This is a genomic window from bacterium (assembly GCA_019912885.1).
Classification (GTDB): Bacteria; Lernaellota; Lernaellaia; order JACKCT01; family JACKCT01; genus JAIOHV01.
Genome location: JAIOHV010000149.1, coordinates 57,451 through 98,476 on the forward strand (window position 1 = coordinate 57,451; position 41,026 = coordinate 98,476).

At 62.9% G+C, this 41,026-nt stretch carries 39 protein-coding genes (1 of these 39 cut by a window edge); 27 read left to right on the forward strand and 12 right to left on the reverse strand.

Going from position 1 to position 41,026, the window contains the following annotated elements:
* The 7 genes from K8I61_12780 to K8I61_12810 all read left to right on the forward strand — a co-directional run.
* Positions 1-596: the 3' portion of an FAD-binding oxidoreductase gene (locus K8I61_12780; GenBank protein ID MBZ0272906.1), read on the forward strand. It extends 541 nt beyond the left edge of the window; the window shows 596 of its 1,137 coding nt (coding positions 542-1,137); its start codon lies beyond the left edge, outside the window; the stop codon is at positions 594-596.
* A gap of 97 nt (positions 597-693) precedes the next feature.
* A complete protein-coding gene (locus K8I61_12785) occupies positions 694-1,428 on the forward strand; it encodes a hypothetical protein (protein MBZ0272907.1) in 735 nt (244 codons plus the stop codon).
* Positions 1,425-2,663, forward strand: coding sequence for a cardiolipin synthase B (locus K8I61_12790; GenBank protein ID MBZ0272908.1), 1,239 nt, complete (start codon positions 1,425-1,427; stop codon positions 2,661-2,663). The genes K8I61_12785 and K8I61_12790 overlap by 4 nt, the downstream gene beginning before the upstream one ends.
* Positions 2,660-3,472: an inositol monophosphatase gene (locus K8I61_12795; GenBank protein MBZ0272909.1), complete on the forward strand. Its 813-nt coding sequence runs from the start codon at positions 2,660-2,662 to the stop codon at positions 3,470-3,472. Before K8I61_12790 ends, K8I61_12795 begins: the two co-directional genes overlap by 4 nt.
* The gene (locus K8I61_12800) at positions 3,469-3,852 is read left to right on the forward strand and encodes a HEPN domain-containing protein (protein ID MBZ0272910.1); all 384 of its coding nucleotides are present in this window, start codon (positions 3,469-3,471) and stop codon (positions 3,850-3,852) included. The genes K8I61_12795 and K8I61_12800 overlap by 4 nt, the downstream gene beginning before the upstream one ends.
* Positions 3,853-4,153: 301 nt before the next feature.
* Positions 4,154-6,529, forward strand: coding sequence for a 3-hydroxyacyl-CoA dehydrogenase/enoyl-CoA hydratase family protein (locus tag K8I61_12805; protein ID MBZ0272911.1), 2,376 nt, complete (start codon positions 4,154-4,156; stop codon positions 6,527-6,529).
* Between the two features lie 44 nt (positions 6,530-6,573).
* Positions 6,574-7,773 carry a thiolase family protein gene (locus tag K8I61_12810; protein ID MBZ0272912.1) on the forward strand — a complete coding sequence of 400 codons (1,200 nt, stop codon included), beginning with the start codon at positions 6,574-6,576 and terminating at the stop codon, positions 7,771-7,773.
* A gap of 110 nt (positions 7,774-7,883) precedes the next feature.
* On the opposite strand, the gene K8I61_12815 is transcribed toward K8I61_12810, so the two are convergent.
* Positions 7,884-9,095, reverse strand: a complete 1,212-nt coding sequence (locus K8I61_12815; GenBank protein MBZ0272913.1) for an ISL3 family transposase — start codon at positions 9,093-9,095, stop codon at positions 7,884-7,886.
* Positions 9,096-9,236: 141 nt separating this feature from the next.
* Between K8I61_12815 and K8I61_12820 the strand changes: the two genes are divergently transcribed.
* The 4 genes from K8I61_12820 to K8I61_12835 all read left to right on the forward strand — a co-directional run bounded on the left by K8I61_12820 (position 9,237) and on the right by K8I61_12835 (position 12,909).
* The gene (locus K8I61_12820) at positions 9,237-9,644 is read left to right on the forward strand and encodes a very short patch repair endonuclease (protein ID MBZ0272914.1); all 408 of its coding nucleotides are present in this window, start codon (positions 9,237-9,239) and stop codon (positions 9,642-9,644) included.
* Positions 9,637-10,815, forward strand: coding sequence for a DNA cytosine methyltransferase (locus K8I61_12825; GenBank protein ID MBZ0272915.1), 1,179 nt, complete (start codon positions 9,637-9,639; stop codon positions 10,813-10,815). The genes K8I61_12820 and K8I61_12825 overlap by 8 nt, the downstream gene beginning before the upstream one ends.
* Before the next feature lie 8 nt (positions 10,816-10,823).
* Complete coding sequence (locus K8I61_12830; protein MBZ0272916.1) at positions 10,824-11,654, forward strand: Eco29kI family restriction endonuclease; 831 nt, start codon at positions 10,824-10,826, stop codon at positions 11,652-11,654.
* Positions 11,655-11,826: 172 nt separating this feature from the next.
* On the forward strand, positions 11,827-12,909 hold the full coding sequence (locus K8I61_12835; protein ID MBZ0272917.1) for a formylglycine-generating enzyme family protein: 1,083 nt from the start codon (positions 11,827-11,829) through the stop codon (positions 12,907-12,909).
* A 65-nt stretch (positions 12,910-12,974) separates the two neighbouring features.
* Here the strand turns inward: K8I61_12835 and K8I61_12840 are convergent, their stop codons facing one another.
* Positions 12,975-13,733 carry a hypothetical protein gene (locus K8I61_12840; protein MBZ0272918.1) on the reverse strand — a complete coding sequence of 253 codons (759 nt, stop codon included), beginning with the start codon at positions 13,731-13,733 and terminating at the stop codon, positions 12,975-12,977.
* Positions 13,734-13,984: 251 nt separating this feature from the next.
* Between K8I61_12840 and aroF the strand changes: the two genes are divergently transcribed.
* From aroF to K8I61_12855, 3 genes are read left to right on the forward strand one after another with little or no spacing between them, the layout of a single operon-like run.
* Positions 13,985-15,022 carry a 3-deoxy-7-phosphoheptulonate synthase gene (gene aroF / locus K8I61_12845; GenBank protein ID MBZ0272919.1) on the forward strand — a complete coding sequence of 346 codons (1,038 nt, stop codon included), beginning with the start codon at positions 13,985-13,987 and terminating at the stop codon, positions 15,020-15,022.
* Complete coding sequence (locus K8I61_12850) at positions 15,012-15,902, forward strand: prephenate dehydrogenase/arogenate dehydrogenase family protein (protein ID MBZ0272920.1); 891 nt, start codon at positions 15,012-15,014, stop codon at positions 15,900-15,902. The genes aroF and K8I61_12850 overlap by 11 nt, the downstream gene beginning before the upstream one ends.
* Before the next feature lie 17 nt (positions 15,903-15,919).
* Positions 15,920-17,260 carry a YihY family inner membrane protein gene (locus tag K8I61_12855; protein ID MBZ0272921.1) on the forward strand — a complete coding sequence of 447 codons (1,341 nt, stop codon included), beginning with the start codon at positions 15,920-15,922 and terminating at the stop codon, positions 17,258-17,260.
* Here K8I61_12855 and K8I61_12860 read toward each other — a convergent pair.
* Together K8I61_12860 and K8I61_12865 are read right to left on the reverse strand one after the other, a co-directional pair.
* On the reverse strand, positions 17,257-18,399 hold the full coding sequence (locus K8I61_12860) for an N-acetylmuramoyl-L-alanine amidase (protein MBZ0272922.1): 1,143 nt from the start codon (positions 18,397-18,399) through the stop codon (positions 17,257-17,259). The two genes, K8I61_12855 and K8I61_12860, sit on opposite strands and share 4 nt — an antisense overlap.
* Positions 18,396-18,581: a type II toxin-antitoxin system HicB family antitoxin gene (locus tag K8I61_12865; GenBank protein ID MBZ0272923.1), complete on the reverse strand. Its 186-nt coding sequence runs from the start codon at positions 18,579-18,581 to the stop codon at positions 18,396-18,398. The genes K8I61_12860 and K8I61_12865 overlap by 4 nt, the downstream gene beginning before the upstream one ends.
* A gap of 192 nt (positions 18,582-18,773) precedes the next feature.
* Between K8I61_12865 and lnt the strand changes: the two genes are divergently transcribed.
* Together lnt and prfB are read left to right on the forward strand one after the other, a co-directional pair.
* The gene (lnt, locus tag K8I61_12870) at positions 18,774-20,381 is read left to right on the forward strand and encodes an apolipoprotein N-acyltransferase (GenBank protein MBZ0272924.1); all 1,608 of its coding nucleotides are present in this window, start codon (positions 18,774-18,776) and stop codon (positions 20,379-20,381) included.
* Positions 20,382-21,534 (forward strand): peptide chain release factor 2 gene (gene prfB / locus K8I61_12875; protein MBZ0272925.1). Its coding sequence is split into 2 segments (ribosomal slippage): positions 20,382-20,450 and positions 20,452-21,534, totalling 1,152 coding nucleotides; the frame shifts between segments, so codons are not numbered across the junction.
* 23 nt (positions 21,535-21,557) lie between these two features.
* On the opposite strand, the gene K8I61_12880 is transcribed toward prfB, so the two are convergent.
* Positions 21,558-23,282, reverse strand: a complete 1,725-nt coding sequence (locus tag K8I61_12880; protein ID MBZ0272926.1) for a hypothetical protein — start codon at positions 23,280-23,282, stop codon at positions 21,558-21,560.
* Between the two features lie 354 nt (positions 23,283-23,636).
* On the opposite strand from K8I61_12880, the gene K8I61_12885 reads away from it, so the two are divergent.
* The gene (locus tag K8I61_12885; GenBank protein MBZ0272927.1) at positions 23,637-24,836 is read left to right on the forward strand and encodes an endonuclease/exonuclease/phosphatase family protein; all 1,200 of its coding nucleotides are present in this window, start codon (positions 23,637-23,639) and stop codon (positions 24,834-24,836) included.
* Between the two features lie 7 nt (positions 24,837-24,843).
* Here K8I61_12885 and K8I61_12890 read toward each other — a convergent pair whose 3' ends face one another.
* From K8I61_12890 to K8I61_12905, 4 genes are all read right to left on the reverse strand, one after another.
* Positions 24,844-25,596 (reverse strand): glycosyltransferase family 2 protein, encoded by a 753-nt coding sequence (locus K8I61_12890; protein MBZ0272928.1) that lies wholly within the window; start codon positions 25,594-25,596, stop codon positions 24,844-24,846.
* A gap of 23 nt (positions 25,597-25,619) precedes the next feature.
* Positions 25,620-26,021 carry a MaoC family dehydratase N-terminal domain-containing protein gene (locus K8I61_12895; GenBank protein MBZ0272929.1) on the reverse strand — a complete coding sequence of 134 codons (402 nt, stop codon included), beginning with the start codon at positions 26,019-26,021 and terminating at the stop codon, positions 25,620-25,622.
* 2 nt (positions 26,022-26,023) lie between these two features.
* The gene (locus tag K8I61_12900; GenBank protein ID MBZ0272930.1) at positions 26,024-26,455 is read right to left on the reverse strand and encodes a MaoC family dehydratase N-terminal domain-containing protein; all 432 of its coding nucleotides are present in this window, start codon (positions 26,453-26,455) and stop codon (positions 26,024-26,026) included.
* A gap of 74 nt (positions 26,456-26,529) precedes the next feature.
* Complete coding sequence (locus tag K8I61_12905; GenBank protein MBZ0272931.1) at positions 26,530-27,246, reverse strand: tetratricopeptide repeat protein; 717 nt, start codon at positions 27,244-27,246, stop codon at positions 26,530-26,532.
* 124 nt (positions 27,247-27,370) lie between these two features.
* On the opposite strand from K8I61_12905, the gene K8I61_12910 reads away from it, so the two are divergent.
* Genes K8I61_12910 through K8I61_12955 form a run of 10 tightly spaced genes read left to right on the forward strand, consistent with a single transcriptional unit; the run spans position 27,371 to position 39,239 of the window.
* Positions 27,371-29,359: a sulfatase gene (locus K8I61_12910; GenBank protein MBZ0272932.1), complete on the forward strand. Its 1,989-nt coding sequence runs from the start codon at positions 27,371-27,373 to the stop codon at positions 29,357-29,359.
* Entirely contained in the window at positions 29,356-30,111 is a 756-nt protein-coding gene (locus tag K8I61_12915; GenBank protein MBZ0272933.1) for a glycosyltransferase family 2 protein, read from the forward strand. The genes K8I61_12910 and K8I61_12915 overlap by 4 nt, the downstream gene beginning before the upstream one ends.
* Complete coding sequence (gene waaF / locus K8I61_12920; protein MBZ0272934.1) at positions 30,104-31,126, forward strand: lipopolysaccharide heptosyltransferase II; 1,023 nt, start codon at positions 30,104-30,106, stop codon at positions 31,124-31,126. The genes K8I61_12915 and waaF overlap by 8 nt, the downstream gene beginning before the upstream one ends.
* Positions 31,123-32,175, forward strand: coding sequence for a glycosyltransferase family 9 protein (locus K8I61_12925; GenBank protein MBZ0272935.1), 1,053 nt, complete (start codon positions 31,123-31,125; stop codon positions 32,173-32,175). Before waaF ends, K8I61_12925 begins: the two co-directional genes overlap by 4 nt.
* Positions 32,172-33,305, forward strand: a complete 1,134-nt coding sequence (locus K8I61_12930) for a glycosyltransferase family 4 protein (protein MBZ0272936.1) — start codon at positions 32,172-32,174, stop codon at positions 33,303-33,305. Before K8I61_12925 ends, K8I61_12930 begins: the two co-directional genes overlap by 4 nt.
* A complete protein-coding gene (locus tag K8I61_12935; protein ID MBZ0272937.1) occupies positions 33,302-34,543 on the forward strand; it encodes an O-antigen ligase family protein in 1,242 nt (413 codons plus the stop codon). The genes K8I61_12930 and K8I61_12935 overlap by 4 nt, the downstream gene beginning before the upstream one ends.
* Positions 34,540-35,541 carry a D-glycero-beta-D-manno-heptose-7-phosphate kinase gene (gene rfaE1 / locus K8I61_12940; protein ID MBZ0272938.1) on the forward strand — a complete coding sequence of 334 codons (1,002 nt, stop codon included), beginning with the start codon at positions 34,540-34,542 and terminating at the stop codon, positions 35,539-35,541. The genes K8I61_12935 and rfaE1 overlap by 4 nt, the downstream gene beginning before the upstream one ends.
* 21 nt (positions 35,542-35,562) lie before the next feature.
* Entirely contained in the window at positions 35,563-36,444 is an 882-nt protein-coding gene (locus K8I61_12945) for a YicC family protein (protein ID MBZ0272939.1), read from the forward strand.
* Entirely contained in the window at positions 36,441-37,067 is a 627-nt protein-coding gene (gmk, locus tag K8I61_12950; GenBank protein ID MBZ0272940.1) for a guanylate kinase, read from the forward strand. The genes K8I61_12945 and gmk overlap by 4 nt, the downstream gene beginning before the upstream one ends.
* A 6-nt stretch (positions 37,068-37,073) precedes the next feature.
* Positions 37,074-39,239: a bifunctional (p)ppGpp synthetase/guanosine-3',5'-bis(diphosphate) 3'-pyrophosphohydrolase gene (locus tag K8I61_12955; protein ID MBZ0272941.1), complete on the forward strand. Its 2,166-nt coding sequence runs from the start codon at positions 37,074-37,076 to the stop codon at positions 39,237-39,239.
* Between the two features lie 258 nt (positions 39,240-39,497).
* Here the strand turns inward: K8I61_12955 and rpmB are convergent, their stop codons facing one another.
* The 3 genes from rpmB to apaG form a co-directional block, all read right to left on the reverse strand.
* Positions 39,498-39,695: a 50S ribosomal protein L28 gene (gene rpmB / locus K8I61_12960; protein MBZ0272942.1), complete on the reverse strand. Its 198-nt coding sequence runs from the start codon at positions 39,693-39,695 to the stop codon at positions 39,498-39,500.
* A gap of 95 nt (positions 39,696-39,790) precedes the next feature.
* Complete coding sequence (locus K8I61_12965; protein MBZ0272943.1) at positions 39,791-40,159, reverse strand: putative metal-binding motif-containing protein; 369 nt, start codon at positions 40,157-40,159, stop codon at positions 39,791-39,793.
* A gap of 159 nt (positions 40,160-40,318) precedes the next feature.
* Positions 40,319-40,696, reverse strand: a complete 378-nt coding sequence (gene apaG, locus K8I61_12970) for a Co2+/Mg2+ efflux protein ApaG (GenBank protein ID MBZ0272944.1) — start codon at positions 40,694-40,696, stop codon at positions 40,319-40,321.
* Positions 40,697-41,026 lie beyond the last annotated feature (330 nt).

A 41,026-nucleotide genomic window follows, 5' to 3' on the forward strand; every position in this document is an offset into this window, starting at 1 on the left:
GCGTCACCCGCGTGCGCACGAACGCGGGCGATATCGACGCTGACATCGTCATCAACGCGGCGGGGGCGTGGTCGCCGGCGATCGCATCGATGGCCGGCGTTAGACTTCCGAACTACGCCGAAAAACACGAGGCGATCGTCACCGAACCGCTGCGCCCGTTCCTCGATCCGAATGTCGTGCCGATGGACAGTGGCGTTTGGATTTCCCAGACGATGCGCGGCGAAATCTACGCGTGCCTTGGCGTCGACAAGGGCCCCGCGAACGATTACGACCCGACGTGGAAATTCATCCGCACAATCAGCCGGCGCCTCGTGGAACTCATCCCGCGCCTTTCCGGCGTGAAGGTCTTGCGCCAGTGGGGCGGTTTCTACGACGTGACGCCGGACGCCAACCCGATCGTCGGCCACGCCGCGCCGTACGAAAATTTCTGGCAGTGCCACGGATTCGTCGGGCACGGATTCATGATGGCGCCGGCGGTCGGCGAGATTGTCGCCGCGCGCATCCTTCGCGGCACGGACGACGAAATCTTTTGGGCGTGGCGGCTTTCGCGGTTTGAAGAGGGCGAAACGCGGCGCGAGACGATGATCATCGGTTAGCGGCGCCGCGTTTTCTCGGGCGTCTTTCGCGCGCTTGATTTACACCGCGCGCGTTTTTGCCTACGTTTTGCGCGCAACCCGCTCCCGGATTCGCCCCATGCAACGCACCGTGTCTTTCGCCGCCTTCCTGGTTGTTGTACTCGCGTTTTCCGCCTTCGCCGCGGACGACATCCACATCGAGGAGTCGCTCGAGACGACGACGACCGACGCGCAGCCGACGTTGAGCGGCACGATCGAGACCTGGATTTCCGGCGACAAGATGCGCGTGGAGAGCTTCGGCCGCGACGTCGTGATCTACCGCGCCGACAAGAAATTGATCTATCGCTTCCATGAGCCGTCGAAAACCTATGTCGAGTTGCCGATGCACGTCGCGCGCAAGCAGGCCGAAACGGAGATGCAGGGGTTCGTGGGCCTGGACGACAGGCCGGCGTCGGCGATTTTTCGCGCGACCGGGCGCGATTTGAAACTAGGTAAATTCGACTGTAAGGAGCTTGAACTTCAGGTGACGCAGGTCGTCGGACCCGGCATCACAAAGCAGGAGCGCCGGTGCGTTTCCGAAAAAGCGGCGGGCGGCGTCGCGACGCTGGAGCGCGTCTTTCGCATCTCGATGGGCGGCGAATTGCCGCCATCGGCGCAAAAGATCCTCGACGGCCTGCGCGCGGCGGGCGGATATCCCGTGCAGCAGGTCAGCGTGACGGACGACGGCGCGCGCCGGATCACATCGACCAAGACGCTGCGCGGCTACCACGAGCAGAAGCTCGATCCGGTGCTGTTTGAAGTCCCGAACGGCTACCGAAAGGTCGAACTGCCGCCTGGGGTCGTGACGCGTTGATCGCCCGGGCGACCGCGCTTGCGCTGATTCTCGCCGCAAGCGCCTGTGCGTCCGTTCAATGGGGCTACTACCGCACGAGCGTCGCGGTGAAGGATCCGGCCTTTCCAACGATCATGGCCGCGCTTGCCGACGGGCCGATGACCGGCGGCAATGATGTGCGCATTCTCGTCAACGGCGACGAAATTTTCGACGCGATGCTCGAGGCGATCCGCGGGGCGACGCAAACCGTTCACCTGGAGTCGTACATCATCAAGGAAGACGCAATCGGACGCCGCTTCATCGACGCGCTCATCGAGCGTGCCAGGGCCGGCGTGCGCGTGCGCGTCATCACCGATCCGTTCGGCGACGATCTGAGCCCGGCCACCAAGGAGCGCATGCGCGCGGCCGGCGTCGAGATCGTGGTATTCAATCCCTTCAACTGGTTTCATCCCCTCGAAAGCAACCTGCGTTCGCACCGCAAGAATCTTGTCGTGGACGGGCGCATCGGGTTTGCCGGCGGCGTCGGCATCGACGAGCGTTGGGCGGGCAATGCCGAAAAGCGCGGAGAATGGCGAGAGACGCATGTGCGCGTCGAGGGCCCCGTCGTCGCCCAGATGCAGCGCCTTTTCGCGGAGACCTGGCGCATGCAGACGGGGGAGCTCCTGGACGATCCAGGTTTGTATCCACGCCTTGAGCCGGCCGGGCACGCGATGGCCGCGGTCGTCGGCGAATGGCGCGCGGACAACTGGTCCAATATCCGCGAGATGTTCTTGCTGGCGCTGGCCGCCGCGCGCGAGCGGTGCTGGATGAATATCGCCTATTTCAGCCCCGACCCCGACTTCATGCGGGCGCTTCGCGAAACGGTCGAACGCGGCGTCGACGTGCGGCTTATCACCACCGGCACGGAATCGGATATGTACGCGAACTGGCTTCTCGCACAGAAAAACTACGGCCGCCTTCTGGAGACCGGTCTGCATATCTACGAGTACACCGGTACGAACATGCACGCGAAATCCGTCGTGGCCGACGGGCTGTTTTCGACGATCGGTTCGGCGAACTTCGACAACCGGACATTCAATTACAATCTCGAGATCAATCTGGTCTTTCTCGACGAAAAGGTCGCGGGCGAACTCGAGGAGCTGTTCCTTCGCGACCTCGCGCGTTCCGTGGAGGTCAGCTATCACGACTGGAAGCGCCGGCCGGTTTCGCGGCGCTTTTTTGAACAAATGGTCGGCGTCATCGAGGGATGGATGTGACAACCCCCATCACCCCCGCGTTGCTGATCCCGCGCGTCGTCGCCATCGCGAAAGAAGCGGGCGCGTTTCTCGCCTCGCGCGCGGGAATCAGCCGCATCGAGCACAAGGGCGAGATCAACCTCGTCACCGAGGCCGACATCGCCTGCGAGCGGCTGTTGCGGGACCGCCTGCTCGCGCTTGTTCCCGGTAGCTCGTTTTTCGCGGAAGAAGAGGGCGGCGAGCGCACCGGCGAGTGGCAGTGGGTCGTCGATCCGCTCGATGGCACGAACAACTTCGCGCACGGCATCCCGATCTGGTGCGTTTCGATCGCGCTTCGAAACGGCGGCGAGGTGGTGCTGGGCGTCGTCCACGTGCCGCCGTTTGGCGAGACCTTCACGGCGACCAAGGGCGGCGGCGCGTACTTAAACGGCGAGCCGATCCGCGCGAGCGCGACAGGGCGTCTGATCGAAAGTGTCGTCGCGACGGGGTTCGCGTATGACAGGCGCACGAACCCGCAAAACAATCTCGATCACTTCCGCGAGATGGCGCTTGAGGTGCAGGGCCTGCGCCGATGCGGCAGCGCCGCGATCGACCTGTGCTGGCTTGCCGCCGGGCGGTTCGACGGCTTCTGGGAGCTTCGCCTGGGAACGTGGGATGTCGACGCGGGCATCCTCATCGTTCGCGAGGCCGGCGGGCGCGTGACGGATTTCGGAGGGGAGCCTCCGGCGGACCCGCCGCCACACCTCCTGGCCACGAACGGCCATTTGCACGACGAGATGATGTCCGTACTCGCCCGCCATCCCGCCTGGAAAAGAGGGACGCCGCCATGATGGATGTCGTGGTCAAATACGTGGAAGCCTGCCGCGACGACCTCGACGCGGCGCGCGCGCTCATCGACGCGAATCGCGCGTTTTACGCGCCGTTCTTGTGCCACCAGGCGCTCTATAAGGCGCTGCGTGGGCTGTATCTGGAGCGCCGGAACTCGTACCCGATTGCGGAGCCGCGCCTCGATCGGCTGGCTGACGCCGCCGGCGCGGGCGACCTGGTGTCCGGCGCGGATCGGGAATTCCTGCGCGAGCTCTCGATGTATCCGGAGGTCGTGGAGCACCCGGTGTATCGCGTCAAGCTGTTGGAACACGCGAAAAATGCTGGCGAAATCGAGAAAAGGGCGCGAGATCTGGCCGAGCGCGTTGTCGCGGCGCTGGGGTAGCGCGACCGAGGCACCGGCCCGGCCGATGTCGCGGAATCGTTTGTGCGCTGACGGCAATCCTGGCCGCCCGGCGAATCATGTTGCAGTGCGTCAAAATGGCTTGTCGCCGGGCGGGGGGCATGCTATTGAATGAAGGCTCATTCATGACGTGGGTCATGCGTGAGCCCTTGCCGCGGCGATCGCCGCGGGCCACGGTCGGGGTGAGATTTCCTCGCAGGTTCTCCATCAACTCAAAGCCGCCGCGAGCCGCGACTTTTTCGCGCGGACACATCGCCGGCATCGTCATGGAAGGAGTGAGCGCATGGGTCGCACGATCGGAAAGGTCGCCGTGTTGGGATCGGGCGTCATGGGCTCGGGTATCGCCGCCCATCTCGCCGGTTGCGGTTATCCCGTCCTGATGCTCGACATCACGCCCTCAAAGGCCGGTGAAACGCCCGCCAAGACGCCCGCCGAACGCAATCGGATCGCGGCGGCGAGCGTCGAGGGCATGAAAAAGGCGCGCCCGCCAAAACTATTCTCGAAAAACGACCTCGCGCGGATCGAGATCGGCAACTTCGAGGACCACATCAGCCGTATCGCCGAGTGCGACTGGATCATCGAGGCGATCGTCGAGGACCTCGCACCCAAGAAGGAAATCCTCGCCCTTGTCGATAAACATCGCCGCAAGGATGCGATCGTCACGACGAACACCTCCGGCATCTCCGTCGAGAAGATGGTCGAGGATTGCTCGGACGACATGAAGAGGCATTTCCTCGGAACGCACTTTTTCAACCCCGTCCGCTTCATGAAGCTGCTCGAAATCATTCCGCATCCGAAATCGGATCCGGAGGTGGTCAAATTCGCGGCGGACTTCTGCGCGAACGAGCTCGGAAAAGGCGTCGTCTGGTGCAAGGACACGCCGAATTTCATCGCCAACCGCATCGGGATGCACGCGATCTGCGTCACGATGAACGAAATGGTCGAGCGCGGCCTGCGTATCGAGGAGGTCGACGCGATCGTCGGCGAGCCGCTTGGCCGCCCCCGTTCCGCCGCCTTCCGAACCTCCGACCTCGTCGGCCTGGACACAATGAATCACGTCGCGGCCACGGTTTACAACAATTGCGCGGGCGATGAGGAGCGCGAGGTTTTCCGGATGCCGGCGTTCGTCGGCAAGCTCATCGAGCAGGGCAAGCTCGGCGACAAGACCGGCTCGGGCTTTTACGGGCGCAAGGGTAAGGAAAAGCTGGTCGTCAACCCGCAAACGCTCGAATACGAACCGGTGCAACAGGTGGAGCTTGCGTCCGTCGCCTCGGCGATGGAGGTGAAAAAGCTGCCCGATCGCGTCAAGCGCGTCGTGTTCGGCGACGACAAGGCGGCCGAATTCGCGCGTGCCGTGGCTTTTCGCGGCCTGATCTACGCGGCCAATCGCATCCCGGAGATCGCCGATTCGATCGTCGAGGTCGATAACGCGATGCAGTGGGGCTTCAACTGGCAGGCCGGGCCGTTCCGCACGTGGGACGCGATCGGGCTTGCGGAATCGGTCGCGCGCATGAAGGCCGAGGGTTACAACGTTCCGGCGAAGATCACGGAGATGCTCGCCAAGGGCAACACCGTCTTCTACAAAACCGAGGGCGGCAAGGACTTCGCCTACGACCTGCTGGAACACCGCTACGTGGAAATCGCGAAGGATCCGCAGGTCATCATCCTCAAGGATCTGCCGAAAGAATCCGTCTTCGAAAAGAACGACGGCGCGACGATTCGCGACATCGGCGACGGCATCGCTTGCCTCGAGTTCCACACGAAAATGAACTCGATCGACCCGGACATCATCGCCATGATGGAGCGTTGCGCCGACCTGCTCGACGAGGGTCGATTCGAGGGGCTCGTCGTCGCCAACGACGCGACGGACTTTTGCGTCGGCGCCAATCTTTTCATCGCGCTTGTCGCGGTCAACAACGGCGAATACGGCCAAGTCGAGGAAGGGCTCAAGCGGTTCCAGGACGCGACGATGCGCCTGAAGTATTCGCCGCGCCCGGTCGTCGTCGCGCCCACCGGCAAGACGCTCGGCGGCGGCGCGGAGCTTTGCCTCATGGCCGACCGCATCGCGGGTCACGCGGAGACATACATGGGCCTCATCGAAGTCGGCGTGGGCCTCATCCCCGCCGGCGGCGGCACGAAAGAAATGACGTTGCGCGCCACCGAGAATCTGCCGGGCAACCCCGTGCCGCTTCTGCCGTACGCGCAAAAGGCGTTCGAGGCGATCGCCATGGCAAAGGTCTCGGTCGGCTTCAAGGAAGCCGTCGATATCGGTCTCGCGCGGCCCTCCGACGTGTTTATCCCGAGCCGCGACCTGCTGATCCACGAAGCGAAAACCATCGCGAAGTCGTTGCTCGCCGCGGGCTACCAGAAAGGCCAGCCGCGCACGGACATCGTCGTCGCGGGCGAGTCCGCCAAGGCCGCGTTCCTCATCGCGGTGGACGGCATGAAACGCGCGGGCTGGGTGTCCGACCACGACGTGAAGATCGCGGGCAAGGTCGCGCACATCGTCGCGGGCGGAAAGCGCGCCGAGGGTCAGACAATCTCGGAGCAGGAGTTGCTCGACATGGAGCGCGAGGCGTTCATGAGCTTGATCGGCGAAGAAAAGACGCAGGCGCGCATGCAGCACATGCTGATGAACGGAAAGCCGCTGCGTAACTAGGAATCACCATCCGCGGCGGATGCGTCGCGTAAGGAGAAAAAATCATGAGAGAAGCGCTGATTGTTTCCGCCTGCCGGACGGCCGTGGGGCGCGCCAAGCGCGGATCGCTCGTGGATACGCGGCCGGACGACATGGGCGCGGTGGTCATGAGCGAGGCGATCAAGCGGGCCGGCGTCGATCCGGAAATCGTCGAGGACGCGCACATCGGCTGCGCCATGCCGGAAGGCGAGCAGGGCATGAACGTCGCCCGCATCGCGGTGCTGCGCGCGGGCTTGCCGCACACGGTTTCCGCGGTGACGGTCAACCGGTTCTGCGCGTCCGGGTTGCAGGCGGTGTGGGGCGCGACCAATGCGATTCAGTCGGGCTCATGCGACGTGAGCCTCGCCGGCGGTACGGAGTCGATGTCGATGGTGCCGATGGGCGGCAACAAGATCGTGCCGAATCCGTGGCTCGCCGAAAACTATCCCGCCGCATACATCAGCATGGGACAGACGGCCGAAAACGTGGCGGCCAAGCGCGGCATCACGCGTGAGGAGCAGGACCGGTTCGCCCTGCGCTCCAACGAAAATGCGCTCAAGGCCAACGCGTCAGGTGCGTTCAAGGAGCAGATCGTTCCGCTTAAGACCTTCAAGTACGACGGCCTTGGCGGCGTGAAGGAATTCACGTTCGACGTCGACGAAGGACCGCGCGAATCCACGCTCGAGGGGCTTTCGTCGCTCAAGCCCGCGTTCGTCAACCCGGCGCTCGCGGACCAGGGATTCGGTACGGTCACGGCGGGTAACTCGTCGCAGATGTCCGACGGCGCCGCGGCGCTGCTGCTTGTCGAGGGCAAGAAGGCGGCGGCGCTGAACCTTTCGCCGCTGGCCGCGCTGCGCGGATTTGTCGTCGCGGGACTCGATCCGGAGTACATGGGCGAGGGGCCCGCGTTCGCGATCCCCAAGCTCATCGAACGCTACGGCAAGCAGTTTGGCATCAAACTCGATGACATCGACGTTTTCGAGATCAACGAGGCGTTCGCCTCGCAGGCCGTGTACAGCGTGAAACACGTCGGCATCGATCCGGACAAGGTCAATCCGAACGGCGGCGCGATCGCGCTTGGGCATCCGCTCGGTTGCACCGGCGCCAAGCTCTCGACGCAGGTCGTTTACTGGCTTCGCGACAACAAGAAAAAGTGGGGCGTCGTCTCGATGTGCATCGGCGGCGGCATGGGCGCCGCGGGCCTGTTCGAGAACCTTACGCTCTAGTCATTCGACCAGACGCGAACGCAGACGGCGGCGCCGCAAGGCCCCGCCGTTTTGTTTTCATCGGGAAATTCACGCCGGAAATTGGGTTCATCGCGGATTCCCGTACGTCATCATCCGACCATCTCGTAGCGTGACTCGTGGAGGGCGAGGATTTTCAGCTTGAAAAACTCGCGGTCGCGGAATCCGTAGGCTTGTCGTTTGAGCGTTTTGATTTTGTTGTTGGTCCCTTCGAGGGCGGCGGTGGAGATGGGGTGGTCGTACCAGGCGAGGAGGCCGAAGCGATGGTAGGCCAGGGTGCGGGCCATGTCTTTGAGGGTTTTCACGTCGGAGCCGTCGGCCCATCGCACCCACTGGTCGAGGAAGCGGGCGGCGGCCTTTTTGTCCTGTTGCTCCCAGAACAGTCGCAGTTGCTCTTTCAGGTAGTACGCCCGGGCCAGCGGCTCATTGAATTTCAGCGCGTCTTCCAGGCGGCGGGCTTCCTGCCGCGTCGGGTTCAGATTCTCGGGGTTTTTCATCAGGAGCCAACGCACCCCTTTGAGCATTTGCCGGCCCATCGCGTCGGCTTCCCGCGCGAGTTTCCGCCGAAGCTCCGAGAGTTTCTCGTTGAACAGCTTCACGACGTGAAAGCGGTCAAAGACGATGGCTGCGCCGGGAAGGTGCGTCATGGCCGAAGCCCAATACGCCGGGGCCAGGTCCGTCGCGACCGCCTTGATCCGCGCGCCGGCGCGTTTGAGCCTGGCCCAGAAGGGCGCAAGCGCATCGGCGCCTTTCCCGTCCCCGACAAACACCACCGCTCCCGTATCCAGGTCGAGCACCACCGTCAGGTACTTGCGTCCCTTCCGCTCGGCGATCTCGTCGATCGCGATCCGCTTGAGCTTCCGCAGCGGAATGCGCCGGAATCGCCGCCGCAGGTAGCGCTTCTGGATGTCCTTCACCACGTGCCATCCGATGGAAAGGTGACGGGCGACCGACTGGATCGTCATGTGCCGGGAGAGCTCCAGCACGAAGCGCTCGAAGCTCCGCGTGAAGCGGCGATGCTCATCCGCGAAAGACAGACGGACCTGCCGAACCGCGCCACACGCCCGGCATTCCAACCGAGGTACCGCGTAACGCAGAACGATCACCTGCCTCCCGATCGGAGGCGCCAGAAATTCCCGCGGCACATTCCCGCGACGGATCACCGCCCGAGACCCGCACAACGAACATCCAAGACGAATCGTCGTCGCCTCCATCTCCATGACGCAGCGACCCCCGTGAAATCGAAGCCCACTTACCCGATAGCCCCACACCCCAAGACCGTGGTACAAGAAATCGTCGGACATCGCCCACCCCTTTCGGTTCGAGTTTCTGCAACCCGAAAGGTAAGCCTTGTCCGACTTTTTCGCTCTTCACGTACGGGAATCCGCGAAGAACCGGAATTTTGCAAGTTTAAGTACCGGAGATATTGCGAGAGGATTTCGCGATTGGACACGCTGTCATTGAAAGAGCGCTCGGAACGCATGGCGCGTGTGCGTGCCAAGGATACGAAACCGGAAATGCTCGTCCGAAGTCTTGCGCACTCTCTTGGATATCGATACCGTCTCCATGCTCGCGATTTGCCTGGATGTCCTGATCTGGTTTTCAGACGACGACGAAAAGTTATTTTCGTAAACGGTTGCTTTTGGCATCGCCACGCTCGTTGCGCTCTAGCGCGATTGCCGAAATCCCGACGTGAGTTTTGGGTGCCCAAGCTCGAAGCCAACAAAGCACGCGACAGGCGTATTAGACGCGCTCTTCAAAGAAACGGTTGGAAGGTATTGACGATTTGGGAATGTCAGATTAAGGACATTGAGAAGCTGAGCCGAAATTTACGGAGATTCCTCGATGCGTAGCGTCGAACTGTTCGCCGGGGCGGGCGGGCTCGCCCTTGGAATGAAAAACGCCGGATTTAACCACGCGCTACTTGTCGAACGCGACCATAGTGCATGCGAAACATTTCGCCAGAATAGGGCACACTATTCCGGTCAAAAATCAAGGTGGCCTCTTAGGGAACATGACGTAAGTGAGATCGACTATGCGAAATTGCGGAATATTTATGTCGTTTCCGGCGGCCCTCCATGCCAGCCATTCTCTCTTGGCGGAAAACATCGCGGCTTTATGGACAAGCGCGACATGTTCCCCGAGGCTGTCAGAGCCATCCGAGAGCTTCGGCCACGGGCGTTCATCTTCGAAAATGTCAAGGGACTTTTAAGGCAAACATTCGCAAGTTATTTCGAATATATACTTCTACAGCTTACGCATCCAAGTTTCAAAAGGCGAGCTTCCGAGGGCTGGTCGGAACACCGTGACCGCCTAGAAAAGCATCAAACTTCGCGTCGTGGCCGCTCGGAGTACAATGTCGTATTCCGATTGCTGAACGCCGCCGACTTTGGGGTACCGCAACGTCGCGAGCGCGTTTTTATTGTCGGATTTCGCTCGGATTTGGGCATCCGATGGAGTTTTCCCGAAGGCACGCATTCCGAAGCGGTGCTTTTTCGATCACAATGGATTAGCGGCGAGTATTGGGAGAATCATCGAATACCGGGCAAATTTCGTCCAACCTTAACCGATCGCATTCGAATTCGTGTTGAGAAGCTGTCGCGCAATCCGGCGCTTGAATTTGGGAAGAAGCCATGGCGCACCGTCCGAGACGCGATACACGATCTGCCAGACCCCGAAAAAACTTCTCGTAACGATTATCTAAATCATACATTCGTGCCCGGGGCGCGTATTTACAGAGGGCATACCGGAAGCCCATTCGATGAGCCGGCAAAGACGCTAAAAGCTGGCGATCATGGTGTACCTGGCGGTGAGAATATGTTAGCTCGCGCGGATGGTTCGGTTCGCTATTTCACGGTTCGCGAGGCGGCACGTTTGCAGACGTTCCCGGACACGTACGAATTTCCAGTCGTTTGGACAGAATCCATGAGGCAACTTGGAAATGCCGTTCCGGTTGCGTTAAGCGAAACGATAGCAACATCAGTCGCAAAGACCCTCAAGTCTCAGACAGTCTGCGAAGAGTGACGCCTAAAATGTCACGCGAAATTGAAAACATAGCTGCGCAGCTTCGGGACCTTTCGGAACGGCTCGCTGCGGAAGAAACCACGAGCCTAACCGCGCCGCGCGCCCGTAAAGCTCGCAGGACGATTGCCGCAGCTTATGAAAAAATCCGCATTGTTCTAGACGATCTCGATCCCATTAAGCACCCCGGGTACGTATTCAAACCATCGAATCCGGAGGTTGCTGGACGAATTATTGGAGTCGCATTGATCGCTCAACCACGCAAACCCATGGAGGCGATCGCGAGATTTTACGGATCCGGTGTCTATGCTCTTTATTATCGCGGTAATTTTCATGCGTATAAACGAATTTCAGGAATGGAACATCCCATTTATATTGGAAAGGCAGACCCTGCTAAACCAAACAGTGAAACAGCGCTTGAACAGGGTGATCGCCTTGCGAGGCGACTTAAAGAACATAGTAAAAATCTTGTGAAAGTGAGTACGACGCTCAATCTGAACGATTTCGAATATCGCGCCCTAGTGGTGCAAACTGGCTATCAATCGGCTGCGGAAGAGTATTTGATCAATCTTTTTAAGCCCATTTGGAATAAAGAGATCGAAATATGTTACGGCTTTGGTAAACACGGGGACTCTCCGGATACGCGCGCAAATTTACGTTCTCCTTGGGACACGCTCCACCCCGGACGCGAATGGGCTCACCGAGATCCGAACATGAAGGATGCTCGTTTGCAATCAACTTTGATACAAGCGATTGCGGCACATTTCGCGAAATATCCACCGCTGCGGTCGGTTGACGAAATTCTGCGAAGATTTCTCGATGAAATGCGCGAGATTTCTTAGGACCTTATTTTGCAGACGTAAGAAATCAGATCGGCGACGTCGCGACGGCATGCCGATTTTTTTGGCGGTTGATACGTGTGTGACGGCTGGATTTTCCGAACGCGCGGCGCTAACAGTATTCGATGTAAGCCTTTTATATTATGTGCGAGCGTTACGCTCCCCGGAGGAGCCCATGCGTGTTAATCGGCTGTCGATGTTGGCGCTATGCGTAGCCTTGTTTGCTTGCTCGCTGGGCTGCGGTTGCGGATGCGGCGATGACGACGACGATTCCTCCGGCGATGACGCGGACGACGACGCAGGCGACGACGATTCGGGCGATGACGATGACAATGCGGGCGATGACGACGACGCGACGGATGACGATGCGGACGACGACGCTACGCCGGTATTTACATCAATCCCCTCCGGTTCGTTCACCATGGGAAGCCCCGTTTCCGAAGCGGGACGATACGACAACGAGACGCAACACACCGTGACGCTGACGCGGGGATTCGAGATCGCCGTTCACGAAACGACGCAGGACGAATACGCGGCGCTGATGACCTGGAATCCGAGCAAGTTCGGTCCCGAATGGCCGTACGACGAATATCCGGAATGCGGGGGCGATTGTCCGGTCGAAAACGTGAGCTGGTTCGATGCCCTGTCTTACGCGAACGAGCTTTCGGAGCAGGCCGGTTACGATCCGTGTTTTCTCATCGGCGAAATCGCGTGCGCGGATGGTTCGCTCGTCGGCTCAAACGCCGCAAGTTGCCGCAACCAGGTTCAGCGTGGCATCGCTGACGCGCAGGTCACTCTGCACGCAGTGACGTCGGTCTACGATTGCGAAGGCTATCGCCTGCCGACGGAGGCCGAGTGGGAGTACGCGGCGCGGGCGGGCGCCCTTTCGGCCTATCACGACGGCACGGACAGCGACGGAACGCACCTTCTATGCGAGACGCCGTTCCCCCTGACGGATATCGCCTGGTATTGCGCGAACGGGAACGACACGACGCACCCCGTCGCGAGCAACACGCCTAACGCCTGGGGGCTGTTCGACACGAGTGGCAACGTCTTTGAATGGACGTGGGACTGGTTCGGCGACTACCCCGGTTCGGTGATCGATCCGGAAGGCGGATGGCCCGCAAACGACAGGGTCAGCCGCGGAGGTCATTTCGGCGCGGATGCCGCGGCCGTACGTTCCGCGTATCGCGGTGGCATCGGTCCAGGGGCGCAGGATCGTTTTCAGGGATTTCGTCTCGTTCGAACCGAGCCCTGATCGCGTCGTTCAAGGCCGGCGTCACGCGTCGATCACGGGGTCAACGCGCGTTCATCGAGCGCGTGTCAATATTTCTTGTCGAAGAAAATTTTCCCGGTCTCGCGATCCCCGAGGATCAGCCGCGGCTGCGAGCCCACGAGAATATTCGTCTCCACCGTCTTCCAGAATCGTTCGTTACCCTTGATGACAAACGACTTGTATTGGACGGACTTGAGATCCACAACCTTGAAGAAAACATAGAGCCGAACATTTTCGCGGTTCCGCTCGATGGACAGTCCGTCCTCCTCGCTTGCCGGGATGACGATGTACTCTTGAACGACGCCCGGCTCCTGGGCGTCGATTTGCGTGTAAGGCCGCGTGTAGAACGGGATCGAATCGAACAGGATGCCGTTGACCGTGTGCGGCGCGCCGACGAGCATCTGCGCGCGGTTGATGTTCTCGCGCACGACGAAAACGAAGCCCTGCTGACCGATGTCGTAGTTCGGGACGTCGAGTTCGAAATAATAGGTCGCGTCCTTCGCTTCGTCGCGAACCGCCTTCAGCTCCCTGAGCTTTTGCTGATACTCGTCGGATTTCATGTAGAACTTCCGCTCAAGCGGCGTCATCGCCGAGGTTTTCAAACCGTAGTACGCGATGGCGTCCAGGTCGAAGATCGGCATCAGTTTTGACGGATCGGTTCCCCGGCTCGTCGTAAGCAATTCCCGGAGCTCCGATTCGCCCTCGGCAAAGGATACGGGCGCGAACGCCATGACGGCCGTCGCGATGAGGACCGCGATGCATACGAGCGCGCTTCGCCGACATTCCGTTGTTCGGTTCGGGATCATGAGGATGTCCTTTCGATTCTTTTATCGGACGTCAGCGTAGCACGAAGAACGGGCGAATCGCCAACGAAATGAACGCTGCGAATCAACCCATTGGGCGAACAAGCTTGATCCGGAGCGTTTGACTCCCATATCTTTCGCGCGACCGGGGCCGTCCCTGCCGCCGACGCTTGTCCGCCCGCGCGTGTCTGCTACGATCTATCAGCGCGGCGCGATCAAGCGCGCGCGACGGGAAAAATATGGGAGTGACGTCCATGGTCATCGTGATGGATCGCTTCGCCACCGAAGAGCAAATCGAGGCGATTACGGAGAAGGTCCACAGGCTCGGGCTCGACGTGCACCGATCCGACGGCGTCGAGCAGACCGTTCTCGGTATCGTCGGGCAGGGCGGAAGCCTTTCGCGCGAGGACTTTCTTGTCATGGACGGGGTCGCGGACGTCGTCCGTATCTCCTCGCCCTATAAACTGACGAGCCGCACGTTTCAGAAGGATAACACCATCGTCGATGTCGGCGGCGTGCCGATCGGCGGCGAAGAGGTCGTCGTCATGGCCGGCCCGTGCTCGGTGGAGTCCGAGGAGCAGATCGAGACGATCGCCCGCGCGGTTGCCGCGGCCGGCGCGCGCATCCTGCGAGGCGGTGCCTTCAAGCCGCGCAGCTCGCCGTATTCCTTCCAGGGCCTCGGCGAGGACGGACTGCGTTTCATGCGCCAGTCCGCGGACCGGCACGGCCTGAAAGTGGTTAGCGAGGTGATGGCCGCGGAGCAGATTCCGCTTCTTCTCGAATACGTGGACATGCTTCAGGTCGGTGCGCGGAACATGCAGAATTTTTCGCTGCTCACCGAACTCGGCAAGGCGCGCGTTCCGGTGCTTCTCAAGCGCGGCCTCTCCGCGACGATCGAGGAATGGCTGATGTCCGCGGAGTATCTTATGGCCGGCGGCAACGCCGGCGTCGTGCTGTGCGAGCGCGGCATCCGCTCGTTCGACTCGCAGACGCGCAACATCCTCGACCTCTCGTCGATTCCCGTCGTCAAGCGGCTCTCGCACCTGCCGATCGTCGCGGACCCCAGCCACGGCACCGGTATCCGCGATTACGTCGCACCGCTCGCGCGCGCGTCCGTCGCGGTGGGCGCCGATGGCCTGATGGTCGAGGTGCACAACGATCCGGACAACGCGCTCTCCGACGGCCCGCAATCCCTGTATCCGGATCAGTTCCGCACGCTGATGCGCCGTTGCCGCATCATCGCGACGACGCTCGGCCGGCGCGTGACGCCGGAAAGGGACGATGGCGTTTAACACCGTCGCCATCGCGGGGCTCGGGCTTGTCGGCGGTTCCGTCGCGCTCGCGCTGCGCCAAGCGGCGCCGAACACCCGCATCCTCGGTTTCGATCTTCCCGCCCGACTCTCGCTTCTGCAAAACGCCCACGTCGCCGACGAGGTGGATGCCGTCGAGCATTTGCCCGAAAGGGCCGGCGACGCCGACCTTGTCTTCGTCGCCGTGCCGGCGGAGCACGTCGCGGAAGTCGTCGGCGCGCTTTCCGGCCGCGTGAAGGATCGCGCGATCGTCACGGACGTGGCGGGCGTGAAATCCGCGATTTGCGAGGCCGGCGGGCGCGCGCTCGGGCCGAAGATCTTCATCGGCGGCCATCCGATGGCGGGCGCCGAGGGGCAGGGCGTGCGTCGCGCGGATCCGCTCCTTTTTCGCGGGCGGCCCTGGCTATTATGCCCGCTTGCGGGTGTGAACCCCGAAAGCCTGCTCGATCTCATGGCGCTCGTCGAAAAATTCGGCGCGAAGCCCATGACGCTCGATCCGCCCGATCACGATCGACTGGTCGCGCTTGTGAGCCATTTGCCGCAACTTGTCGCGACCACACTGATGGCGGTTGTCGAGCGCGCGGGCCCGGATCGCGAAAACGCGCTGAAAATCGCCGGCCCGGCGTTTCGCGAGATCACGCGCGTGGCGGCCTCGGACTACTCGCAGTGGGAAGGAATATTGCGCCTGAACCGCGCGCCGATCTCCAAGGCGCTGGACGAACTCGAGGCCGCGCTGTCGGAATTGCGCAAGCGCCTGGCGGATGATGATCTTGCCCCGATGTGGCGCGAGGCCTCGGGGCGGCGGCGCAAGATGGTCGACCAGGGCTTCCGGCCGGCGACGCGCGCGCCGCGCGGCGAATAAAACGCGAGGAGGAAAACGTGTCGATCTCCGACCGGCTCTACGACATCGATCTTGACGCGGCGTCGCCCGTTCGTCGGCGCGTGGTGTTGATCGGGCAGGGGCTTGTCGAGGTCGGCCGCGAATTCAACAAGGACAACGTCGTCATCCGCGCGTCGGGCCTTGCGTACACGACGTTGCTGGCGCTCGTTCCTCTTTTGACCATCGTGTTTTCGATGTTCACCGCGTTTGCCGCGTTTCAGGACATTCGCGAAAACCTCCAGGCGACGCTGTTCAGCTATTTCATGCCCGCGCAAAGCGACCAGATCATGGAGTACATGAACAGCTTCATGTCGAACACGACGACGCTGACGCTGTTCGGCACGATCGGTCTCCTTGTCACGACGATCATGCTGTTTCAGAACATCGAAAAAACGATCAACGCGCTCTGGCACGTGACGGACACGCGCAGCCTCGTGCAACGATTCATCGTCTTTACGGCGGTGCTCGTGTGGGGAACCGCCTTTATCGGCGCCGGATTTTACATGACCGGCAAGATCCGCGCGTCGCTGCACCTGGACGTGGCCGGTCAGATCGGGTTTTTCGGCGTGACGTTCGCCTCTCTCGCGCCGCTCCTGCTTTCCGTTTTCGCGTTCGCGATGTTCATGATCGTCGTTCCTTCCGTGAAGGTGCGTTTCAGGAGCGCGCTCGTCGGCGGCGTGACGGGCGCGGCGCTCTGGGAGATCGCCAAGGGATTTTTCGCCAACTGGGCCACCGGCGCGGTGAACTATTCCGTCATCTACGGATCGCTCGCCCTGATTCCGATCTTCCTGATTTGGCTCTACCTCACCTGGATCATCGTGCTGTTCGCGACGGAAGTGACCTACGTGCATCAGAATTTCAATGCGCTGATGCGGCGGCGAGAACAAAAGGATTGCTCGCTGCGCGAGCGGATCTATTACGCCCTGCGAACCTACCTTTTCATCGCGGCGCGGTTCAAACGCGGTGACGGTCCGGCGTCCATTGACGAAATCCAGGAAGACGTACCGGTGGCGGTCGAGGTTCTGCACGACACGCTCGACAAGTTCGTCGCCGCGAAGATCATCGCGCCGGTCGAGCATCCGGCGGGCTCGTATCTGCCCGCGCGCGATCTGGCCGACGTGCGCGTGCACGATGTGATCGCCGCGGTTTACACCCCCGAGGGCGAGGAGGAATCGATCGACGGCGACGGCGAACTTGGCGCACGCGAGTCGATCGAACTCATGCGCCGATTCGAGGCGGCGGGCTTCGGCGCGGTCGGCGAAGTCTCCATCGCGCGCGCCATCGAGGACGCTCGCGGCGCGAGCGCGTCAAACCCGCCCCCCGCGGGGACCCGCGCCTAGTTCGACAAAGTCTCGTCGTAATAAACGATCGCGTGGAAGAGCGCGTTGGCGATCTCGTCCTGCACGGCGGGATTGGCGAGTGCCGCGGCCTCGTACGGATTGCTGACGAAACCGACCTCGACAAGAATCGCGGGAATCTTCGACCCCACCAGAACGAAAAACGGCGCCTGTTTCACGCCGCGATTCGGTAGACGCAGCGTCTGCACCATGCGCCGCTGCACCGCGGCCGCGAGCTTTTCCGAAGCCTTCATGTTTTCGGCCGATACGAGGTCGATGAGGATGCGTTTCAGATCGTCGCCCTCGGCCAGCGCGGCAAACGGTGACGTGGGATCGAGCGACGCGACGCGGTTTTCCTCCGCGGCGATGCGCGCGGCCTGACGATCCGTTGCCTCGAACGCGAGGAAATACGTCTCGAGCCCCGTCGCGGCGCGGTTGGTCGATCCATTGGCGTGGATGCACAGGAACAGTTCGGCGCCGGCGCGGTTGCCGATCGCGGTCCGTTCGCCGAGGGGGATGAAAACGTCCGTTTCGCGCGTCATGACGACATCGATTTCAAAATCCTCGACGAGGCGATCGCGCACCTTTTTCGCGATCGCGAGGTTGATGTCCTTTTCGTTGATCCCCGTCGGCGAGCGCGCGCCGGTGTCGTGCCCGCCATGACCGGCATCGACGACAACGCGCCGGATGTTGCGCGCCTGAAAAAGATTCGCGGCAAGATCCGGCACCGGCGTCGGGCGGATCGACGCGAGCGTCAGCGGCTTGCCCAAAAGCTCCGGCAATGCGCGCTCGATTAGTTCCGTCGGCGCGAAGAGCGTCCCGTTGATGTAGCGCGGCGGCGTTTGCATGCGATACGTGCGCGTTCCGGCGAGCACGAACGGCGTCCCCGGCGCGACGACAAGAAAGGCGTCGGCAAGGCGGGCGGTGAGTTTCTCGTTGCGGGCCTGCCAGTCAAACGACAGTTCCAGCGCGTTCAATAACTCCGGCACCGAAACGTACGTCGTGCCGTCAAGCGCGTGCACGTCGGCAAGCGTCACCGCCTCGCCGCCGTCGATCGAAAGGCGCGCGCCGGCGTGGGCGATCGGTGGATTGAAGCCTGGAGCGGCAATCGCCACAAGAAAGGCAAAAACGAATTTTTTCATTCCACTGGTGCGGATTCTCCGTCTTTCGCGAGACTACCCAAATAGCAGCGAATGGCATCTTGCGCCATCTCGCGCGCCTCATCCAAGGAATCGCCTTCCGTGACGCAGCCTGGTAGCGCCGGCACCGTGACGGTGTATCCGCCTTCCTCGGCGGGTTCAAAAACGACGCTATATGAAAGAATCTTTTCAACCACCTGCTTGGCTCCGTATGGATGCTGAATCGAATACGAGTCCGCGCGCGAATCCACCGCAGTATCGGAAACGGGAAGGCGGACAGCAAGGAGGGAGCCGGCAACTCCGCGCAATCCTCGATCCTCCCCCCTTCGTTGTGTTTCGAAGTTCCGTTGATATAATCCGCGCCGATTTTTCGCCCCATGAAAAAACTTTCTCCCGAATCGATCGACGCGATCAAAAAGAGCTGGCCGGCCGCGCTTGGCGGATTGGCCTATTTGCTCGCGTTTCCGACGTTCAATCTCTGGCCGCTCGCGTTTATCGCCATCGCGCCGACCATCGGTCTCGTGGACCGCGCGGCGACGAACAAGCGGGCGTTCTGGTTCGCCTTCGTCGGCGGATTCGTCGCGAACGCCGGCAAGCTCTACTGGCTCGTCTACACGATCAACCATTACGGCCACTTCCCGCTGCCTGCCGCGCTGCTTGTCTTCGGGCTGTTATGCGCGACACTTGGCTCGTTCTGGGGCGGCGCGTTTGTCGCGGGCCGCTTTCTGGTCCGATCCGGCAACGTGCCACGCTTCGCCGCGTATGCCCTGGCGTGGATGTTCCACGAGTGGTGGCTGACCTGGTTCCTGACGGGTTTTCCATGGGAGCTGCTCGGCCACGTTTTCATCGCCGCGCTCCCGTTCGCACAGATCGCGGACGTTTTCGGCGGTATCGCGCTTTCGTTCCCCGTCATCTTCGGAAACGCGCTCGCCTACGAAATCTGGCGCGCGTGGAAAGGCGAGCGTGCCTGGCCGATCGCCCAGGCGGGCGTGCTTGCCGCCATGCTGGCGATCATGGCGGGATACGGCTTTTGGCGCATGCCGCAAATCGATCGCCTGATGGCCAAGGGCGACGTCATTCGCGTCGGCATGTTGCAGGGCAACACGGACCAGAACGCGAAATGGAACGCCGACTATCGCAACGACATCCTGCGCACCTATCGCGTGCAGGCCACGCAGGTCGTGAGCGAGGGTGCGGACCTCGTGCTGATGCCGGAAACGGCGCTTCCGAACTGGCAGGAGCAGGGCCGCCGCTTCCGAAGCCCCCTGAGGCGCTTTCTCAAGGACCTCGATACGCACCTGCTTCTCGCGGTGCCGACGCGCGTGGAGAATCCGGAGGACCGCGACTGGCCGTACAAATACAACTCGACGGTCCTTGTCGGTCCGGACGGCGAGATCGCCAGCGATTGGTACAACAAACACCGGCTCGTGCCATTCGGCGAGTACCTACCGCTGAAAAAGCTGTCCGTTCCGCTTGTGAAGTGGCTTCGTTCGTGGAAGGCGCTCGCGGGGCTCCGGCTGTCCGCCGGGTTTTACAAGGGTGAGGAATACATCGTCTTTCCACATCCGAAGGGGCGCTTTGGCCTTGCCATCTGCTACGAGATCATCTACCCGGGCATCGTCCGCACCATCGCCGGGATGGACACCGCGTTCATGGCGACGATCACGAACGACGCGTGGTTCGGCGATACGACCGCGCCGCACCAGCATTGGGCGCAGGTGCAAATGCGCGCCATCGAGACGCGCCGCTGGTTCGCGCGCTCGGCGAATACGGGCATCTCCGGCATCGTGGACGCTAACGGCCGCACCATTTCGCAGACCCCGACCTACGTCGCCACGACGCACATCGGCGAGGTGACGACGATGGACACGATTTCGCCGTATTTGCGGATCGGGGACGCGTTCCTGTATCTTTGCGTGGCGATATTTTTCGCGCTGTTCGTCAAGACCTTACTGGGCTCGCGCCGAGCCCCCCGGAGCGCATAAATGGAATACGAAACCCGCGAACGCCTGGACGACCTGACCCGCCGCATCGAAGACATCCGGGGGTATCTTTGACGTCGCGGCGCTGACCCGCGAGTTGGAGGACATCGACAAGCGAACGCTCGTCGAAGGGTTCTGGCAAGACGTAACGACCGCCAACCAGGTCATGAAACGCAAAAAGGAAGTCGAAGGTTCGCTCAAGCGCGCCGAGACGCTTGTCGCGAAGCTCGACGACGTGCGCACCGCATTCGAACTCATCGAGGAGGCGCCCGACCGCGAATTGGCCAGGGAAGCCGAGTCGAGCCTGAACGCGCTTGAGACCGCGGTCACCGACGCCGAGATCGCCATGCTCTTCGACGAGCCGGCCGACAGCTCGGATGCGATCTGTGAAATCAACGCGGGCGCCGGCGGCACCGAGGCGCAGGATTGGGCGTCGATGCTCCTTCGCATGTACACGCGCTGGGCGGAGCAGCGCGGGTTCGCGGTCGAGATGTTCGACACGCAGCCCGGCGAAGAGGCCGGCATCAAATCGGCCACGTTCAACATTCGCGGTCCGAACGCCTACGGTTTGCTGAAAGCGGAGGCGGGCGTGCATCGCCTGGTGCGTATCAGCCCGTTTGACGCCAACGCGCGCCGTCACACGAGCTTCGCGAGCTTTTTCGTCTTCCCCGATATCGAGGAAGACATCGACATCGAGATCGAGGACAAGGACCTTCGGATCGACACGTTCCGCGCGTCGGGCGCGGGCGGCCAGCACGTCAACAAGACCTCGTCGGCCATCCGCATCACGCACTTCCCGACGGGCATCGTCGTGCAGTGCCAGAACGAACGCAGCCAGCACAAGAACAAGGCGTTCGCGATGAAGGTGCTGAAAGCGCGCCTGTATCAACTCGAGGAGCAGAAGCGCCAGGCGGAGCGCGCCAAACTTGCGTCCGACAAGATGGAGATTGGCTTTGGCAGCCAGATTCGCTCGTACGTGCTGCAACCGTATCGCCTGGCCAAGGACCACCGCACCAACCGCGAAATCGGCGACGTGACAAGCGTACTCGACGGACGGCTCGACGAGTTCATCTACGAATATCTGATGTCGCGCAAGAAGGGCTCATCGACGCCCGCGCCTCCGACGAAAAACGGGGCGGAAGCACGCCCCTCGTAAGCTTCATATTCGTCGTGGCGCCGTTAGCAAGCCCCACTTGATTGCGGCACCAGGATGAGCGCGTCGCCGCTGTTCATCCACACGGTCGCCGGCGCGGCGGAAGCGTCGCCGTTAGCATCAAGCGCGCACCAACCGCTTCCGACGCTGTAATCCACGCCGCCGCGCTGGCCGTCCATGCGCACGACCACCTCGGCGGTCGTGCCGTGCAGGCCCTCGAAGCGCCGGCGGAAGATGCCGTCGTGCTGCTCCCACGCCGGGCCGGCCGGTTCGCCGATATTCTTTTCGAAGATCCCGAACCACACCGAGTCCTTCAGCGGCTCGTACGGATTCCACGCGGGTTTGATGACGAATACATCGCGGCCGTTGCGGAACATGTAATACGCGGCGAGATAAAACATCAGCTCGTCAGCGTCCGGGTTCGAACTGCCGCCGTTATAGAACGTCTCGAGCGCGAGGAAGCTGCCCTCGGCCGCGAGCTTCTCCGACGTGTCGATGATTGAACGCATGCGATCCGGCGTGTTGAGATTACCCCAGTCCGGGTGATGCAACGCCGACTCGCACCACGGGCCGACGTCCTTGCTCGCCAGGTCCGCGACCATATCGACCGAGCCGTCCCACGAGCAATACGCGCCGCTGTTGAAGACGAAGCGCGCCTCGGAGTGCGTCTTTTGGACTTCGAATCGGATGTGGGCCATCAGGTCGCGCACGCCGCCAAGCCACCAGTCGTTCATCTTGTCCCAGTTCGCCTCGACATCGTTTGGGATCTCCAGGACGTCATTCGGCGTCAGGAAGTTCGGCAGGTAATAGCTGTCCTCTTCCTCGATCGGGCCGCCGATGTTGTCGTAGCCGACACCGCCGAAGCCTTCGACCTCCACGGCGCGTTTTGCGCGCCACGCGTTGTAATCCTTGCCGCAGCCGCTGGTGATGTCGATGAGCCAGACGTATTCGTCCCAGACGAGCGTCTTGATGCGCGCGTCCGTCATGGTCGCGGCGCTGCCCTGGTAACCCTTTTGCCAGAGCTCCACCCAGCATCCGTGTGCGTGCCAGCGCGCCTCGATCAGGCCGTCGTTTTTCGCATGGAGAAAACAGCTCTCGCCGTCTCCGTGCTGCGGGTAGGCGTTTAGAAATTCGCCGAACTCCGCCACGCGCGCGTCGAACGTCTGGTCCTTCTCGCCGATGATGGGATCGGCGCAGCTTCCGCTGCTCTCGTTCGTAAGGAACAAATGCGCGAGGTCCCACTTGAGCCAGGACCCCTGGGGATTCGCGTTACGCAGCGCTTCCCAGGCCATCTCGGTGCCTTCGTCGTTGTAATTGATGATGGCCAGATCGACGTTCTCGGCCGCCCAGGCGGTGTCTTCCTGGAAGATTTCGCCTTCGTAGCCGCCGAGGTCGTAGTAGTAGTGGAAATGCACGATGCCGTAGTTCAGGGCGTCGGCGTTTTCCTCCCAGGGCGGAATCACGTCGTCATCGTCGTCGCCGAAATCGTCGTCATCCGGGACATCGTCGTCATCGCCGCTGTCGTCGTCATCGCCGGCATCGTCATCGTTTCCCTGCGAAGCGTCATCGTCTCCGGAGGTGGTGTCGTCATCCGCGGGGGAATCGTGGCCGGGGTCAACGCCGGCGGAATCGTTTCCCGATCCGTCGGAGCCCCGTGACGCGGACGATTCCTCTCCGGAAAAGCAGCTGGTTGTTGCGAGGAGAAAAACGGCAAGAAGCGCGACGGGGACGAACAAGGACAGGCGTTGCATGGGCTTCCTTCGTGCCGGGATCAAACACCGCGCGTCGCTCGCGGCCCTGCGCCCGCAGGTTGGGATTCCAATCTATTCTAATTAGCGATTCTCGCCCCGAAGGGCAAACAAGCCAACATAGCATAAATCGACATCGCGCGCGAAATATTTAGCGGAATTCGGCGAATTTGCGTTAGCAGGGGGGCATATTTATGCCGCGATCGCAGTACGAGTCCTTTTCGAAACGTTATACCGGGCCGCCGAATCGTACATTCCTACCGGGATGATACTTTCTCCCGCCGGCCGGATCGGCTGCGATTGCGCGCCTTCGGCGGCGCGCCTATATTCAGGTTCGCCACAAAATGGAGTTCGGTTATGCACAGGCCGGCCGGTTTTGCCGTCGTTTTTCTGCTCCTGGCGTTCGTGACGACGGCGTTCACCGCCGGCTGCACTTGCGGCGATGACGACGATGACGGCAGTGGATCGCCGCCCGACGACGACGCTCTCAATGACGATGCGACGGATGACGATACGGGCGATGACGATTCCCTGGACGACGATTCGATGGACGACGATGCGGCTGACGACGACACGGTGGACGACGACGCCGGGGATGACGATTCCCTGGACGACGACATGACGGACGACGATACGGCTGACGACGATTCGGCTGACGATGACATCGCCGATGACGATACGGGCGACGACGACACCCTGGATGACGACACGGCGGACGACGATACCGGCGACGACGACACGTCGGACGACGATACCGGCGACGACGACATCGCCGACACGACAATCACGATCATGACGATGAACCTGCAGACGCCGTTTCTGAACTTCGCCGATCCCGACGATCGCCTGCAAATGGTCGCCGATGTCATCAATGACCGGCAGCCGGATTTCGTCGGCGTGCAGGAAGCCGCGGAACTTTTATTCGTGCCGAACCGGGCGCCGGAACTCGCGGCGCTCACCGGCTACGACTACATTTATAAGGAAACGCACAACTTCCCGCTGCTGTTCAAGGAAGGCATCGCGATCTTTTCGCGCTGGCCGATCCTTTGGGATCAGGACCAATGGCTGCCGCACCCGGAATTCCTGACGGTTCTGCGCCGCGCCGTCCTCGGCGTTCGCGCCGACACGCCCTGGGGCGAGATGTATTTTTACGACTCGCATTTCACGATCGATGACCGCGACGTCATCAAGGCCGATCAGGCGCTGACCGCGTTCGAATTCATCGAGCAATACCCGTCGCCGATCCCGTCGTTTTTCGCCGGCGATCTCAATTGCGAGCCCGACCGCCTGGCGATGGAATTCCTGCGCGGCGAGACGATTTATCAGGGGCGGTACGGCAACTTCGTCGATGCGTGGCTCGAACTGTATCCGCATGACGTGGGCTACACCTATCCCGCGGACGACCCGGAAAAGCGCATCGATTACGTGTACGCGATTCCGGGCAATCTCGGCGAAGCCGTTGCGATGGAATGCGAACACGTACTCGACGCGCCCGACGCGGGGCTATGGGCTTCCGACCACATCGGCGTGATCTGCGAATTCGAGTGGGCGCCGTAGGCTTCTTTCAAGAAGCTTGCCGCTCGACATCCGCGCGCGCGGCCTGCGCCGGCGCGAACAAGGGATCGCGCCGCAAGCCCCATCGGTGGGCGAAGTATCGCGCGAGCGTCCAAAGCGTCTCGAGGCCGTAGCGCATTGACCGGCGGAAATTGATGCTTGACGCCTCGGCCATGTAACGCACCGGCACGGGGATCTCCGCGATGCGGAATCCGTGGTGCACCGCTTGCACCAGGAACTGCGTGTCGAAGACGAAATCGTCGGAGTTATTCAGCCAGTCGATCGTCTCCAACACCTTGCGCGAGTAGCAGCGATAACCCGTGTGGTATTCGCCGAGGTTTTGCCCCAGCGCCACGTTTTCGGCGATCGTGAGGAACCGGTTCGACACGTATTTGTAAACCGGCATGCCGCCCTCAAGCGCCTCGCGCCGCGTGCGGATGCGGCTTCCGAGCATGATGTCGAAATAGCCGTCGGCCACGAAGCGGATCATGTGCGGCGCGAGCGCCGAATCGTACTGGTAATCCGGGTGGATCATGATGACGACATCCGCGCCGGCGTCGAGCGCGGCCCGGTAGCACGTCTTCTGGTTGCCGCCGTATCCGACGTTTTTTTCGTGCACGATGACCGTCAGGCCCAACTCGCGCGCGATCTTTACCGTGTCGTCGGAACTGGCGTCGTCGACGAGGATGATTTCGTCGGCCGTGCCCGGGGGAATGTCGCTCACCGTGCGGGCGAGCGTCGCCGCCGCGTTGTACGCCGGCATGACGACGACGGCGCGCGGCAACGTCAGGCCTTGAGCGTCGCGGACGCGTTCTTGATGACCTCGGCGCCGTCGGGCGTAACGCAAACAAAAGACGTCACGGCTTCGCCGCCGCGGACCGATTCGACGCGGGCGCGCGTGGTGACGTCATCGCCGATGCGGACCGGGCGCGAGAAACGCACCTTGATTTTTTTCAGCGCGCGCGGATCGCCGCCGGCCGCGTCGATATGCGCGCTCGCGGCGAACGCCATCGTGCAAAGCCCTTGCAGGATCGCGCCGCCAAGGCCCACCATCCTTGCGAACTCGTCGTCGATGTGGATCGGATTGAAATCACCCGACGCGCCGCCGTAGTAAATCGCCTGGTATTTACCGACGGACTGCGTCGCCTCGAAGGTGTCCCCCACAGCGAGTTTCGTTTTTTCCACCATCGTCATCCCCTCACCACGAACGTGTACACGCCTGACGTCACCAGTCGGCCCTCCACCTCGGCTGTCACCTCGAAGCGGTAGATCGTCTTCTCGTCCTTTTGGTCGATGCCAAGGAGCGTTCCCGTCGAGCGGACCACGTCGCGCGGCCGGACGACGTCGTGGAACTCGAACTCCTGCTCGCCGTGCACGAGCATGGCGAAATTGATGTCGAGATCGCGGTCAAAGAGCATCTTGCCCGCGAGGTCCTTCAGATAGACGACGGCGAACATCGGCGGCGCGACGATGCCGGCAAGGCCCATCGCCTTCGCGGCGTCCTCGTCATCATAAACGGGGTTGCCGTCGTTGGTCGCGCGCGCGTATTCGCGGATTTTTTCGACGCCGATCTCGTAGGTCACGGGGCCGTACGTCTTCCCGATGAGCTCCTGCCCGGACATGAAATCTCCCTGCGTGAGCGGAGTCCGAATTTGCCCGACGCACGCGGCGGGGTCAACGCGAAATCGGGCGCGCGCTACTTGTTCAGCGCCTTTTTCTTGAGCTTCGGGTTCGCCTCGAGAAGCCGCTCCATGTTGCCGCGCGTGGGAGCAAAGGTGGGGTCGATGCGCAGGGCGCTCTCGTAGGCGCGAAGCGCTTCTTCTTTTTGTCCCTCGGCTTGGTAGACGAGGCCGAGGTTGTTGTTCGCATCGCGCGCGATCTCGCTGTAGGGGGAAAGCTCGATCGCCTTCAGATACGACGCGATCGCCTCATCCTCCTGCCCGAGATTGTCCTGACAGGTGCCGAGATTCAGCCAGCCCGAGGCGTTTTGCGGCGCAAGTTTCGTGACCGTCTCGAACTCGTTTTTCGCAGCAATCAGGCGATCGCGACCCTTCACGTACGCCTTCACGTATTTGGACGCCGGCGCCTCGACGCCCCAGCTCCGGATTTCCAGGCGATTCTCCTCCGCCGCGCGATAGAGGTGCACGCGGCCTAGAAGGTAGTGGTATTCCGGATTTCGAGGGTCAAGCGAAATCGCCGCGCGCGTGGCTTCCTCCGCGCGGCGCAGGTCGCCAATCTGAAACGCGCCGACGGCCTCTCCAAAGAACTCTTCCGTGGTCATCGGGCGCGTATCGGGCGTCGGCGCCGGAGTCGGGTCGTTTTTTCCGTACTTGTTGTCGGTGCGTGCCGCCAAGGCGCCGCTTGCCACAAAAAACACAATCGCCCCCGCAAGGAGGGCGCCGATCGCACTCATTCGCATTCGTTTATTCGCTCCCCGCCGTTTTCGTTCCAACGGCATGCCAAAATTGCCACAAAGCGCGCAACATTGCTAATATCCGCGCCGCCGCGCCTGCCGCGCCGGCGGAGATCCGCTTGCCTTGAACCACCTTGTCCATCGATTTCTCAATGTCTGGCTCGCCCTGACCGCGATGGCCGTCGTCGTCGCGCTAGGACTCGCCCTGCGCGAGGCTCGCGCGCAGGGCTACGTGGGCAAGGCGCTTGATAACACGTACAAATTCACGATCAACCGAGCCGTGCGCGAGTCCCGCGCCGCCGGCGCCGCGGCCGCCTTTTTCATCGCCGCGGCGTACGTGCTTGCGCGGCGGCGTTCCGTCACGCGCCGGCGCTTCGCGCGGTCGCTCGCGATTGGCGGCGGAATCGCCCTGTTGTTGCTGTTTGTCGCGGCCTTCCTGTTTCAACGGGAACTCGCGGCCGGCCACAACAAGCTCTACGGGCAATATGTCGATATCGAAACCTTTGCCTTTCGCGCGCTGTTTTCCTCCGTATTGACCGTTCCGCCGCCCGGAAGGTTCATTTTGATCTTCATTTTTGGAGCGGTGCTCGTGGGGCTCGCCTTTGCCGCGACGGCCGCGGAAAAGCGGTTATTCGCAAATGGCGGCGAGTCGGCGTTCGGCGCGGCGCATCCGGCGATCTGGATCGCCTCGGCGATCGTGCTGGCCGTCGCGTCGATCGTCGGCGCGGCCAACAAACCGGCGGCGGCGCGGCACGATCCGCCGGACATCATCCTCATCAGCATCGACACGCTGCGCGCCGATCATCTGCCGACGTACGGCTACGAGCGCGACACCTCGCCCGCGCTTGGCGAACTGGCCGCGAACGGCGTCGTTGTCGAACGCCATATCGCGCACGCGCCGTGGACGCTTCCGTCCCACATGTCGATGTTCACCGGCGTCATTCCGAGCCGTCACGGCGCGACGCAGCCCATCGCCGCCATCGCCGACGACATGACGACGTTTCCGGAACTGCTCAAGAACGCCGGATACGCGACCGGCGGTTTCGCGACGAACATCCTTCTTGGCGCAAGCTACGGCTTTGCGAGCGCGTTCGATACGTACGCGCTGAATCCGAACTGGAACGCGGGTGCCGTCGCGGGCGGCGCGGCCTCGTGGTTCGTGAAGCAGCGCAAACCCGCGTTCCTGTTTTTGCACATCTTCGATCCACACTTTCCGTACGATCCGCCGCCCGCGTTTCGCGGCCGGTTCGGACCCGAGGACGAAGCCGTGGCGCGCGCGCAGAAATTGGACTTCTACGACTTTTTCCGCTTCATGGAAGGCGAGGGTGCATCGCGCGTGGCGGCCGTGCGGGATCGATACGACGAGGAAATCCTGGCGACGGATGCCGCACTCCGAACCTTTTTCGAGAGGCTCGCGGAGCACCGCCGCCTGGGCGATGCGCTCATCATCGTCACCTCCGACCACGGGGAGGAATTCGGCGAGCACGGCATGTGGGGCCACGGCCTCACGCTCTACGCCGAAATGCTGAATGTGCCGCTCATCGTCAAGATGCCGCGCGGCGCGTGCGCCGGGTCGCGCCTTCGCGATCGGCTCGTGCCGCAAAAGGCGCTTTTCGATCTCATCGTTTCGGCATCGGCCACGCCGCTTTCGGATGCACGCTGGTCGCTGTGCGACGAATCCGGCGCGCCCGCGTCCGTCGCGGCGCTTGCCGTCGACGATCCCGTCATCGCGGAAGACTCGATGCTCGGCCCGTTGCGCTACGCGGCGAACGGCCGGGAACGCAAACTCATCGAGCCGACAAGCGTCCACGTCGAGGGCTTTGTCGATTTCGAAACCGGCTTTGAGCTATACGATTTCGCCGCCGATGCCCTCGAAAAAAACAATCTTCTTGCCGGCGAGGAAAACGTCGTGGACGCGATTCGAACGAAGGCGCCGGCGCTGCATCAGGAAATTTGCCGCACGCGCCTGGCGTACGCCGGAAGCACCGAAGGCGGCGCGGTGACGCTCGACGTGCAAACGCGCGAGCGCTTGAAGAGCCTTGGCTATCTCACGGGCGAATCGTCGGGCGGCGACGCGGCCTTCGACGAATTCTGCGCGCCGGTGGCGCCGTGACGCGCAAGCTCACCGCCACGATCATCACGAAAAACGAGGAATCGAATATCGAGCGGTGCGTTCGCGCGCTGGCGTTCGCCGACGAGGTGCTGGTGCTCGATTCGGGCAGCACCGACCGAACGGTGGAGATCGCGCGTTCGCTCGGCGCGCGCGTCGAAGTGACGGACTGGCCGGGGCACGTCAAGCAGAAGCAGCGCGCCGTCGATCGCGCGACGCACGACACGATCCTCGCGATCGACGCGGACGAGGTCGTGACCGACGAGCTGCGGGCTTCGATTCAGCGCGTGCTGAACGCGAGCGATCTCGCGGCGGGCTATGAACTGACGCGCAAGACTTTCTATCTCGGCCGTTGGATCGAGCATTGCGGATGGTACCCCGAGTGGCGCGTACGCCTGTTCGATCGCCGCCGCGCGCGCTGGACGGGCTTCGATCCGCACGACCGGGTCGCGTGCGACGGGAAGCCGGGCCGGCTAGCGGGCGATCTGCTGCACTACTCCTACCGCGACATCGCGCATCATCTGACGCGCATCAACGAATACACCACGACCATGGCGCACGAGCATCGCGCGGCGGGAAAGCACGCCCGCGTCCGCGACGTGCTCATCCGCCCGTGGTGGAATTTCTTGAAGAAATATTTTTTGCAGCGCGGATTTCTGGACGGCGTTCCGGGGCTTATCGTGTGCGTTTTGGCGGCGTATTACGTTTTCTTGAAGTACGCCAAGCTGTGGGAGCTTTCGCGCCGCGATGCCTGAGCGCATCCTCATCTTCCAGACCGCGTACCTCGGCGACGTTGTGTTGACGACGTCGCTTGTCGGCGCGGTTGCCGCGCGCTTCCCCAACGCGAAAATCGACCTGGTTGTCCAGCCCGCGTGGGCGCCCATCGTTGCGCATCATCCTCGCGTCTCGCGCGTCATCACGTTCGACAAACGCGGCGCCGAGCGCGGCGCGGCGGGCACCTGGCGATTCGCGCGGCGGATCCGCAAGGAGGCGTACGATCTTGCGCTGTGCCCGCACCCGAGCTTTCGCAGCGGCCTCATCCTGCGTCTTGCGCGCATTCCTGAGCGCGTCGGGCATGCGGGCGTTCCTTCCTCGATCTTCATGACGGCGCGCGCGCCGCGCGACAAATCGCGACACGAGGTGATCCGGCAATTGGCGCTGATGGCGCCGCTTGGCGGATCGATCGACGATCCGCCGCCGCTTCGCATTGAAGTCGATCCGTCGATTGACGTCACAAGCCTGCTGCTTCGGTTTGGCGTTCCCGCCGACGCGAGGCTCGCCGGCTTGCATCCGGGTTCCGTCTGGGCAACCAAGCGCTGGTTGCCGGAGCGTTTCGCGGAAGTAGGGCAAGAGTTATCCCGGCGCGTGGATCGCGTGCTGGTCTTCAGCGGCCCGGGCGAAGAGGCGCTTTCCGCGTCCATCGCGCACGAGATCGGCGACGCGGCAATCGACCTTGGCGGCCGGCTGAAAATCGCCGAGCTTTGCGCCGTGATGTCGCGCCTTTCGCTTTTGGTCACGAACGATTCGGGGCCGATGCACATCGCGGCGGCACTCGGCGTGCCGATCGTCGCCGTCTTCGGCTCGACCGTGCCGGCTCTTGGATACGGACCGTGGACCGAACGAAAACGCATTATCGAGACCGAGCTCATCTGCCGCCCCTGCGGTCCGCATGGCCGCGATCGTTGCCCCCTTGGCCATTTTCGATGCATGCGCGAGATTGCAGCCGCGGATGTCGTGCGCGCGTGCGATGAGTTGCTGGAAGCGTCGTGAGCGTCGATCCCGCGTCCATCCTTATCGTCAAGCTCGGCGCGGTCGGCGACTGCGTTCACACGCTGCCGATTCTCGTCGCGCTGCGCGATCGCTTTCCCGACGCGCGCATCGGGTGGGTTGTCGAGCCGAAATCGAGGGGCGTTGTCGAGGATCATCCCGCGCTCGACGAGACGATCCTCTTTCCGCGCCCGGAGATTCAGCGCCTTTGGCACGATGGACGCGCGCGCGATGCCTATCGTCTCTGGCGCACGTTCGCGCGAGATTTGGCGCGACGCCGCTATGAAATCGCGATCGACTTTCAAAATCTTTTTCGCAGTGGCCTTGTCGCTTACGCGTCGCGCGCGCCGCGCCGCATCGGGTTCCGGCGCCTTCGCGAGGGCAATTTCGCGTTCATGAATGAACACATTGTGCCGCCGGATACTGCGAAACACGCGGTCGAAAAATACGCCGCCCTCATCGCGCCGCTCGGCGCGCGATCGATTCCCGACCGCATTTCGATTCACGTGCCACCGGACAAAAAGGCAACGGTCGACCGATTTATCGACGCGCAACTCCCGCACGGCGCGGCCGTCGTGGCGATCAACCCGGGCGCGAGCTGGCCGAACAAGCGCCTGGACCCGGCGCGCTACGGAACGCTCGCCGCTCGCCTCGCGGAACTGGGCGCCGCTCCGATCGTGATCTGGGGGCCGGGCGAGGAGGCGCTGCGCGATGCCGTCGTCGCGGCATCGAATGGCGCCGCCGTCGCCGCCCCGCCGACGGACCTGAAGGAACTTGCGCAATTGCTTTCACGATGCCGGCTCTACGTCGGCAACGATAGTGGCCCGATGCACATCGCCGCAGCGATGGGCTGCGGCGTCGTTGCCGTATTCGGGCCGTCCGATCCGCGACGCGTCGGACCTTACACGCCGGCACGGCGCGTCGTCGCCGTGCCGGTGCCGTGCGCGCCTTGCTGGAAGCGGCGATGCCCCCTGCCGCGCGTGTACTGCATGGACCGCGTGAGCGCGGACGATCTCTACGTCGCCGCGGCCGAGCTTCTGGAGCACGCGTGAGGATCGTCGAGATGCTGGCGTCACGGCACTTCACCGGGCCGGCCGAGCGCGTCTTGCAGACGGCGACGGGGCTCGCGGAGCGCGGGCACGACGTCGCCATCGCGCATACCGTCGTGCCGCCCGGAACGCTCGCGGCGCACGGGGAGCGCGTCGGCATCAAACGCCTGCCCGATGTCGCGCTTCGCCGCAAAGGGATCGCCGTTTTCAAGGTCGTTTCGGATGCCAGGCATCTTGCGCGCCGGGCGGCGTCGGGAGATGGTCGCCTCATCCTGCACACGCACACGAGCCACGACCACTGGACGGCGCTTCTCGCGAAACGGCGCGCGGGCGGGCGCATCGCGATCGTCCGCACCGTGCACGAAACGCGGCAGGCGCGCCGCCGCGCGTTCGACGCACCGCTGTTCGCCGCGTGCGACGGCGTCATCGCGATCACCGAAGCGATGCGCACGGAATTGACGGCGTCGTACCGGCTGTCGCCCGATCGCGTTGCCGTCATTCCCGGCGCGGTCGATACAGACCTGTATCGTTCGGGGCTCGATACCGGGGAGATTTTGCGCGAAATCGGCGCGGGCGAGGAGCCCGTCATCGGCATCGTCAGCCGCATCAAAGGCGGGAGAGGGCACGACGTCCTGTTGCGCGCGTTTCGCCAGGCGCTCGACACGGGGATGAACGCGCGGCTTGCGATCGTCGGGCGAGGCGAGGGGCGCGAAGCGATCGAATCGCTTGCGCGCGAGCTTGGCCTCGGGGAACGCACGGCGTTTCTCGGCTATCGCCGCGACGATCTGCCGCGTATTTATAACGCCATGACCGTGAAGGTGCTGCTCGGCGAAGGCAGCGACGGCACCTGCCGCGCGGCACTCGAGGCGATGGCCTGCGGCGTGCCGGTGATCGCCGCGCCGGTCGGCGCGCTGCCGGAAATTGTTCGCGATGGCGAAACGGGCACGCTGCTGGCAAGGCTCGATACGTCGGAGCTGGCGCGCGCGTTGGCGTGGTATGCCGAACATCGCGAAGAGGCCGCCGTGCGCGGACGATTCGCGCGGACCCATGTCGAGACGCATCACGCGATCGCGGCGCTCGTCGATCGGCACGAATCGTTCCTTGAGCGGATCATGGGTGGAGGCGGAGCATGAACGTGCCCCGTTTTCTTCCGCACATCGAGCGCGCTGCGCTTTTTCTTTTCGCGGCCGCGGCGCCGATCAGTATCACTCTGACGCAGACCGCGTTGGCCGTGTTGCTACTCGCCGCCGCGTTCCGGTTTTCGCGAAACGCCGCGTGGGAATATACGGAGATCGACGTCGCGCTGTTGCTGTTTCTGGCGTGGATGTTCGTCGCGGCAATAATGTCGGAGCACCGCCTGACCGCTCTGACGAGCTTTGCCGGAATGTGGGTGCATCTGGCGTGGTTCGCCCTGCGTTCAGCGAATTTTTCGCGGCGCGACATGAAGACCGCGCTCGTCATTCTTGCGGCGGCGGGCGCCCTTGCCGGCGCTTACGGCGTCGCCCAGGCTTTTTTTGGCGAAGCCGTGCCGCGCCCGCTGGCGCCGAGGGTGCCTCTGTGGCAGCCGCACGGCGGATATTTTCACGCGGTGGGCCTTTTCGATCATCACCTGACCTTCGGCAATACGCTCCTTTTGGTTGCCGGCGCGGCGATGGGTGTCATCGCCCTTTCGGGGCGGCCCTGTCGGAAATTTCTGGGCGCCGCTTTCCTCCTCACGCTCGCGGGCATCGTCGCCAGTTACGCGCGCAGCGCGTGGATCGGCCTTGCCGCCCTGGCGCTCGTCCCGGCGTTTTATCGTGGGCGCGGCGTCCTTCGGCGCGCGGGAATCGCGGCGGCCGTAGCGGTGATCGTATCCGTCGTGGCCGTTTTTGCCGCGCCCGGGTTGCGGCATCGGGTCGCGTCTTCCCTGTCCGCGGGCGGCAATCTCGAACGCTGGTACATCTGGCAAACCTCCGCCGACGTCGTGCGCGAACATCCCGTCGCCGGCATCGGCCCCGGCGCGTACCGCGAGACGATCGACGCCTATCGCGCGGGCTATAACATCAAGTGGACGACCGCGAGCCATGCGCACAACTCGTTCATGATGGCGGCGGTGGAAGGTGGCCTTCCGGGTCTCTTCCTTTTCGTGACGCTGCTTTTGACCGTGGCCGCGCCATTTTTTTTCGCGCTTGACCGCGCGCCGCCGGGCTCGCCCGAGCGCGGCATGGCGGTCGCGTTCCTGGCGACCGTGGCGGCCTTTACGATAGCGAGCGTGTTCCAGCATAATTTCGGCGACGCCGAGGTTGTGATGGCTTTCTGGCTCGTGGCCGCGGCCGGGCGAAATCTGGCCGTCGATCGACCTTCGGACCAAGGATCCGGTTTCAACGTATGATCAGCCGCGAACGCTTTTTGGAGACGATCAAGAATTTTCCCCACCGGAACATCCTCGTGGTGGGGGATCTCATCATCGACCGCTATTTCTGGGGCAACGTCTCGCGAATAAGCCCCGAGGCGCCGGTGCCGGTCGTCGAGGTCGAGCGCCAGGAAAACCGCGCCGGCGGCGCCGCCAACGTCGCCATGAACCTCGCCGGGCTCGGCGCGAACGTCTATCTCGCGGGCGTCGTCGGCGACGACGGCGGCAAGGAGATCCTCGCCGCGACGCTCGCGGGGGGCGGCGGGAACATCTCCGGCGATTTCTTCGTCGGCGAAAATCATCGGCCGACCACGATCAAGACGCGCATCATCGGGCACAGTCAGCAGATCGTGCGTTTCGACATGGAGCGCGACGGACCGATCGCGGCCTCGACACGAAACGAAATCGTCGACCGCATCTCCAGACGCGCCCGGGAATTTCACGCCATCGTCGTCTCGGACTACGCCAAGGGCGTCATCAGCCGCGTCCTGATCGACCGGCTCAAGGAAATCGCCCGGGACAACCGCATCCCGATCGCCGTCGATCCGCGCCTTCAGCACGCGAATTTCTACAAGGGCGTCGACCTCATCACGCCGAACCACATCGAGGCGGGGCAGTTTCTGGGCATCGAATTGCGCAACGAGGACGGGGCCGTCGAGTCCGCGGGCGCGAAAATCCTCAAGCGCTGGAACCTCAAGAACCTGCTCATCACGCGCGCCGGCCTCGGCATGACGAGCTTTGAACCCGGGCGCAAACCGCGTCACATTCCCACGGTCGCGCGGCAGGTTTACGATGTCACGGGCGCGGGCGATTCCGTGATCGCCGCGGTCGTCCTGGCGCGCGCCGCAGGCGCGACGTGGGAAGAGGCGGCATCGATCGCCAACCACGCCGCCGGCATCGTGGTCGGGAAGATCGGCACGGTGCCGGTAACGATTCGTGAACTGCGCGACTACATGCGCCGGCGCTCCGCCGTCTGACGCAGGAGGATCCGACACGGCATGGCCGTATTCAGCATGACCGGTTACGGACGCGGCGCCGCGAAAAAGGGCGGCTCCTCGGCGACCTGCGAGGTGAAGTCCGTCAACAATCGCTATCTCGATGTCAACGTGCGCGCGCCCCGCGGCGTCCTGGCGTTCGAGCCGCGCCTGCGTGACCTCGTTCAGCAGACGCTTTCGCGCGGGCGCGTGGATTTGTTCATCGAACTGCAAACGCGCGAGGCGCACGGCGCCGACGTTCACGTGGACGAGCAGCTCGCCAGGCGTTATCTGCGCCGCGTGCGCGCGCTGCAAAAGTCGCTCAACGTCCCCGGCGCGGTCGAGATCCGCGATGTCCTCGCGTGGCAGGGCGTTTTGGTTTTCACGGAAAGCGAAACAGACGCGGAAGTCGTCTGGCCGCTTGTCGAGGAAGCCGCGAAAAAGGCGCTCAAGGGCCTTGTCGCGACGCGCAAGCGCGAGGGCGAGGCGTTGCGCAAGGAGCTGTCCGGCCGCCTGCGGCTGTTACGCACGACCGTCCGCGACATGGAAGAAGAAATCCCCCGCGTCGCCAGTTCGATCGAGGACCGCGTTCGCCTGCGTATCACGACGCTTCAGACCGTGCCGAACGTCGATGCGGACAGACTCGCGCAGGAGGTCGCGTTCCACGTCGCCCGCGCGGACGTGACCGAGGAGATGGTGCGTCTGACCGCGCACATCGACCACTTCGAGTCCGCGCTCGCCGAGCCCCGCGCGGAGGGCAAGCGCCTGGACTTCCTGCTTCAGGAGATGCACCGGGAGATCACGACGTACGCGAACAAGCTCCAGGGCACGGCGGTGAGCCGCCACGTGATCGAGGCCAAGTCGCTCGCGGAAAAACTGCGCGAGCAGGTGCAGAACATCGAATGACCGCCGAACGACCCGGATCCGGCCGCCTGTTCGTGGTCACCGCGCCGTCCGGCGCGGGCAAGTCTTCGCTTTGCAAGGAGTTGATCGCGTCCGTGCCCGGCCTTCGCTTTTCGACAAGCCATACGACACGCGGCCCGCGGCCGCTGGAGGCCGACGGGCGGGATTACCACTTCATCTCCCGGGACGAATTCCGCGCGCAGGTTGACGCGGGGCGATTGGCCGAATGGACGGAAATCCACGGCAACCTTTATGGAACGAGCATGGACGAGCTCGAAAGCGCCCGCGCCGAAGGGTTTGACCTGATCCTCGACATCGAGGGCCGGGGCGCGGCGCAAATCCGCGCCAAGTGGCCGAATTCGGTCTTCATCTTCGTCATCCCGCCAAGCCTCTCCGAGCTGCGCGAGCGGCTTTACGGGCGCGATTCCGATCCCCGGGAGGAGATCGAAATGCGCTTGAAGAGCGCGGCGGAAGAAATCACTTATCTGCCGAACTATGATTATATTATTATCAACGAAGATTTCGACGAGGCGGTCTTTCGCCTTGTTTCGATCGTGGTCGCGGAACGGAGCCGGCGCGATAGCCAGATCGATCGCCTGCCCGAGGAGTTCCGGCCGCGACGCTAGAATTCGATGGCCACACTACGCATTGACGATATCCTGGAGGAGGTCAAGAAGAACGACCCCGGCGCCGACCTGTCGGTGATCCGCCGGGCGTATGTGCTCTCCGCGCGCGCCCACCGCGGGCAAAGGCGCGTCTCCGGCGAGCCTTACCTCATGCATCCGCTCGCGGTCGCGCATCTTCTGGCCAAGATGCGCATGGACGTGGACACCATTGCGGCGGGGCTTCTCCACGATACGGTCGAGGACGACACCGACACATCCCTCGAACAGATCGAGGAACTTTTCGGCAAGGGCGTCGCCGGTCTCGTCGATGGCGTGACGAAGATCGGCCAGATGTCGTTCAAGAGCCGCGAGCACCGGCAGGCGGAGAATTTCAAGAAGATCCTGATCGCGACGAGCAAGGACATTCGCGTCATCCTGGTCAAACTCGCCGACCGCCTGCACAACATGCGCACGCTCGAGCACATGGCGCCCGAAAAAATCCGCGTCATCGCCGAAGAGACGCTCGAAATTTACGCGCCGCTTGCGAGCCGCCTCGGCATCCAGTGGGCGAAAAACGAGCTCGAAGACCTGGCGATGCGTTACCTGCATCCGCACGAGCACTACAAGCTCATCGTCGAGCTGGCGGCCGGACGCAAGGACCGCGAGCGATTCATCGAGGAGGTCGTGCAGATCCTGCGCGACCTGCTCGAGTCCAACGGCATCCACGCCGACGTGCGCGGCCGCGTCAAGAACGTTTATTCCGTCTGGAAGAAGATGCAGACGCAGGGGATCACGCTCGACCATGTCCACGATCTGGTGGCCTTTCGCATCCTCGTGGCAAACGTCGCCGAATGCTACGCGGTGCTCGGGCTCATCCATGCGCATTGGAAGCCGGTGCCCGGGCGCATCAAGGACTACATCGCGCTGCCCAAGCCCAACGGCTATCAGAGCCTGCACACGACGGTGATGGGGCCGTTTCACCGGCGCATGGAGGTGCAGATCCGCACCGAGGAAATGCATCGCCTCGCCGAGGATGGCGTCGCCGCGCACTGGCGCTACAAGGAAGGCCACGCCGACGGCATCGCAACGGATGCCGAGTGGTACCACTGGCTGCGCAAGCTCGTCGAACAGTACCAGCAGGAAGAGAGCCCGGACGAGTATCTCAAGTCGGTCAAGACGGATCTGTTCCCCGACGAGGTCTACGTTTTCACGCCCAAGGGCGAGGTGCTTTCGTTTCCGCGCGGCGCGACGCCGATCGATTTCGCCTATCGCATCCACACGGAGGTGGGACATACGTGCGTCGGCGCGCGGGTGAACGACAAGGTTGTGCCGATTTCGTATCAGCTCGCCAACGGCGACCGCATCGAAATCCAGACCCGCAAGGACCGCGGCCCGAGCCGCGACTGGCTGCGTTTCGTGAAAACGGCGTCCGCGCGGTCGAAGATCCGCGAATACGTCCGCCGCCAGGAAAAAGATCGCTCGATCGAGCTTGGGCGCTCCATCGCCGACCGCGAGCTGCGCAAGCACAAGATGACGCTCGCGCGCGTCGAAAAACAGGGGCGCCTGGACGAGGTCGCGGCCGGCCTGGGGTTCAAGGAAACGCCCAAGCTTCTCGCGAGCCTGGGAAACGGCCGCGTTTCGCCCGCGCAGTTCATCAAGGCGTTCGAGGTGCCGGAAGACGGCGAGACGCACGACGGCGTGCTCGAACGCCTGATGCGGCCGCTGAAGGCGCACAAGGGCCGCGACGGCATCAAGATTCAGGGCGTGGACGACGTGCTTTTTTCGCTGGCCAAGTGCTGCAATCCCTTGCCCGGCGAGAATGTTCGCGGCTTCATCACGCGCGGCCGCGGCATCAAGATCCACGCCGCGGATTGCCTGGAACTCGACGGCGTCGATCCCGAGCGCATCGTGGACGTGGAGTGGGATACCGGCCCGGGCGTCGGGGCGGTCGGCACGAAGGTCGACGTCTACTCGCGCGACGAGCCGCTCGTGCTCTCGAACGTCAGCAAGGTCATCGGCAGCCACGGCGTGAACATCAGCGAGGTCAAATCCGCGAACATCGAGGGCAACGCCGTCATCCACTTCGAGTTGCAGGTCGAACAGCTCGGCCAGCTCGAGGCGATCATGAAGGACATCGCGAATGTCCGGGGTGTCACGCGCGTTGAGCGCGTCCGCTCCGGCGCGAGGGCGTGACGAGAGAGGCTGCAGACCACAGTCCACAGGGAACGCAGAAGGGCGTGATCCAGGGATCGGGCGCGAAGTCATCCACGGGTCGGGCGCAAGTCATCCAGGGATCGGGCGCTTCGTCATCCTGAGCGAAGCGAAGGATCTGGCTCGCCCCGGCTGACGGCTCCGCGTTTTCCACAACGATGCGATCCGTCAACCGCGTCGCCCGAACGCAAAAACGCCCGGTGGCATGGGCCTCCGGGCGGTCGTTTCGCGGATTCGCGTTCAGCGCGCGGCTTTTTTGATCTTGCCGCCGGAGATGCAGGTCGTGCAAACGCGCATGCGCCGCGCGATGCCGGCCGACACCGCGACGCGGACTTTCTGGAGGTTCGGCCGCCAGACCTTCTTGGTGCGATTGTTCGCGTGGCTGACGTTCATACCGACCTGGCGGCCCTTGCCGCAGACTTCACAGATTTGTGCCATGGTCTTCCTGCTCGTTCCCGGGACGATTTGCCGCGCCGCGCGCGGCCTCCCGAACCCCCGAAATCGGCCCTCCGAGGGTGATTGGAGGCGGTCTGTTAGCATACAGCGGCCAAAGGCGCAAGATGGGTGGCGAAATCGTCGTCCCCCGGCGGATCGATGTCCGGGCACTGCGGGTCGAGTTCGTCCACGAAGCCGTCGCAGTTGTTGTCGATGCCGTCGGCGCAGTCTTCCGCGCGGCTGGGATTCATGAAGGCATTGTGATCGTTGCAGTCTTCCGGAGCGCACCAGCCGTCGGCGTCCGCGTCCGTGCAGCCGTCGTCGTCGTCGTCGTCGTCATCGTCGCTTGAGTCGCCGCCGTCACTTTCCGGCGGAACATCTTCGTCTTCGTCGTGGACGTTGCAGGCGAGGGAGGCGACAAGCAACGCGGCGAGAAATGCCGCTACGAAGACACGCAGGGCTGTCATGCGATAACCCGCACCCGCTCCCTTACGGTCGCGGTTCGTTTTACGATCCGTACCCGCTTCCTTACGGTCGCGGTTCCAATCTCGAACAGGGATCGGGATGGGCGCAGGGATGGGGATGGGGTTTGACTCAATCCTCAATCCTCAATCCTCGATCCTCCCTCAATTGATTTCCGCGTCCTCGATCTTGACGAGTTTGAACGCCGGGATCATCGCCTCGAAGGAATCGCCGTCGCTGTCGACCATGAGGTACCAACCGCTCATCTCCCCGTAGGGCGTCGGCAGCGGGCAGCCGCTGGTGTATTGAAACGACTGCCCGGGCAGGATGTGCGGCTGCTCGCCGACGACCCCCGCGCCTTCGACGACCTGGACGCGCCCGGCCGCGTCCTTGATGACCCATCGGCGCGAGAGAAGCTGCACGGCCTTTTTGCCGTTGTTCGCGATCGTGACGTGGTACGAAAAGAAATACCGGTACGGCGGCGCGGAATAGAATTGCGAAAACTGGCTGTCCACGGATATCAGGACGCCGTTCGTCTCCATCGTCGGTGGATCGAGGGCGATTTGTTTCGGCTCGAGTCGTCGCTTCACCAAAGTTTCGGCCCTCCTTGCGCGAAACGCCGAAACGGCGCTCCGACGCCTTTTTTATACACGCATCCGCGTTCCGGTTGAAAGCGAACCTCTCGCCGCCCGGCGATGGCGCGTCCGGCGCGACAACAGCAAACCGCGCGAATGTTCGTAGCGAAAGTAGAAGTCCTGTTCATAAGCGATCGTAGATGTCCGGTGTGTTGACGACCGGCGGAGCCGGTCGTTGGGTTTGGTTCCGACGCCCCAAAGGCGTCGGACTCCTTTGATGGACTTGGCGGCCCGAAG

Bases quoted from the DNA above. Each gene is read 5' to 3' on its own strand.
- K8I61_12785 (MBZ0272907.1), top strand. From the start codon at position 694: ATGCAACGCACCGTGTCTTTCGCCGCCTTCCTGGTTGTTGTACTCGCG.
- K8I61_12800 (MBZ0272910.1), top strand. From the start codon at position 3,469: ATGATGGATGTCGTGGTCAAATACGTGGAAGCCTGCCGCGACGACCTC.
- K8I61_12805 (MBZ0272911.1), top strand. From the start codon at position 4,154: ATGGGTCGCACGATCGGAAAGGTCGCCGTGTTGGGATCGGGCGTCATG.
- K8I61_12810 (MBZ0272912.1), top strand. From the start codon at position 6,574: ATGAGAGAAGCGCTGATTGTTTCCGCCTGCCGGACGGCCGTGGGGCGC.
- K8I61_12815 (MBZ0272913.1), bottom strand. From the start codon at position 9,095: ATGTCCGACGATTTCTTGTACCACGGTCTTGGGGTGTGGGGCTATCGG.
- K8I61_12825 (MBZ0272915.1), top strand. From the start codon at position 9,637: ATGCGTAGCGTCGAACTGTTCGCCGGGGCGGGCGGGCTCGCCCTTGGA.
- K8I61_12830 (MBZ0272916.1), top strand. From the start codon at position 10,824: ATGTCACGCGAAATTGAAAACATAGCTGCGCAGCTTCGGGACCTTTCG.
- K8I61_12835 (MBZ0272917.1), top strand. From the start codon at position 11,827: ATGCGTGTTAATCGGCTGTCGATGTTGGCGCTATGCGTAGCCTTGTTT.
- K8I61_12840 (MBZ0272918.1), bottom strand. From the start codon at position 13,733: ATGATCCCGAACCGAACAACGGAATGTCGGCGAAGCGCGCTCGTATGC.
- aroF (MBZ0272919.1), top strand. From the start codon at position 13,985: ATGGTCATCGTGATGGATCGCTTCGCCACCGAAGAGCAAATCGAGGCG.
- K8I61_12850 (MBZ0272920.1), top strand. From the start codon at position 15,012: ATGGCGTTTAACACCGTCGCCATCGCGGGGCTCGGGCTTGTCGGCGGT.
- K8I61_12860 (MBZ0272922.1), bottom strand. From the start codon at position 18,399: ATGAAAAAATTCGTTTTTGCCTTTCTTGTGGCGATTGCCGCTCCAGGC.
- lnt (MBZ0272924.1), top strand. From the start codon at position 18,774: ATGAAAAAACTTTCTCCCGAATCGATCGACGCGATCAAAAAGAGCTGG.
- K8I61_12880 (MBZ0272926.1), bottom strand. From the start codon at position 23,282: ATGCAACGCCTGTCCTTGTTCGTCCCCGTCGCGCTTCTTGCCGTTTTT.
- K8I61_12885 (MBZ0272927.1), top strand. From the start codon at position 23,637: ATGCACAGGCCGGCCGGTTTTGCCGTCGTTTTTCTGCTCCTGGCGTTC.
- K8I61_12890 (MBZ0272928.1), bottom strand. From the start codon at position 25,596: ATGCCGGCGTACAACGCGGCGGCGACGCTCGCCCGCACGGTGAGCGAC.
- K8I61_12895 (MBZ0272929.1), bottom strand. From the start codon at position 26,021: ATGGTGGAAAAAACGAAACTCGCTGTGGGGGACACCTTCGAGGCGACG.
- K8I61_12900 (MBZ0272930.1), bottom strand. From the start codon at position 26,455: ATGTCCGGGCAGGAGCTCATCGGGAAGACGTACGGCCCCGTGACCTAC.
- K8I61_12905 (MBZ0272931.1), bottom strand. From the start codon at position 27,246: ATGAGTGCGATCGGCGCCCTCCTTGCGGGGGCGATTGTGTTTTTTGTG.
- waaF (MBZ0272934.1), top strand. From the start codon at position 30,104: ATGCCTGAGCGCATCCTCATCTTCCAGACCGCGTACCTCGGCGACGTT.
- K8I61_12935 (MBZ0272937.1), top strand. From the start codon at position 33,302: ATGAACGTGCCCCGTTTTCTTCCGCACATCGAGCGCGCTGCGCTTTTT.
- rfaE1 (MBZ0272938.1), top strand. From the start codon at position 34,540: ATGATCAGCCGCGAACGCTTTTTGGAGACGATCAAGAATTTTCCCCAC.
- K8I61_12945 (MBZ0272939.1), top strand. From the start codon at position 35,563: ATGGCCGTATTCAGCATGACCGGTTACGGACGCGGCGCCGCGAAAAAG.
- gmk (MBZ0272940.1), top strand. From the start codon at position 36,441: ATGACCGCCGAACGACCCGGATCCGGCCGCCTGTTCGTGGTCACCGCG.
- K8I61_12955 (MBZ0272941.1), top strand. From the start codon at position 37,074: ATGGCCACACTACGCATTGACGATATCCTGGAGGAGGTCAAGAAGAAC.
- rpmB (MBZ0272942.1), bottom strand. From the start codon at position 39,695: ATGGCACAAATCTGTGAAGTCTGCGGCAAGGGCCGCCAGGTCGGTATG.
- K8I61_12965 (MBZ0272943.1), bottom strand. From the start codon at position 40,159: ATGACAGCCCTGCGTGTCTTCGTAGCGGCATTTCTCGCCGCGTTGCTT.
- apaG (MBZ0272944.1), bottom strand. From the start codon at position 40,696: ATGGAGACGAACGGCGTCCTGATATCCGTGGACAGCCAGTTTTCGCAA.